Origin of the sequence: Pseudomonas sp. DC3200b2 (genome assembly GCF_049895785.1) — a bacterium.
Classification (GTDB): Bacteria; Pseudomonadota; Gammaproteobacteria; order Pseudomonadales; family Pseudomonadaceae; genus Aquipseudomonas; species Aquipseudomonas massiliensis.
This window is the reverse complement of record NZ_JAFCTA010000006.1, coordinates 225662-276996: the sequence shown is the minus strand read 5'-3', so window position 1 is coordinate 276996 and position 51335 is coordinate 225662. Positions and strand designations below refer to the sequence as shown.

At 62.6% G+C, this 51335-nt stretch carries 49 protein-coding genes, 2 tRNA genes and 2 rRNA genes (1 of these 53 cut by a window edge); 27 read left to right on the top strand and 26 right to left on the bottom strand.

Annotated elements, in window-relative coordinates; genetic code table 11:
• Together ACP691_RS18565 and rrf are read left to right on the top strand one after the other, a co-directional pair.
• Positions 1 to 393 (top strand): 23S ribosomal RNA (locus ACP691_RS18565); the annotation flags it as partial.
• Positions 394 to 510: 117 nt separating this feature from the next.
• A 5S ribosomal RNA gene (gene rrf / locus ACP691_RS18560) occupies positions 511 to 626 on the top strand.
• A gap of 192 nt (positions 627 to 818) precedes the next feature.
• On the opposite strand, the gene mksF is transcribed toward rrf, so the two are convergent.
• The 3 genes from mksF to mksB are packed head-to-tail and all read right to left on the bottom strand — an operon-like array spanning position 819 to position 5612.
• Positions 819 to 3650, bottom strand: a complete 2832-nt coding sequence (gene mksF, locus ACP691_RS18555) for an Mks condensin complex protein MksF (protein WP_426152257.1) — start codon at positions 3648 to 3650, stop codon at positions 819 to 821.
• The gene (gene mksE, locus ACP691_RS18550; protein WP_426152255.1) at positions 3647 to 4330 is read right to left on the bottom strand and encodes an Mks condensin complex protein MksE; all 684 of its coding nucleotides are present in this window, start codon (positions 4328 to 4330) and stop codon (positions 3647 to 3649) included. The genes mksF and mksE overlap by 4 nt, the downstream gene beginning before the upstream one ends.
• Positions 4320 to 5612: an Mks condensin complex protein MksB gene (gene mksB, locus ACP691_RS18545; RefSeq protein WP_426152253.1), complete on the bottom strand. Its 1293-nt coding sequence runs from the start codon at positions 5610 to 5612 to the stop codon at positions 4320 to 4322. Before mksB ends, mksE begins: the two co-directional genes overlap by 11 nt.
• 154 nt (positions 5613 to 5766) lie before the next feature.
• Between mksB and ACP691_RS18540 the strand changes: the two genes are divergently transcribed.
• Positions 5767 to 6582 (top strand): energy transducer TonB, encoded by an 816-nt coding sequence (locus tag ACP691_RS18540; protein ID WP_426152251.1) that lies wholly within the window; start codon positions 5767 to 5769, stop codon positions 6580 to 6582.
• Complete coding sequence (gene rimI / locus ACP691_RS18535) at positions 6575 to 7024, top strand: ribosomal protein S18-alanine N-acetyltransferase (protein ID WP_426152249.1); 450 nt, start codon at positions 6575 to 6577, stop codon at positions 7022 to 7024. The genes ACP691_RS18540 and rimI overlap by 8 nt, the downstream gene beginning before the upstream one ends.
• Here the strand turns inward: rimI and ACP691_RS18530 are convergent.
• Positions 7021 to 7446: a serine kinase/phosphatase gene (locus ACP691_RS18530; protein WP_426152247.1), complete on the bottom strand. Its 426-nt coding sequence runs from the start codon at positions 7444 to 7446 to the stop codon at positions 7021 to 7023. The genes rimI and ACP691_RS18530 overlap by 4 nt on opposite strands.
• A gap of 149 nt (positions 7447 to 7595) precedes the next feature.
• Here ACP691_RS18530 and can point away from each other — a divergent pair, with 149 nt between their 5' ends.
• From can to ACP691_RS18515, 3 genes are all read left to right on the top strand, one after another.
• Positions 7596 to 8234, top strand: a complete 639-nt coding sequence (can, locus tag ACP691_RS18525) for a carbonate dehydratase (protein WP_426152245.1) — start codon at positions 7596 to 7598, stop codon at positions 8232 to 8234.
• 78 nt (positions 8235 to 8312) lie between these two features.
• Positions 8313 to 8834 (top strand): superoxide dismutase [Cu-Zn] SodC, encoded by a 522-nt coding sequence (gene sodC, locus ACP691_RS18520; RefSeq protein ID WP_426152243.1) that lies wholly within the window; start codon positions 8313 to 8315, stop codon positions 8832 to 8834.
• On the top strand, positions 8831 to 9412 hold the full coding sequence (locus ACP691_RS18515; protein ID WP_426152241.1) for a D-Ala-D-Ala carboxypeptidase family metallohydrolase: 582 nt from the start codon (positions 8831 to 8833) through the stop codon (positions 9410 to 9412). The genes sodC and ACP691_RS18515 overlap by 4 nt, the downstream gene beginning before the upstream one ends.
• Positions 9413 to 9419: 7 nt before the next feature.
• Here the strand turns inward: ACP691_RS18515 and ACP691_RS18510 are convergent, their stop codons facing one another.
• Positions 9420 to 10361, bottom strand: coding sequence for a 2-hydroxyacid dehydrogenase (locus ACP691_RS18510; RefSeq protein ID WP_426152239.1), 942 nt, complete (start codon positions 10359 to 10361; stop codon positions 9420 to 9422).
• Between the two features lie 122 nt (positions 10362 to 10483).
• On the opposite strand from ACP691_RS18510, the gene ACP691_RS18505 reads away from it, so the two are divergent.
• On the top strand, positions 10484 to 11182 hold the full coding sequence (locus ACP691_RS18505) for a TerC family protein (protein WP_426152285.1): 699 nt from the start codon (positions 10484 to 10486) through the stop codon (positions 11180 to 11182).
• 6 nt (positions 11183 to 11188) lie between these two features.
• Here ACP691_RS18505 and acpA read toward each other — a convergent pair whose 3' ends face one another.
• Together acpA and ACP691_RS18495 are read right to left on the bottom strand one after the other, a co-directional pair.
• Positions 11189 to 12874, bottom strand: coding sequence for an acid phosphatase (acpA, locus tag ACP691_RS18500; RefSeq protein ID WP_426152237.1), 1686 nt, complete (start codon positions 12872 to 12874; stop codon positions 11189 to 11191).
• 200 nt (positions 12875 to 13074) lie between these two features.
• Positions 13075 to 13151, bottom strand: a tRNA-Met gene (locus ACP691_RS18495).
• Between the two features lie 246 nt (positions 13152 to 13397).
• Here ACP691_RS18495 and ACP691_RS18490 point away from each other — a divergent pair.
• Both ACP691_RS18490 and ACP691_RS18485 read left to right on the top strand, forming a co-directional pair.
• Positions 13398 to 15452 carry a methyl-accepting chemotaxis protein gene (locus ACP691_RS18490; protein WP_426152235.1) on the top strand — a complete coding sequence of 685 codons (2055 nt, stop codon included), beginning with the start codon at positions 13398 to 13400 and terminating at the stop codon, positions 15450 to 15452.
• Positions 15453 to 15541: 89 nt separating this feature from the next.
• Positions 15542 to 16765, top strand: a complete 1224-nt coding sequence (locus ACP691_RS18485; RefSeq protein ID WP_426152233.1) for an MFS transporter — start codon at positions 15542 to 15544, stop codon at positions 16763 to 16765.
• Positions 16766 to 16768: 3 nt separating this feature from the next.
• Here ACP691_RS18485 and ACP691_RS18480 read toward each other — a convergent pair whose 3' ends face one another.
• Positions 16769 to 17653, bottom strand: a complete 885-nt coding sequence (locus tag ACP691_RS18480) for a LysR substrate-binding domain-containing protein (protein ID WP_426152231.1) — start codon at positions 17651 to 17653, stop codon at positions 16769 to 16771.
• A 123-nt stretch (positions 17654 to 17776) separates the two neighbouring features.
• On the opposite strand from ACP691_RS18480, the gene ydiJ reads away from it, so the two are divergent.
• The 5 genes from ydiJ (at position 17777) to ACP691_RS18455 (ending at position 25236) form a co-directional block, all read left to right on the top strand.
• Positions 17777 to 20818, top strand: a complete 3042-nt coding sequence (gene ydiJ / locus ACP691_RS18475; RefSeq protein WP_426152229.1) for a D-2-hydroxyglutarate dehydrogenase YdiJ — start codon at positions 17777 to 17779, stop codon at positions 20816 to 20818.
• Positions 20819 to 20886: 68 nt separating this feature from the next.
• Positions 20887 to 21471 carry a cupin domain-containing protein gene (locus ACP691_RS18470; RefSeq protein WP_426152227.1) on the top strand — a complete coding sequence of 195 codons (585 nt, stop codon included), beginning with the start codon at positions 20887 to 20889 and terminating at the stop codon, positions 21469 to 21471.
• Positions 21468 to 22496 carry a UV DNA damage repair endonuclease UvsE gene (gene uvsE, locus ACP691_RS18465; protein ID WP_426152225.1) on the top strand — a complete coding sequence of 343 codons (1029 nt, stop codon included), beginning with the start codon at positions 21468 to 21470 and terminating at the stop codon, positions 22494 to 22496. The genes ACP691_RS18470 and uvsE overlap by 4 nt, the downstream gene beginning before the upstream one ends.
• A 76-nt stretch (positions 22497 to 22572) precedes the next feature.
• On the top strand, positions 22573 to 23679 hold the full coding sequence (locus ACP691_RS18460) for a Gfo/Idh/MocA family protein (protein ID WP_426152223.1): 1107 nt from the start codon (positions 22573 to 22575) through the stop codon (positions 23677 to 23679).
• A gap of 366 nt (positions 23680 to 24045) precedes the next feature.
• The gene (locus ACP691_RS18455) at positions 24046 to 25236 is read left to right on the top strand and encodes an MFS transporter (protein WP_426152221.1); all 1191 of its coding nucleotides are present in this window, start codon (positions 24046 to 24048) and stop codon (positions 25234 to 25236) included.
• Between the two features lie 691 nt (positions 25237 to 25927).
• On the opposite strand, the gene ACP691_RS18450 is transcribed toward ACP691_RS18455, so the two are convergent.
• The 3 genes from ACP691_RS18450 to ACP691_RS18440 all read right to left on the bottom strand — a co-directional run bounded on the left by ACP691_RS18450 (position 25928) and on the right by ACP691_RS18440 (position 27908).
• Complete coding sequence (locus ACP691_RS18450) at positions 25928 to 26299, bottom strand: hypothetical protein (RefSeq protein WP_426152219.1); 372 nt, start codon at positions 26297 to 26299, stop codon at positions 25928 to 25930.
• Positions 26296 to 27267, bottom strand: coding sequence for a hypothetical protein (locus ACP691_RS18445; RefSeq protein WP_426152217.1), 972 nt, complete (start codon positions 27265 to 27267; stop codon positions 26296 to 26298). Before ACP691_RS18445 ends, ACP691_RS18450 begins: the two co-directional genes overlap by 4 nt.
• Positions 27268 to 27563: 296 nt before the next feature.
• Positions 27564 to 27908: a hypothetical protein gene (locus ACP691_RS18440; protein WP_426152215.1), complete on the bottom strand. Its 345-nt coding sequence runs from the start codon at positions 27906 to 27908 to the stop codon at positions 27564 to 27566.
• A 114-nt stretch (positions 27909 to 28022) separates the two neighbouring features.
• Between ACP691_RS18440 and ACP691_RS18435 the strand changes: the two genes are divergently transcribed.
• Positions 28023 to 28436, top strand: coding sequence for a hypothetical protein (locus ACP691_RS18435; RefSeq protein ID WP_426152213.1), 414 nt, complete (start codon positions 28023 to 28025; stop codon positions 28434 to 28436).
• Positions 28437 to 28527: 91 nt separating this feature from the next.
• Here ACP691_RS18435 and ychF read toward each other — a convergent pair whose 3' ends face one another.
• The 8 genes from ychF to ACP691_RS18395 all read right to left on the bottom strand — a co-directional run bounded on the left by ychF (position 28528) and on the right by ACP691_RS18395 (position 35343).
• Positions 28528 to 29628 (bottom strand): redox-regulated ATPase YchF, encoded by a 1101-nt coding sequence (gene ychF, locus ACP691_RS18430; protein WP_426152211.1) that lies wholly within the window; start codon positions 29626 to 29628, stop codon positions 28528 to 28530.
• A 21-nt stretch (positions 29629 to 29649) separates the two neighbouring features.
• Positions 29650 to 30234 (bottom strand): aminoacyl-tRNA hydrolase, encoded by a 585-nt coding sequence (pth, locus tag ACP691_RS18425; protein WP_040261344.1) that lies wholly within the window; start codon positions 30232 to 30234, stop codon positions 29650 to 29652.
• 69 nt (positions 30235 to 30303) lie between these two features.
• Positions 30304 to 30909 carry a 50S ribosomal protein L25/general stress protein Ctc gene (locus ACP691_RS18420; protein WP_040261343.1) on the bottom strand — a complete coding sequence of 202 codons (606 nt, stop codon included), beginning with the start codon at positions 30907 to 30909 and terminating at the stop codon, positions 30304 to 30306.
• 130 nt (positions 30910 to 31039) lie between these two features.
• Positions 31040 to 31981 (bottom strand): ribose-phosphate pyrophosphokinase, encoded by a 942-nt coding sequence (locus ACP691_RS18415; protein WP_040261476.1) that lies wholly within the window; start codon positions 31979 to 31981, stop codon positions 31040 to 31042.
• Between the two features lie 45 nt (positions 31982 to 32026).
• A tRNA-Gln gene (locus tag ACP691_RS18410) sits at positions 32027 to 32101 on the bottom strand.
• A gap of 34 nt (positions 32102 to 32135) precedes the next feature.
• Complete coding sequence (ispE, locus tag ACP691_RS18405; RefSeq protein WP_426152208.1) at positions 32136 to 32987, bottom strand: 4-(cytidine 5'-diphospho)-2-C-methyl-D-erythritol kinase; 852 nt, start codon at positions 32985 to 32987, stop codon at positions 32136 to 32138.
• Position 32988: 1 nt separating this feature from the next.
• Entirely contained in the window at positions 32989 to 33606 is a 618-nt protein-coding gene (gene lolB / locus ACP691_RS18400) for a lipoprotein insertase outer membrane protein LolB (protein ID WP_426152206.1), read from the bottom strand.
• Between the two features lie 3 nt (positions 33607 to 33609).
• Complete coding sequence (locus tag ACP691_RS18395) at positions 33610 to 35343, bottom strand: tetratricopeptide repeat protein (RefSeq protein ID WP_426152204.1); 1734 nt, start codon at positions 35341 to 35343, stop codon at positions 33610 to 33612.
• Between the two features lie 176 nt (positions 35344 to 35519).
• Between ACP691_RS18395 and hemA the strand changes: the two genes are divergently transcribed.
• From hemA to ACP691_RS18365, 6 genes are all read left to right on the top strand, one after another.
• Entirely contained in the window at positions 35520 to 36797 is a 1278-nt protein-coding gene (gene hemA, locus ACP691_RS18390) for a glutamyl-tRNA reductase (protein ID WP_040261339.1), read from the top strand.
• A complete protein-coding gene (gene prfA, locus ACP691_RS18385) occupies positions 36794 to 37876 on the top strand; it encodes a peptide chain release factor 1 (RefSeq protein ID WP_426152202.1) in 1083 nt (360 codons plus the stop codon). The genes hemA and prfA overlap by 4 nt, the downstream gene beginning before the upstream one ends.
• Positions 37877 to 38707 carry a peptide chain release factor N(5)-glutamine methyltransferase gene (gene prmC / locus ACP691_RS18380; protein ID WP_426152200.1) on the top strand — a complete coding sequence of 277 codons (831 nt, stop codon included), beginning with the start codon at positions 37877 to 37879 and terminating at the stop codon, positions 38705 to 38707.
• On the top strand, positions 38701 to 39456 hold the full coding sequence (locus ACP691_RS18375) for a molybdopterin-synthase adenylyltransferase MoeB (protein WP_426152198.1): 756 nt from the start codon (positions 38701 to 38703) through the stop codon (positions 39454 to 39456). The genes prmC and ACP691_RS18375 overlap by 7 nt, the downstream gene beginning before the upstream one ends.
• Positions 39449 to 40249: a glutamate racemase gene (murI, locus tag ACP691_RS18370; protein ID WP_426152196.1), complete on the top strand. Its 801-nt coding sequence runs from the start codon at positions 39449 to 39451 to the stop codon at positions 40247 to 40249. The genes ACP691_RS18375 and murI overlap by 8 nt, the downstream gene beginning before the upstream one ends.
• Positions 40250 to 40366: 117 nt before the next feature.
• Positions 40367 to 40888, top strand: a complete 522-nt coding sequence (locus ACP691_RS18365) for an acyloxyacyl hydrolase (RefSeq protein WP_426152194.1) — start codon at positions 40367 to 40369, stop codon at positions 40886 to 40888.
• 52 nt (positions 40889 to 40940) lie between these two features.
• On the opposite strand, the gene ACP691_RS18360 is transcribed toward ACP691_RS18365, so the two are convergent.
• From ACP691_RS18360 to ACP691_RS18345, 4 genes are all read right to left on the bottom strand, one after another.
• Entirely contained in the window at positions 40941 to 42383 is a 1443-nt protein-coding gene (locus ACP691_RS18360) for a cryptochrome/photolyase family protein (protein ID WP_426152192.1), read from the bottom strand.
• Between the two features lie 7 nt (positions 42384 to 42390).
• On the bottom strand, positions 42391 to 43338 hold the full coding sequence (locus ACP691_RS18355) for a MerR family transcriptional regulator (RefSeq protein WP_426152190.1): 948 nt from the start codon (positions 43336 to 43338) through the stop codon (positions 42391 to 42393).
• A gap of 3 nt (positions 43339 to 43341) precedes the next feature.
• A complete protein-coding gene (locus tag ACP691_RS18350) occupies positions 43342 to 44331 on the bottom strand; it encodes a YbgA family protein (protein WP_426152188.1) in 990 nt (329 codons plus the stop codon).
• Positions 44332 to 44447: 116 nt separating this feature from the next.
• Positions 44448 to 45434 (bottom strand): NAD(P)/FAD-dependent oxidoreductase, encoded by a 987-nt coding sequence (locus ACP691_RS18345; RefSeq protein ID WP_426152186.1) that lies wholly within the window; start codon positions 45432 to 45434, stop codon positions 44448 to 44450.
• A gap of 200 nt (positions 45435 to 45634) precedes the next feature.
• On the opposite strand from ACP691_RS18345, the gene ACP691_RS18340 reads away from it, so the two are divergent.
• Positions 45635 to 46537 (top strand): TIGR01777 family oxidoreductase, encoded by a 903-nt coding sequence (locus ACP691_RS18340; protein ID WP_426152184.1) that lies wholly within the window; start codon positions 45635 to 45637, stop codon positions 46535 to 46537.
• A 13-nt stretch (positions 46538 to 46550) separates the two neighbouring features.
• A complete protein-coding gene (gene hemH / locus ACP691_RS18335; protein ID WP_426152182.1) occupies positions 46551 to 47573 on the top strand; it encodes a ferrochelatase in 1023 nt (340 codons plus the stop codon).
• A gap of 76 nt (positions 47574 to 47649) precedes the next feature.
• On the opposite strand, the gene ACP691_RS18330 is transcribed toward hemH, so the two are convergent.
• Together ACP691_RS18330 and upp are read right to left on the bottom strand one after the other, a co-directional pair.
• Positions 47650 to 48897: a uracil-xanthine permease family protein gene (locus ACP691_RS18330; protein WP_040261328.1), complete on the bottom strand. Its 1248-nt coding sequence runs from the start codon at positions 48895 to 48897 to the stop codon at positions 47650 to 47652.
• A gap of 2 nt (positions 48898 to 48899) precedes the next feature.
• Positions 48900 to 49538, bottom strand: coding sequence for a uracil phosphoribosyltransferase (upp, locus tag ACP691_RS18325; RefSeq protein ID WP_426152180.1), 639 nt, complete (start codon positions 49536 to 49538; stop codon positions 48900 to 48902).
• Between the two features lie 150 nt (positions 49539 to 49688).
• Between upp and ACP691_RS18320 the strand changes: the two genes are divergently transcribed.
• The 3 genes from ACP691_RS18320 (at position 49689) to ACP691_RS18310 (ending at position 51143) form a co-directional block, all read left to right on the top strand.
• A complete protein-coding gene (locus tag ACP691_RS18320; RefSeq protein WP_426152178.1) occupies positions 49689 to 50246 on the top strand; it encodes a hypoxanthine-guanine phosphoribosyltransferase in 558 nt (185 codons plus the stop codon).
• 69 nt (positions 50247 to 50315) lie between these two features.
• A complete protein-coding gene (locus tag ACP691_RS18315) occupies positions 50316 to 50789 on the top strand; it encodes a hypothetical protein (protein WP_426152176.1) in 474 nt (157 codons plus the stop codon).
• A 60-nt stretch (positions 50790 to 50849) separates the two neighbouring features.
• Positions 50850 to 51143, top strand: a complete 294-nt coding sequence (locus tag ACP691_RS18310; protein ID WP_426152174.1) for a PA4642 family protein — start codon at positions 50850 to 50852, stop codon at positions 51141 to 51143.
• 48 nt (positions 51144 to 51191) lie between these two features.
• Here ACP691_RS18310 and mqo read toward each other — a convergent pair whose 3' ends face one another.
• Positions 51192 to 51335, bottom strand: partial view of a malate dehydrogenase (quinone) gene (gene mqo / locus ACP691_RS18305; RefSeq protein ID WP_426152172.1) — the final stretch only. Its footprint extends 1368 nt past the window's final position; the window shows 144 of its 1512 coding nt (coding positions 1369–1512); its start codon lies beyond the right edge, outside the window; the stop codon is at positions 51192 to 51194.

Genomic DNA, 51335 nt, shown 5'->3' with positions numbered 1-51335 from the left:
CATCACATCCTGGGGCTGAAGCCGGTCCCAAGGGTATGGCTGTTCGCCATTTAAAGTGGTACGCGAGCTGGGTTTAGAACGTCGTGAGACAGTTCGGTCCCTATCTGCCGTGGACGTTTGAGATTTGAGAGGGGCTGCTCCTAGTACGAGAGGACCGGAGTGGACGAACCTCTGGTGTTCCGGTTGTCACGCCAGTGGCATTGCCGGGTAGCTATGTTCGGAAGAGATAACCGCTGAAAGCATCTAAGCGGGAAACTTGCCTCAAGATGAGATCTCACTGGAGCCTCGAGCTCCCTGAAGGGCCGTCGAAGACTACGACGTTGATAGGTGGGGTGTGTAAGCGCTGTGAGGCGTTGAGCTAACCCATACTAATTGCCCGTGAGGCTTGACCATATAACACCCAAGCAATCTGCCCAAGGGCAGAGCGCGAAGACCACACCGAAAGTTCGCCATCACAAACGCACATACCCAGATTCGCTGCGCCGTGAAAACGAGGCAGCTACCAAATTTCTTGACGACCATAGAGCGTTGGAACCACCTGATCCCATCCCGAACTCAGCAGTGAAACGACGCATCGCCGATGGTAGTGTGGGGCTTCCCCATGTGAGAGTAGGTCATCGTCAAGATTCATTCCCAAAACCCCTGGTCGCACCGCGATCAGGGGTTTTGTCTTTTGCGGGTCTGAAACGGCATGCGTCGAGCCGCAGGCTTGAGGCATATAGTTCGGGTCGCTTAGCTTGCAGGCTGTTACCGCTCATATCTTGTGCATAAGAAAGCCGCCTCGGCAAAAGCCCAAGGCGGCTTCAGGTAACGTCTGCTCAGATGGCTGCGTCGGCAAGCTCCGATGCGGCCTGAGCAACAAGAGATTCGTCATGACGTCGGATGAGCTTCCAGTCGGCTTCGTCAATGTAGATGCCGTTGGGGCCGCTGCCGCCTTCCAGGTCGATGGCCACCCGCGCCGATACCTGCGGTTTCACCGAAGCCAGGATAGGCGTAAAGCCCAGTTGTTGGCTGGTTTCCAGCAAAGCCATCTGGTTGCGTTCGTCGATATCCGCTGCCTCGTCCAGATAGTAGGGGAGGCGGATACGGCCTGCCTGCTCCCGGTCCATCAGGTGCAGCAGCAGGTACATGTTCGTCAATGCCTTGATGGTCATGGTGGTGCCGTTTGACGCCGCGCCGTCGATATCGGTATGCAGCACTGGCTGGCCGTTGACCTTGGTGATCTCGAACGCCAGTTCGAACAGGTCCTTGAGCCCCAGCTGGTTGTGGTTGGCGGCTACCAGGCGAGCCAGGTATTCCTTGGCTTCTTCGTTCTTGCTGTCCTGCTCAGCGCTCTGGCTCAGGTCGAACACGGAGAGCGTTTCGCCTTCTTCATATTGACCGGCGCTGTGAATGATCTGATCGATGTGCTTCAAGGCATCTTTGTTGGGCGCCAGGACAATGCGGAAACTTTCCAGGTTGGAAACCTGGCGTCGGTTGATCTCACGGTTGAACAGGCCCAACTGATGTTCCAGGCTGTCGTAGTCGCTACGGATGTTGCGAAGGGTACGGGCGATGTCGGTGACCGCGGCGCGGCGCGCCTTGCCAAGGGTCAGGGCTTCATCCTGACGATGGGCATAGGCGTTTATGAGAAGTTGCAGGCGCCGCTCGGTGTCGTCTTCGCTGTCGAACTTGGCCACTCCCTTCAACCGGACCTGCGCATACAAGGCCTCGATCTGGCCGTCGACCCGCAGCAGGGCCTGCCAGCTGTCCTGATAGTCGTTGAGCAGCGGGAGCAGGTTGCTCATGGCATCATCCACAGGCTCCATGAAGGGCGTGCCGAAAGGCAGGTCCGCTGGCAGCAGCTGGCGACGGCGCAAGGCATCGTCCAAGGTGCGTTGCTGGGCTTCCAGGTCGCCGATCTGGCGGCTGACCAGCTGAAGCTTGGCCGCCAGTTGCTGTACCCGCTCGGCAAAGGCATCGCTGGAGCGGCGCAATTCCTCCTGGGCGGCCTCCAGCTGGGCAAGTTGATCGAGTTTTTCCGGTTCTTCCGCAGCCAGGGTCTGGGCACGGCGATAGTCCTCCAGCGCTTTCTGGGCGTCGACCACCGCCTGGTAGAGCGTCTCCGCCTGGGCCTTGCTGGCGACTCGATCAGCCGCCACGGCCTGCTGAGCCTTTAGCTGACGCAGCTCCTTCTCCAGACGGTCCTTCTGGTCGCGCAAGGCCACCCGATCGGCCAGGGCCTGGAGCGCGGGTGGCTCGATGCCGGACAGATCGATGCTCATGCCGGGCACTTCGAAGCGCTCGCCCTGGAAGCGATCCAGCAGGGCCTCCAGCGTCCTGACCCAGGTCTCACCTTCGAGCGCAATGCCGCTTTCCCCCAAGGGCAGGCTGAACAAGGCGCCATTGAGGAGGCGCATCAAGCGCTCGACGTCTTGTTGAGAGAACTCTTCACGCAGGCGGGCATAGCTGTTGTTGTCCGCATGATCGAGCTGATGCTTGACTGACTTTAGGCGTCCTTCCAGTTCTCGTACCCGGTGGTCCAGATCGTCGTTGCTGAACTGGCGCGCGTGCGCCAGGGCACCGGCCAGTTCATCATGCGCGTCCTTGGCGGCCAACAGTTGCTGCTCCAGTATCCGTACGTCTTCCACCAGGGCGAAGCGATGTCGCAGCACGGACAATTCGCCCAGCCAGCGCTGGATGCCCGTGATTTCCCGCTCCAGACGCATCAATTCCTGAGTCGTGCCGCGCTGGTCGTTCTGCAAGACATCTTGCTGGCTGCGGTAGTGTTCGGCCTGGATAAGCAACTCTTCCTTACGATCACCCGCATAGGTTTGCCAAGTGCCAAGCAGCGAATCCAACAGAGGAGACAGGCGATGCAGCTTGCCGCGCAGTTGATCCCGTTGGCGCACGCCGTTGGCCAGGGCCTCGACCAATGGCCCCGCCGCCACCAGCGCGTTGTAGTCCTGCTCCATGCGCCGAACATCGCGGAAGGCTTCCTCACACGCCGCAATGTAATCGACGCTGCCGGAGCGAAGGCTGTGTTCGAATGCATCCAGGAACAGCTGCTTGAGCTTGGCGGCCGTGATTTCGCGCATATGCAGCAGGTTGATGAACAGTGCCCGGAACGTCTTGAGGCTCTGCTCACTGGTGGAGCGCAGCGGAATCAGGGTCAGGTCCAGTGGGATGGAGGTGTGTCCACCCACCAGCAAGCGCCTGAGCTCGTCGGGCTTCACTTCATAGGCCTTGAGGCCGTGGCGCTCCAGGTTGGCGAACAACTCCTTCTGGCGCAGGCAGGTGTCGTCTTGCTGGTAGTGGGCCAGGTCCAGCGCGCCGGCGTAGACGAAGAACTGATGGCCGAACCCACCGCCCGGGCCGCGACCTACCACGCCAATGACATGAGGGCCATGGGGCAACAGCACTTCGCACAGGATGTAGCTGGTATCGCTGGCGAAGTAGAAGCGACGGGACTGCTCCAGGCTGTATTTGCCGAAGCTCATGTCAGACATGCGCGCCAGGATAGGGAACTGCAGCGCATTGATCGAAGCGCTCTTGCCGAGGTTGTTGGCGCCATATACCGACAAGGGATGTTCCAGAGGGAACAGCCCGAGGCTGTAGCCAGCCGTGTTCAGCAGGGCGAAGCGGCGAATGCCGTAGCGTTCCTGGCTCATGCGTGCAATTCCTGTTCATCGGCGATGGCCCGCGCCAACGCTTCGTCATCATCGAAAGGCGTAGGGCTCAGTGGGTGGTCCGTTGGCGCTTCGGCCGGCTCGTCTGCCAGGATTGGGGTCGGCAAGGGCAGCGCGCTGTGAAGGCTGGCGGCCAGGTCACGGTCCTGCTGGACGGACAGGCACACGTCAAGGAAGCGGTGCATGGGCGCCAGGAAGCGATACACGCCGTTTTCTTCATGGGTGAAGCCAAGCTGGGCCATGCGCCTCAGGATTTTTTCCTCGAGCTCTTCAACCGTCTGCACTTCGGCCTGGCCGAAAAGGTCCTTGTACTTCTCCAGCAGCGCTGGCAGTTCATCACGCCCAAGGCTGCCGCCGTCCAGCACGGCGATCGGGTCGCGGCCCTGGTCGGCCAGATGTTCCACCAGGATGAAGGTGAACAGGGAAAGCCGCTGGGCGGTCTTGTTCACCTGGGCCGCGGCCTGTTCCGGAACGAAATAATAGAAGCCACGGGTATCGCATACCAGTTCGAAGCCCAAGGCCTTGAACAGCGTGCGATAGGCGTCCTGGCATGTGGAAAGCTGAGCATAGAGTTCCGGGTCGCGCCGACTGATATGAAAGCCTTTGAACAGCTCACGGAAGATGGGCGCCAGCTGGCTGAGTTCAGAGAGATCAAGATTCATGCAATGGGCTCGACATAGATTCGCCAGGGCCCGTTGGCAGAGGGCCTTTGGCGGAAAACAAGGCAAAGGAGCGCAGACTCAGCACATGCTCAGCGGTCAGGTAGTCCTGGCGCTCGAGGCGCTGGCGGCTGAAGCGCTTGTCCCGAGACAAGCGGGAGAACCAGTAGAGCAACTCATCGGTGGGCCCACCGGGCTCCTGCTCCAGCAGCCAGGCCATCAGGTCCGGCAATGGCAGCGCATGCTCGCAGCGCTCGAGCATCTCCCGAACGGTACGCGGTGCCCTCGGGGCATCGCCCTGATCGAACTTCTTTTCCGAGCGCGGGAAGCGGGCGGGCTTGGACTCGAAGCGGGCCAGGGCGTAGACATACGCCTCGACTTGACTTGCCGTGCCCAGGAAGTTGCTTTGCGGCCGGGTAAACAATGGCAGCGCCGCCTGGGGCACGGCATCGAGCCCCTTGCGCCGCATGGCCGCCAGGGCCAGGGCAGCGCCCCGGGTAACGGCATTGTGGCGGCGCGCCTCTTCGCGTAGAGGCAGCAACAGCTCCCGCGCGTGGCGCAACGTCAGCTGCGCGCTGGTCTGCATCTCCAGGATGCGCGCATGGGTACGCAGCAGCATGTCGTCGTCCACCAGATGCCCCAGCCGTTGTTGCTCGCCCAACAGGCGCAGCAGCACGGTCTCGACCTTGCGCACGCCTTGCTCGAAAGCGCCATCAGCGTTCACCAGCTGAATCATCGGCTCGATGTATTCGTCCCAGGTCGCCAACACTTCGGCATAGCGCTGGCGCAGCGGGATCTGCCGATCGCTGGTCTTGGCGCGTTCGGCCACCGCGACCAGTGCCTGCTCATCATTGGCCAGCTTCTTGAGCACGTCGCGCACGCGCATGTCCAGCAAGCGCAGCTGGCGAGCCAGGTCATTGCCGTCCCGAATGTCGAACGCATCCTGGATATGCCCGGCCAGGCGCTCCAGGTGTCGCAGGTAGGCTTCGATCTCCAGGCAAAGCCCGAGCCGATGTTCGCGACGCAGGTAGGCCAGGAAGTCATGGATCTGGGCGTTGAGCTCGAAGCGGTTGGGGCTTTTCGCCACGGGCACCAGGATGTCCAGACGTATCCAGAGGTCCAGCAGGGCGGTGATGTCCTGCGGGCTGCTTTCCCGCTGCTGGGCCGCCAGTTGCAGGCGTAGTTCGCCGAGGCTGAGGGTGCCCTGGTCGAAGCGTTCGCACAACGGCTCCAGCAGCGCCCAGTGTTCAGCAAGGGCGCGCAGGACGCGCTTGGGGTCGATCATGGGAGGGCCGGTCGGTTGCCAGAAAAAGGCCGGATTGTAGCGCATCCCCGTCCGGCGGCGGTGCTGTCGGTCGCCAGGCAACGGTCGCCTGCCCTTCGTGAATTGCCCGGCGCCGGGTTAGAATCGCGGCCCTGTTTTTCAACTTGGGCTCAACGTGCTGACCGAACCTCGCCGCCGCGCTTATCTGGATGCCATGCAGGTCGTGCAATGGCTGCCCCGTGCCGAGCTGCCCTTCGCTGCGCCGTCCCGCCCCGAGCTGCTGGCCTGGGTCGAGGCGCCTGCGGTCGCGCCAGCCGTTGATCCGGAATCCGCTCCGGGGTCGCCTCTCCCCACGGCCCCGGTTGCCCCCGCTCCCGCTCCCCGACCTCCAGCGCCTTCGATACGGCCGAAGATCGAAGTGCCCAGGCCATCGCTGGTCAAGGCAGCGCCAACGGCCAAGGCTGTCACCTCCGAGCCTGTCAACGTGACAGAGGCCAAGCCACAGGCCCCGGCGCCGCGCTTTGCGCTGCAGCTGCTACGCGCGGGCAATTGCCTGGTGCTGGTGGAGCTCCCCACCGGAGAGCCGTTCCAGTCCCGTGACCCCGGTTACCTGTTGCTCAAGGACATGCTTCGCGCCGCTGGCCTGCCGGACGCGCCACAACTCCTGGGCGAGCCGGTGCGCTGGCCTCTGCTTGCGCGGGGCAGCCTGGATCAAGGCCCTCAGGCAGCCCGGGATTTCGTTCAGGGCTTCGTGGCGGCGCAGTTGGAGCAGGCCCCTTGCGCCTGCCTCTGGCTGATAGGCCTGCCGGCCTTGCGTTACGCCGGCGAGCAGGAGGCCAGTGCCTATTACCAGACGCTCACCATCGATACGCTTTGCGAAGGCTGGGCCTTGCCCGGCCTGGAAACCCTAATGGACGAGCCGGCCCGCAAGGCGGACGTCTGGCACGCAATGCGCCGGCTCATGGCGCGCTGGAAACCGCTGAATGAATGATGCAGTAAACTTTCGCCCGATGACCGAGGCTGATCTGGATGCCGTGCTCAAGGTCGAATATGCCGCCTATACCCATCCCTGGACGCGCGGGATCTTTCTCGACGGGCTCAAGAGCTACGAAATCTGGCTAATGTTCGAAGGGCAGCAACTGGTGGGGCACGGGGTGATCAACGTCATCATCGACGAAGCGCACCTGCTCAACATCACCGTGAAGCCGGAAAACCAGGGGCGGGGACTTGGATTGAAGCTGCTCGAACACCTGATGGATCGAGCCATGGCGCTCAATGGCCGTGAGTGCTTCCTGGAAGTCCGCGCCAGCAACCAGTCGGCGTACCGGCTGTACGAGCGCTATGGCTTCAATGAGGTAGGGCGGCGACGGGGCTATTATCCCGCCGCCGGAGGGCGCGAGGACGCGCTGGTCATGGCCTGTACCCTGGTTTAATCCGCTTCGCCATCCCAGGGCTTGCCGTCGAGCGGGTCCAGCCGGGCCAGCTCGGCTTCGTCGAGTCCGTCGCCACCGCCAATGTCGTCCTCATCGATGGGGTTGAGCTGTAGGTCGGCGGGGGCGTCACTTACCTCGGCCTCTTCCACGGATTCGGAGCCGTCTTCGCGGATCAGGGTTTCAGGGCTCATGTCGTCCATGGTCTGGTGATGATCATCGGTAGACGCGCCGGTCAGGCCGGCCTCCTGGACGCGCTCGTCCGAGGCATAGGCTTGCGATTCAAGTGCGTCACCCGTGAAGCCGGCGGGGCCGTCGTCGTTCGGGTCATTGAAATCCAGCGGGTGAACCGAGCCGATGCGGTCTTCGGTGGTGTCGATCTCGGCAGGCTGCGGTGCACCGTAAGGGCGTTGTTCAGGGGTCATGGTTGTCCTCCGGTTAATGGGCCTTACAAGGTGGACTCGTGACCTCGAGCAAGATTCAATCGAGCGAACCGCGCCGAGACCTGTACCGCCGCGTGACTCGCCCCCCGGCAGCGGAGTCACACTGGTGCATCACTTCCGAGGCCCCGACCATGCATGACCTACAAGAACTGATCGACAACAATGCCCGCTGGGCGGATGCGATCAAACAACGTGATCCAGACTTCTTCGCCAAGCTCGCCCGCCAGCAAACCCCCGAATTCCTCTGGATCGGCTGTTCGGATGCTCGGGTGCCGGCCAACGAGATCGTGGGCATGCTGCCTGGTGATCTCTTCGTTCACCGCAATGTGGCCAACGTGGTACTGCACACAGACCTGAACTGCTTGTCGGTGATCCAGTACGCCGTCGACGTGCTCAAGGTCAAACACATCCTGGTCACTGGCCACTACGGTTGCGGCGGCGTGCGCGCGGCCATGCAGGACCGCCAGCTGGGCCTGATCGATGGCTGGCTGCGCTCGATCCGCAACCTCTACTACGAACACCGTGAAGCCCTGGGCCAACTGCCTAACGAGGAAGCCCAGGTAGACCGCCTCTGTGAACTCAACGTGATTCAACAGGTGGCGAACGTCGGCTACACCAGCATCGTGCAGAACGCCTGGCATCGTGGCCAGAACCTGTCCATCCATGGCTGCATCTATGGCATCAAGGACGGCCGCTGGAAGAGCCTGGACGCGACCATCAGCAGCGCCGAACAGTTGCCACCCCAGTACAGGCTGCGCCCGCTGACATGATTGGCCACTGAACGGAGCGAACCCGCCCCGCCAAAAGCCGACTAAGGTGTGCACAAGCATTCGAGAAGGAGGCAAGGCATGAAAGGGTACGGGTGGATCGCGGCCGTATGCATGAGCACAAGCCTGGCGGCGCAGGCGGCCAGCGAAGTGGTCAAGCTGGATGAGGTAGGCCCCAACGGGGCTGTTCAGGCCATTGGTGAGGTGAAGGTCGAAGAAACCTCCCATGGCCTGTTGTTCACGCCGGCCTTGAAGGGGCTGCCGCCTGGCGTGCACGGTTTCCATGTTCACCAGAATGGAAGCTGCGCCCCAGCCATGAAAGACGGCAAGATGTCCTCCGCCGAAGCAGCGGGAGGCCATCTGGACCCGAACAAGACCGGCAAGCATGAAGGCCCTTATGGCGAAGGCCATCTGGGTGACCTGCCGGCGATCTACGTCAATGCCGATGGCACGGCGACCTATCCGGTGCTGGCGCCCCGCTTGAAAAGCCTGGCCGAGGTCAAGGGCCATGCGCTCATGATCCATGCCGGAGGCGATAATCACGCCGACATGCCACAGCCTCTTGGCGGTGGCGGTGCCCGGGTGGCCTGCGGCGTGCTGTGAACCGAGGCGTACTGCTTGCAGGGCTGCTGGCCCTGGACGCGGCCAGCGCAGCCATTGCCGCTGAAACAGACAAGCGTGGCCCGACGCTTTTCCAACGTTGGGCTGGCACTCAGTCTGGCGTGAGCGCTTTCGAAGGCTACCTCGCACAACAAGGCGTGCAGGATGTGGTGCCATCCTGGCAACTGCTGCGCACGGCCAGCGACTGGCGACGCTGTAGGGCCGAACCCTTTGCGGTGCCGCCTCGTGCGCAATGGCCGGATGCTGTCCGCACCCTGCGGCTGCTCCGGCTATTGCGCGAGCGGGCCGTACTGGGCCAGTTCGAAGTGGTGTCAGCCTGGCGCGGCGAAGCGCTCAACCGCTGCGCCCAGGGTTCGCCTCGCAGCGCCCACGTTCACAGCTTTGCCGTAGACCTGCTGCTTGCCAGCGATGCCCCTGGCCTGTGCGGCTTCTGGAAGGCCGAGGGCCAGGCCTGGGCCATGGGACTGAGCCACTACCCTTCCGGGCGGATACACATTGACGCGGCCGGATACCGCACCTGGGGTGCGGACCACAGTCAGCGCAGCGCCTCCTGCCGCTGATGAGCGGTCAGGGCAGAGGGACAGGCGTCAATACTGGGCGCCCGGAGAAGTGCGCCAGCAGGTTCTGGGTGACCAATTCCACGGTGGCCCTCACCGCCTCGGGCGACAAGCCAGCTACATGAGGCGTCAGCACCACATTAGGAAGGGCTCGCAAGGCCGCGGGCACATGGGGTTCGTTTTCGAACACATCAAGCGCGGCGCCCGCCAGGCGCTCGTTGGCCAGGGCATCGACCAGCGCCGCGGTATCCACCACGCTCCCCCGGGCAACGTTCACCACGAACCCATCGGAGCCCAGGGCAGCGATCACGTCCGCATCTACCAGGGCACGGGTGTTTTCGCCGCCCGGCGTGGCGATCATGAGGATATCGCTGTTGGCCGCCAGGCTTCGCACGTCTTCGAACCAGGGATAGTCCACGTCGGCGCGCGCCTGGCGGTTGTGATACCCCACCGCCATGCCAAAGCCCAGGGCAGCGCGGCGCGCAATGGCCAGGCCCACCGCGCCCAGGCCGAGAATGCCCAGGCGCTTCCCGGTCACGGAAGGCCGCATCACCTTGCTCCATTCTCCTCGGCGTACCGACGCATCGGCCCGAGGAATGTCGCGTACCAGTGTCAGCAGCAACGCCATGGCATGATCGGCTACCGCGGGTGCGTTCACGCCCGCACCATTGGTGACTACCACGCCGCGTTGCCGTGCCGCGGCCAGGTCAACCCGCTCGTAACCGGCACCGATCACGGTGATGATCTGCAGCCTGGGCAAGGCTGCCATTTCGTCGCCCGTCAATCCAAGGGGGCCGCGGGTGAGCACCGCGTCGATCAGGCCGCCTTGCTCGGCAATGGCCTCGGCCCGAGCTTCGGGTGTGGTCGCCAGTAGCAGCCGGAAGCCAGCCTCTTCCAGTATGGGCAGATAGGGCCCAATGGTTTCCACCAGTACTAATACGGTCGCGCTCAAGGCCCTGCTCCTTTCTGGATTTCGTTCACTCTATCGCGGCCTGGCGCCGCATTGGAGAAAAACACTCGTGCCAGGGTCACAGTTGCTTCGGCATGGCCTGGCCGAATGCAATGAAGGAGACGATCATGGCATGGTTGGTCGACCCCGCGACCTGGGTAGCCCTTTTGCAAATCCTCCTGCTTGATTTGCTCTTGGGAGGAGACAATGCCGTGGTCATCGCCATGGCCTGTCGTCGCCTGCCCGAAGCCCGCCGCCGCCAGGCCATCTGGGCCGGCATGGCCGCGGCTATCGCGTTGCGCATCTCCTTGCTGGGCTTGGCCATGCATTTGTTGGAACTGCCATGGCTCAAGCTCGGCGCTGGCGTCCTGCTGGTCTGGATAGGCATCAGCCTCATTGCGACCCCTGGAGATGACCACCGCGACCTGCAAGGCAGTACCCAGCTGTGGAAAGCGGTCCGCACCATCGTCATTGCCGATGCGGTGATGTCCCTGGATAACGTGCTGGCCGTGGCCGCCGCCGGGCATGGCAACCTCTACCTCGTAGCGGCGGGCGTGCTGCTGAGCATCCCGTTGATCGTGTTCGGCAGCCGCCTGGTGCTGGCCCTGATGGAGCGTGTGCCAGTCATCGTTGCGCTTGGCGGTGGGCTGATCGGGTGGATTGCCGTCAGCCTGGTCTTGTCAGACGCTGTCCTGGCTCCATGGGTAATGGCCCCGTCCAGCCCCTTGCACTATGCAGCCAGTGGCCTGGGCGCGGCGCTGGTCATGCTGGTCGGCATGGGGCTGTCCCGCTACCGGGCCAGACGGCAGGCAGCCGCGACCTAGGCTCTGCTAGCGCTCGAAGGCAAGGGCATTGGTCAGGTCGCCCATGGGCGTCTGGCCCCGGGCGGCCATGGCTTTGTCCCGAGCAACAAGGCCGTCGAGCGTCTCCAGGTCGAACACCCGCGTGATCAGGCGCAGGATCGAGGCGGTGTCGTATACCGTATGGTCTACCGTGCCCTTGCGCGCGAAGGGCGAGATCACCAGCGCGGGTATCCGCGAGCCAGGGCCGAAGCGATCGCCCTTGGGCGGGGCGACGTGATCCCACCAGCCGCCGTTCTCGTCCACGGTCACCACCACCACCATGTTCTTCCACTGGGGGCTTTCCTGCAGGGTACGCACGATGCGCGCGATGTGCCGGTCCCCAGAGGTCACGTCAGCGTAGCCCGCATGCATGTTCAGGTTGCCCTGAGGCTTGTAGAAGGTCACTGCGGGCAGCTTGCCGGCGGCGGCGTCGGCCAGGAAATGGTTGCTCGACGGGTCTTCGCCCAGGCCGCCGTCACGCAGGCGTCGCTTGCGCTCCTCCGGGTGCTCCGGACCCTGTTGAACGAAATAGTTGAAGGGCTGGTGGTGGTATTGGAAGTTGGGGATCTTCGGAATGCCGGGCGAGTCCTTGAACTGATCCAGGGTCGCTTGCCAGCCGCCGGCATACCAGGCCCACTCCACACCCTTGCGCGATAGCTTGTCGCCGATGTGTTCGTGGTGCTGTGGCACCAAGACATTGGGTTGGTCCGGCTTGGCGTAGTCTGGCCGTTCCGGGTCACGAATCCAGGTCGGCCAGTAGGGCGGCGCCATGGTGTTCACCGCGTAGCCGTCCGGAGTGATCGCGCTGGGACCGAACTGCGGCGGGCCTTGCATGGCACTGGCCGGCGAGGTGGGGAGCGGCTTGAGGCGAGTGTCCAGTGGGTCGTCGCTCAAGAGGGTGGCAATCTGCGACTTGGCTACCGAGGTATCAGCGTTGGGGTAAACAGGTGCGGTGGCGCTGACCAGGTATTGATGGTTGAGGAAGGAACCACCGAAGGCACCCTGGAAGAAGTTGTCACACAGTACGAACTCCCGGGCCAGGTCCCACAGGCGCAGGGCGTAGCGGCTTTGCGGATAGTAGCCCATGGTCAGGCCACCGGAGTCGGCCCAGGCCACGAACTGATCGTTACGCCCGCCGTTGATCTGCATCTGGTTCTGGTAGAACACGTGCCAAAGGTCGCGGGTGACCAGGCCCATGGGCAGGTCTTCCCCTTGCGGGCCCTTGAGCGGGAAGGGCGCATTGGGCAGGTTCTCCTGATACTGCACGCCGCTGGGGTAGGTCACCCCTTCAACGGTCTGCGGACCCAGCTGCAACACGCCGCCCCAGGCTGGCGGCAAAGTGGTCAACAGGCTGCCGTCCCGGTCCCGCTGCTGGTATTGCGCCGGCTTGAGCGAAGACAGCGGCGCCTCCACTCCGGGAAAGTCAGCGAACAGATTGTTGAAGCTGCGGTTCTCGGCATAGATCACCACAATGGTCTTGACCTGCTCGCGCAAGGCCTTGTCCAGCTGCGTCGGGTTCAACGGCGCCGGTTGGCCAGGTGCATTCGAAGTAGGGATGCAGCCAGCCAAGGCGCTGCCGGCGCCCATCAAGGCCATGCCACCAAGGAACCTGCGACGACTCGAGGAGAGAGTAGGGGCGTCTGGGGTGGACGGATCGTCTGGCTGATCGCTCATATGGCTTCCGCAACTGTGTCCAAATGTTGCGGCGAACCTAACAATGGAAGATGACACTTGGGTGACAGTTGCCAAGGCCTTCCTCAAGTTTCATCCATGCAGCGCATCAACAATCGAGTGCTTTCCAGGCGCGCACAAAAAAGCCCGCGCTAGGCGGGCTGTCTTGTCGTTCTCGATGCCGAAGCAGGCGAAAACAGGTTTGGTGGCTACACAGGGACTTGAACCCCGGACCCCAGCATTATGAATGCTATGCTCTAACCAACTGAGCTATGTAGCCAAGTGGCGCGCATTATTCGCGCTGAGCGGGTAAGTGTCAAGCATCTATTTTCAATTTTTTTCCAGGTCGATGCTTGTAACCGCTTGAATCCATGACGGTTCATCCTTATCCCCACTGCCGGTAAGCCGGCCGGCGGGAAACCGAGACTGCAGGGTTCAAAGGGTGCAACACGGTGTGAATATTGCTAAGGATCAGGCCTGGCCTCTCAACGAGGCCCCCTTCCTTTGTCCAGGAGTGTCGTCGGGCATGGCCACCTTGCTTTCTCCAGGGATCCGCCTATTGGGCCGATTCACCTTCGCAGGCAAATTCCTGCTGCTGTTTGTGCTGTTCATGCTGCCGCTGCTGGCGAGCCTGGGCATGCTGGGCCATGGCTACCAGGCACGCCTGGATGTCATCGGTCACGAGCGCCTGGGCATCGCGCGGCTCAAGGCGCTGGAGCCCACGGACCGCCTGCTCAACATCCAGCGTGCACAGGTGGCACGCTGGAAAGCCCTGGACATCCAGCACAAGCCCACACCCGCGGCCCAGGCGGCACTCGATGCAGTGACCGCGACAGCGCCGCAACTGGTCGAGGCGGTGTCTCAGCTGGGCCTGGCGCTGAGTGATACCGGCGCCAGCGCTGAAGTGCTACGCCGTTACCAGACGCTACAACAAGCCACGGCTGCCCTGGACCTGCAACGTCTCGGCGGCATGGGCTGGTGGCCGGACGGCTATGACACCTTCACCAAAGCGATCAGCGACCTGCAATTGCTGCGCGAGCACATCGCCATGGACAGCGGCCTGATTCTCGACCCTTGGATGGATACCTATCTGCTGATGGAAATCGCTACCCAGCGCGCGCCAGATCTTTACGAGCGCATCGGCCGCCTGGCCGCGGCAGGCGAAAGCGCCATTGCCGCTGGCCAGTTCACCTTGCAGAGTCGGCTGCAGCTGCGCGACCTGCGGGCCCGGATAGGCGATGCCCGTGAGCAGCTGCGCAAGAGCGGCGGCGCCCTGGTGGCCCAACTGCCTGATGATGCAGGGTGGACGCGTCAGTACCAGCAAAGCTCCGAACGACTTGACCAAGTGCTTCAACTGCTCGATGAAAAGATGTATGGCAGCACCCTGGCCCTCACCAGCGCTGAATTCGACAGTAGTCTCGATAGCCTTGGCGAAGCCATCAGCGCCCTTCGGCAACAGGCCCTGGCTTCGTTGGATCAACGGTTGCAGGGTTATCACAGCCAGGTGATCAATGAATTCGTTCCTGTGGCCACAGGCTTTGCCGTGTTGCTGTTGCTGGCCCTCTACCTGTTCATCTGTGTGCAGGCCTCCATTCGGCGCAGCGCGGCAAGCATCACTACCCTGGCCGAATCCCTGCGTGACGGCGACCTGCGGGTGCAGGTGGAGGTCGCGGGCCGGGACGAACTGGCTGCCATTTCGGCAGCCTTGAATCGCGCGGTGCAGCAGTTGCGTACCAGCCTGGCCGGCGTGGAGCGTGAAAGCTCGGCCGTCGGTGGGGCTGTGGCCACCCTGACTGCCCAGGCTCATGGCACCTTGCGCGACGTTGAAGAGCAACAGTCGCAGATCAGCCAGATTGCCGCCGCCGCCACCCAGCTGGCAGCCACCTCCCAAGGCGTGGCCAGCAGTTGTGAGCAGGCTTCCACCAGCGTGCGGCAGACGCGTGAGATCGCGGTCAGCAGCAGCCAGCAAAGCGAGCAGACCACCCGTAATATCCAACAGCTCAACGCCCGCCTGACCGCCACCGCGCAAGCGCTGGGCCGGGTCAGCGAGCAGGGTCAGCAAATCCAATCCGTGGTGGACGTGATCGGCGGCATCGCCGGGCAAACCAACCTGCTGGCGCTAAACGCCGCCATCGAGGCTGCCCGGGCAGGAGAGCAAGGGCGGGGCTTCGCCGTGGTAGCCGATGAAGTGCGCGGCCTGTCTCAGCGTACCCAGGCCTCCACCGCGCAGATCGCCACCACGGTGGAAAGCCTGCGCGCCACGGTGCAGCAGGCGGTGGAGCTGATGCAGGCAGCCTGCGTCCAGGCCGAAGGGGATGCGGCGGCCGTTACGGGGCTGGGGGCGAATCTGGGCGCGATCGCGTCGGCGGTGCAGGCGGTGAACGATAACCTGGCCCAGATCGCCACGGCTGTGGATGAGCAGGCGGCGACGGCCGATCAGGTCAGTGCAAGCATCCAGGAAGTGGACCAGGCAGCCCATCGCTTGCTCGAGGGCGCGCGGGCGGTGAGCGGCGCCGCCGGCAAGCTGGACGAAGGCAGTCGAGCCCTGCGTGCGAATACGGCTAGCTTCGCGACCCATTGATGGGCTTGTCGACAACTCGGCTGGAAGAAATTGTTGCGAGATGTCACAGTGGCGCACCTGAATAGTGCGCTACTGACCTCAGGTGATCCATGGCTCTCGCAACCGCAAGCTCCGCGCCACCGGTTTCATCGGCGGCGTCTCCAGCCGCCAGCCCGCTGGTAATGAAAATCATCGCCGCCTGTGCCCTGGCGCACTTGATCAATGACCTGATCCAGGCGGTATTGCCCTCCATCTACCCGATGCTCAAGGCCAACTATGGCTTGAGCTTCACCCAGGTCGGCCTGATCACCCTTACGTTCCAGATCACGGCTTCGCTGCTGCAGCCCTGGATCGGCTTCTACACAGACCGTCACCCCAAGCCGTTCCTGCTTCCAGCCGGCATGGTATGCACTTTGGCAGGCGTGCTCATGCTGTCCATGGTCGGCAGCTTCGAGCTGATACTGCTGGCCTCCGCCCTGATCGGTATCGGTTCGTCCACCTTCCACCCTGAAACCTCCAGGGTGGCGCGCCTGGCCTCCGGCGGGCGCTTCGGCCTGGCGCAATCGAGTTTCCAGGTTGGCGGTAACGCCGGCTCAGCCTTCGGCCCATTGTTGGCCGCGGCCATCGTGATCCCCTTCGGGCAGGGGCATGTGGCCTGGTTCGCGTTGTTCGCCCTGTGCGCCATCGGCGTGCTCTACGGGCTGAGCCGCTGGTACCGCGCTCACCTGAATACCTATGCAGCCAAGCGGGGACGCCAAGCCAGCCATGGGTTATCCCGGGGTCGCATCACCGGGGCGCTGGTGGTACTGGCCCTGCTGGTGTTCTCCAAGTACTTCTACATGGCCAGCTTCACCAGCTATTACACCTTCTACCTGATCGAGAAGTTCGACTTGTCGGTGGCCAGCTCGCAGTTGCATCTGTTCCTGTTCCTCGGCGCAGTGGCCGCCGGCACCTTCTTTGGCGGCCCCATCGGTGACCGTATCGGGCGCAAGGCGGTCATCTGGTTTTCCATCCTCGGCGCCGCTCCGTTCACCCTGATGCTGCCCTACGTCGATCTGTTCTGGACCAGCGTACTGAGCGTAGTCATCGGCTTTGTGCTGGCTTCGGCGTTCTCGGCCATCGTGGTGTACGCCCAGGAGCTGTTGCCTGGTAACGTCGGCATGGTCGCCGGGGTGTTCTTCGGTCTGATGTTCGGCTTCGGCGGCATAGGCGCGGCCTTGCTCGGACAGCTGGCTGATGCCCATGGCATCGAATTCGTCTATACCCTGTGCTCGTACCTGCCCTTGCTGGGGATACTGACGGTGCTGCTGCCATCGACCCGGGCAAAAGCCTGAGGCCTACAACTGCCCGAGCAGCCACTGCCGGAATGCGCGCAACGAAGGCAGGCTCTCGTTGCGTTCCGGATAGCGCAGGTAATAACTGCGAGCGCTGGCCACCGGCGGGCCAGCGCTGATCAGCTCGCCCTTGGCCAGTTCTTCTTCCACCAGTACCCGCGGCACCAGGCCGATACCGATGCCGGCGCGTACCGCCTGGACAAGGTGAGACGTCAGCTCGAAGCTCGGGCCCAGGCGCATGGCTCGGTGCGGCAGGCCATGGTGGCTGAACCATTCGGCCCAGGCATGTGGGTTGCTGGCCACGCTAAGCAGGACTTGCCGGCCGATCTGTTCGGGGCCGGGCTGCCCCAGGCGCATGGCGTCGGCAGGGCTGAGAATGACCACCAGTTGCTCGGCATGCAGGCGGTGGCTGATCAAGCCCGGTACCTCCCCGATACCCACCCCGATGGCCGCGTCTATCTCGCTGGCAACGAAGTCGATGGCTTCGATTCGTGAATGGATGTGAATCAGCATGCCAGGATGATCGCGATAGAAACCATGCAACCGGGGCAGCAGCCATTTGGAGCCGAAGGTAGGCAGGGTGGCCAGGCGCAGGGTACCCACCCCGGACTGGAACGCCAACGCCTGCAGCGTGGCGCTGCGGATTCGGCCCAAGGCTTCGTTCAGCTCTCGCTGGTATAGCCGCCCCACATCCGTGAGCAGTACCTTGCGACCTTCACGACGGAACAAGGTCAGGCCCAGCTGCTGCTCCAGCGCCTGCACCTGCCGGCTGACCGCGCTCTGGGTCAGCGACAGCTCCTGGGCGGCGCGGGTGTAGCTTTCATGACGTGCTGCCGCCTCGAAGGCCAGCAGCAGCGACATGGATGGCGTAAGGCGGCGGTAATTCATTCGGAAAAGTCATCGATAGGGGGATCAATATCCGTTTGTGATCAGGCCCGGGCCCGGCGAAGATGGTAAGGCCCTGGCAGCAGTGAGTCACCCTGCGCCCATCATCATAACGAGGCATCGACCATGATCGCCCAGCTGCATCCGGCCGCCGTGAAGGCCGATTACCGTGATTTTCTCGTGGCCCTGCGTGCTCGCGGTTTCAAAGGTGAAGTCAGCGCCGACTACGCCAGCCGTACCGTGCTGGCCACGGACAACTCCATCTACCAACGGCTGCCCCAGGCTGCCGTGTTCCCTCGCGATGCCGGCGACGTAGCGCTGGTGGCCCGGCTGATGGCCGAGCCGGCTTACCAAGGCATCAAGCTCACCCCGCGTGGTGGTGGCACCGGTACCAACGGGCAGTCCTTGACCGACGGCATCGTGGTGGACCTGTCCCGGCACATGAACCGCATCCTGGAAATCGACGTGGAAGGTCGCTGGGTACGGGTCCAGGCCGGCGTGGTGAAGGATCAGCTCAACGCGGCCCTGAAGCCCCACGGCTTGTTCTTCGCGCCGGAGCTGTCGACCTCCAACCGCGCCACCATCGGCGGCATGATCAACACCGACGCCAGCGGGCAGGGCAGTTGCACCTACGGTAAAACCCGTGACCATGTACTGGCCCTGGAGTCGGTGCTGCTCGGTGGCGAGGCGTTGCACAGCCAGCCCATCGACCAGGCCGAGCTGGAGCGTCAGTGCGCTCGCCAGGATCGGGTCGGCGCGGTATACCGTACCGCCCGCCATATCGACGAGACCCAGGCCGAGCTGATCGAAGCGCGCTTCCCCAAGCTCAACCGTTGCCTGACTGGCTACGACCTGGCCCACCTGCGCGAGGCGGATGGGCGCTTCAACCTCAACAGCGTGCTCTGCGGCGCCGAAGGTTCCCTGGGTTTCGTCGTCGAAGCCAGGCTCAATGTGCTGCCCATTCCGAAATATTCGGTGTTGGTCAACGTTCGCTATGCCAGCTTCATGGACGCCCTGCGCGACGCCCGGGCATTGATCCAGCATGAGCCGCTGTCCATCGAGACCGTGGACTCCCGCGTGCTGTTGCTGGCCATGAAGGACATCGTCTGGCACAGCGTGGCTGAATATTTCCCGGCTGATCCAGGCCGGCCCACCTTGGGGATCAACCTGGTGGAGTTCAGCGGTGACGAGCCGGAGGAGGTGAACGCCCGGGTCGCGGCCTTCGTCGCCCACCTGCAGCAGGACCAGAGCGTTGAACGCCTGGGGCATACCCTGGCCGCCGGCAACGAGGCGGTAACCCGGGTGTATACCATGCGCAAGCGCTCGGTGGGCCTGCTGGGCAACGTGGACGGGGAGATTCGCCCGCAACCCTTCGTGGAAGACACCGCGGTGCCGCCCGAGCAATTGGCGGATTACATCGCCGAGTTCCGGGCCTTGCTCGATGGCCATGGGCTGACCTATGGCATGTTCGGCCATGTGGATGCCGGGGTGCTGCATGTGCGCCCGGCCCTGGACATGAAGGACCCGGCCCAGGCGGCCCTGGTACGGCCGATTTCCGACGCCGTGGCCGCGCTGACGCAGAAATATGGCGGGCTGCTCTGGGGCGAGCACGGCAAGGGCGTGCGCTCAGAGTACGTTCCGGCTTTCTTCGGCGAGTTATACCCATCGCTACAGGCCTTGAAGAGCGCCTTCGACCCTCATAACCAGCTGAACCCAGGGAAGATCTGCACGCCTCTGGAGAGCAGCGATGCCCTTTTGCGCATCGACGAGGTCACGCTGCGCGGCGAGCTGGACCGGCGCATCGACGAGCGCGTGTGGCAGAGCTACGGCACCGCCATGCACTGCAACGGTAATGGCGCGTGCTACAACTACGACCCGAACGACGCCATGTGTCCTTCGTGGAAGGCGACCCGTGAACGTGCCCAGTCACCCAAGGGACGCGCCTCGCTGGTACGTGAATGGCTGCGCCTGCAGGGCGAGGCGGGGGTGGACGTGCTCGCGCCCGGCAAGCGGCAGCCTGGTTTCTGGAAAACGTTGCCGCAGCGCTGGCGCAATAGTCGGGCGCAACGCGAAGGCCAGGCGGACTTTTCCCACGAGGTCTACGATGCCATGGCTGGCTGCCTGGCGTGCAAGTCCTGCGCGGGACAATGTCCGGTGAAGGTCAATGTGCCCGAGTTCCGCTCGCGCTTCCTGGAGCTGTACCACACGCGCTACCTGCGCCCGGCCCGGGATTACCTTATCGGCTCGCTGGAATTCACCATCCCGTACCTGGCCCGGGTGCCGGCCCTGTACAACGCAGTGATGAACGCGCCGGTAGTGCGCAACCTGCTGCAACGCCAGGTGGGCATGGTGGACAGCCCGTTGCTGAGCCGCTTCAACTTCCAGGCCAGCCTCGATCGCTGGCAAGTGCAACCGGCCACCGCGGCGCGCCTGATCGGCCTGAATGAAGCCCAGCGGGCACGCAGCGTGATCCTGGTGCAGGATGCCTTCACCCGCTACTTTGAAACGCCGCTGCTGGCGAACCTGGTCGAACTGGTGTCACGCCTGGGGTATCAGGTGTACCTGGCGCCCTTCTACGCCAACGGCAAGCCGCTGCATGTGCAGGGCTTCTTGAGCGCCTTCAACAAGGCGGCCATTCGCAATGCCAGCCAGCTGCAAGCATTGAGCGCCTTCGGTGTGCGCATGGTCGGCCTGGACCCGGCCATGACCCTGGTTTACCGCCAGGAGTACGCCAAGGTACCTGGCATTGCCCAACTGCCCAAGGTCGAGTTGCCGCAGGAATGGCTGCTCGATGCCCTGCCGGAGGGCCGTGAGGCGAGTGTGACCAAGCGGTACCGATTGCTGGCCCACTGCACGGAGAAAACCAATGTTCCGGCCAGTACCAGGCAGTGGGAAACCCTGTTCACCCGGGCAGGGCTGATCCTGGCTACTCAGGCCACGGGTTGCTGCGGTATGTCCGGTACCTACGGCCATGAAGCGCGCAATCAGGAGAGTTCCCGCACCATCTTCGGCCAGTCTTGGGCGGCGCAAGTAGCCGCGCCGGTGGAGGAAGCGGGCGAGGCGCTGGCCACCGGTTACTCCTGCCGCAGCCAGACCAAGCGCCTGGCCGATCGGGAGCTGCGCCATCCGCTGGAGGTGTTGCTGGAGCTGCAGCGCGCCCGCGGCTGAGCGCTCACGGATTGATAAGCGACGGCGTTCTGTTGTCCACAGGTAACGACCTGTGCCAGGAGAACGCCATGGCCCCGCCTGCTTTTATCCACACCCTCGACGTGCCCTTGCTTGTCAATCAATTGCCCCTGCGCGCTGATGGCAGCCTGGCGCAAGTCGAAGCCGTGCGCCTGGAGCGCAACGAGTGGGTGCCGAACAACCCGCGGCTTCCGGTGATCCTTTACCGGCAGGTGCTTTCCAGGATCAGCGACCCGGCCACGGCCTTCGAGCAGCTGTTCCAGGTCAACCATTGGCCCGCCCAATGGCGCGACGGCGTCTTCGATTACCACCACTACCATTCCACCGCTCACGAGGTGCTTGGCTTCGCCCAAGGGCATGCGCGGCTGCAATTGGGCGGGTCGGGTGGCTATGAGGTGGTGGTCGAGGCCGGCGATGTGGCCTTGTTGCCCGCCGGTACCGGCCACTGCCAGCTCAGCGCCAGCGAGGATTTCCTGGTGGTGGGGGCGTACCCGGCCGGCGCGGACTTCGATATCTGTCGAGAAGCTCCTAGCGCCAAGCAACTGCGGGCGATCGAGGCAGCGAGCTATCCGGATTCAGATCCTGTTTTCGGTGCCCAGGGCCCGTTTCATACGCTGTGGCAGGCCCAGTCATGAGCGAGGCGCGCATCGGCTTCGCCTGCCTGTACCGGCATTCCCAACGCAGCCTGGCGCTTAAGGCGCTGGAAGCCATCGAGAAAACCTTCAACCCTCGCACCACGACCCTGCGCTGGTTGTCCAGCGCCACGGAAGAGGCCGCCCGGGAAAAGCTGCTGCAACTGATCGAACACAACCTCGATGCCCAGCTGAAGCTGCTGGCCTATGTTGCCCAGTTGCCGCCCACGCTGCGCATGTTGCGGCTCAGCAGTGACCTGCTGCCGTTGTACAGCCATCCGAAGGTGGCGAGCTTCTACCACGACCCTGTTCTGCAGGCGCACCTGCAGCAACGTTTCGGCGCCATTGGCGACTTCGCCCGAGCCGCCGACATCCGCCTGTCGTTCCATCCCGGACAGTATTGCGTGCTGGGCTCTGACAAGCCTGACGTGGTGGATAACAGCGTGGCCGAGTTCGAATACCATGCCGACATGATCCGCATGATGGGTTACGGGCAGCGCTTCCAGGACTTCAAATGCAATGTGCACATCGCTGGGCGCCTGGGCGTTGAGGGCGTGCGCGCCACCTGGCCCAGGTTGTCCACGGAAGCGCGCAACACCATTACCTTCGAGAACGAGGAGAAGGTCTACGGCGTGAACGATTGCCTGGCCTTGGCAGACCTTGCCCCGGTGGTGCTGGACATCCACCACTGCTGGATCAACGAGGAAACCTACATTCCAGCTGACGACCCAAGGGTGGATCGCATCATCGAAAGCTGGCGTGGGGTACGCCCGGCCATGCACTACTCGCAACCTCCGGAGCACTTGCAGAGCCTGGGCTTCGGCCCGGATGTACCGCTGGAAATGCCGGCCCTGTTGGAAAAGGTCAACAAACGCGATCTGTATCTGCACAGCGCTCGCATGTGGAACCACCCCACCAACGAATATGCCCTGCAATTCCTGGATCGCTTCGACATCATGTTCGAGGCCAAGGACAAGAATCAGGCGACCCTGGAGTTCTACCAACGCTACCTGCTGCATAGCCACTGAGCGATTTCAAAATGAACTCCTTGCGCCGGCCGGGGCTCAGCTGAAGGTCACTATTCAACAAGCGAGGAGACCTGGAATGCCCGATCTAGACGGTAAAGTACGCTACGCAGTGGTAGCCGGTGGCTCGATTTCGCAGGGCGCGTTCATGCCAGGCGTAGGCCAGACTGATAATTCCATCATGACGGCCCTGGTCACCGGCGACCCTACCAAGGCGGATGCCCTGGCCAAGCGCTACGGCCTCAAGGCGTACAGCTACGATCAGTATTCCCGGTTGCTCGCTTCGGGTGAGATCGATGCGGTCTATGTAGCCACCCCCAACTTCCTCCATCGCCAGTTCGTAGTGCCCGCGCTGGAAGCGGGGATCCACGTACTTCTGGAAAAGCCCATGGCGACCGAGGAAGCAGACTGCCAGGCGATGATCGAAGCGGCCCAGCGTTTCGGGGCGAAGCTGATGATCGCCTATCGCCTGCACTGCGAACCGGGCACGCTGGAAATGATCGAGCGGGTGAGGGCGGGTGAGTTCGGCGACCCTCGGGTGTTCACCTCGACCTTCACCCAGGTAGTCAAGCCCAGCAACCATCGCGCCCAGAACGGCTTCGCCGCGGGGCCGGTATTCGACATGGGGCCTTATCCCTTGAACATGGTGCGCCAACTGTTCGGCTGCGAGCCTATTGAGGTTAGCGCCCTGGGCAGCAAAACCCCCGGAGGTGAAGTGAATACCTGGGACACGGTATCGGTATCGCTGCGCTTCCCTGAAGACCGCCTTGCCCATTTCACCGTGAGCTACACCTTGCCCAGTTCCGAGCGTTTCCAGTTGATCGGGACCAAGGGTGAGATCGAGGCTTCGCCCTGTTTCGGTTACGGCGAGGGGGTGAGCATCAGCTACCGCGCCACGCTGGATGGCAAGACCCAGGAACACACGCATCCGGTGGTCGACCATTTCGCCGGAGAGACGGCCTACTTCTCCGATTGCATCCTCAAGGACCGGGCACCGGAGCCCGATGGCCAGGAAGGCTGGCGCGACGTGCGGGTGATCCAGGCTATCGAGCGCGCGCTGACCACCGGGCAATCGCAGCGCCTCGAACCGGTGGCGCCCAAAGGCACCGCCCAGCCGGATCAGCGTCGCCAGTTCCCGCTGGCCGAGGTCCCCGACTACATCAATACAGAGTCGCCTACCGAGTGAGGGCCAGGCTCAGCGTTGCGGGAAGATGCCGACAGCGCTCTGATCGAGACCGGTGCAGCGCACTTTCTTCGAATAGCCTTTGGCATGATTGGACTGAACCTGTTGCCTACTGACGAAGCGGGGTGCGGTTCGGTCGAGGGGCGCTAGCTCGCAAGGCGCCCAGCCACAACCTGCGTTGCCGCGTCGGGCCATGACCCAGGGCCTTGAATGGAGCTATGTCCTAAAAGGTGACGCTAAACGTCGTTCCGGACATGGCCGGCCACGGCATGATGGTTACCGACCTCCGTTCTTTCCGCTTGATGCGCACCTGGCTGTTCCATCTGGACTGGCTTGGCCGCGTCTGCGGCCTCCGCCAGGACTATCGCCATGACTCAGCCCATTCCACGCGCCTCTCGACGCGCATTGCGTTCGTTAAGCCTTGCATACTTCATCCAGGCCGTTGGGGCACTGTCGGTAGTCGGCAGCCTAGAAGCGATTTCCCACGAGTGGTCGCTGAGCCCATCGCAGGGCGCTTACCTGATTACTGTCTTTGGCATTACCTTCGCTTTGGCCGCGCCGCTGCTCCAGATCGCGCTCGGGTCCATGGCGCGACAGCGGCAGGTGTTGCTCGGTCTTGGGGTCTTCAGCATAGGCTCGATGCTTTTCGCCTTGGCGCCCGGCTATGAAACCTTGCTGGCTTCTCGGGTGTTGATGGGGATAGGCGCAGGCTTCATCGGCCCGGTGCTCGGCGCGCTGGGGTCCCATCTAGTGGAACGTGACCAGCAAGGCAGCGCCATCGCCACGGTGCTGCTGGGGCTGAGCGTCGCGGGCCTGGCGGGCATGCCCATCACGGCCTGGCTCGCGCAAACCTGGGGGGGGCGTCAGCTCTTCATGAGCATTGGCCTGGCCGGTATTGCCACGGCGCTGCTGGTCGCCTGGCAGGTGCCGAACAAGGTCGCCGGGGAGCAGGCTGCCTTCGGGAATGCTCGGGCGCTGTTGACCGACCTCGGCTCATTGACAGCTCTGCTGGTGGTCTTCTTCGTCGCAACAGGCGTGTTCTCGACCTACGCGCTGCTTGCACCGGTGATTCGCAACGACTTTCAGGGCGCTCCTGGTGATGTGTCGCTGGCGCTCACCGTGCTTGGCGTGGCTGGAGTGATGGGCAATCTTGTGGTGACCCAACTGGCGCGCCATTGGAGTGCGCGGGCCATGCTGGCAGCCGGTATCGGCCTGCTGATGGCCGACATTGCCTACCTTGGATTCACCCCCCGGCATCTCGGCTGGTTGCTCGCCGCGCTAGTACTCTGGGCCTTCGCGACAGACATCGTCTGGCCTACTCAGCAAAGACGAATGGTGGAGCTCCGTCCTGAGCAGCGAGGCATGGCGCTGGCCCTGACCGCGTCTTTTCTCTTCTGCGGCATAGGGTTCGGCTCGGCTATCGCTGGCTGGGTTTATCCGGTGCACGGCTATGCCGGCCTGCTGGTGGCCTCATTGCTGTCATTTGGCTTGGCGCTGGGTTCCCTGGCCCTGTCGGAACGTCAGGCTCGGCGTGACATTCCCGGCCCGGCTGTCTCGTAAACGGGCCTTGATAGGCGGGGTGGGGTGTCATGGCGGGTCAGGGGGGCTCAAACTAGTCCTTCGGTGCCGGCGGCGCGAATTCCAAAACGATACGAATATCTAGGCCCCAGGATGGCTTCCGGCGCGCTTAAGCATAATATTCAATAATCTCGAGGGATTATTCATGCAACGTATTGGGTACTACGATTGCTGGACAGTCCGGATCAATCCGCTTACCGCTAGCGAGTCATGGTTCAGGGCATAAATAGTCGAAAATTATAAGCGCTATAAAGGTGACGCACTGCACGTATAACACACTAACCAATAATCGCCTCGTTCTGAGGGGGAATCGTTTAACCTCATTCAGGTCGATAAAGCCCTTCTTTGCGAAGACTCCCGGCATTGCCAGAACCCAGGCGATCAACCCTGTACGCATTAATTTCCCTGGAAGGCCTCCATGTTGGAATAGTATTCTGTTTTCCATGATGAAAATGCAGTTGGGAAGAAGTGCTTCATAATCCTCAATGTGCCTATGCGCGATGTAGCTTTGTACAATAATTGAAGTTATCATGGGCGCCATGATTAAAAAGGCGACCACAGCCATATAAGTTTCACTCATTCTCTCGCTTCTCTATATGTCCTTCGCCAGGGACTATGCTCTCCTAGGAAAGAGGCTAAACCAGTTGGAAGACTCGTACCCGAGAGCGGAATACTAGGGGCTAGGCAGGGCATGATGCGAGACGATAAGAGCTAACACCAATATAAAATGTATAGTCAAAATGCTAACCAGAAGCCGCTTTTCGCGCGGCGGAAAGCGTTTCACTTCATCCAAATCAATCCCGCCCCGGCGCATGAAGATGCGCGGTGCTGCCAACACTATAGAAATCATGCCTGTTCGTAATACCTTGCCGGGGAGCCCCGCGTGTCCAAATGTTCGTTTATTATCTGTCACGAATACACAGTTCGGCAGAAACGATTCAAAATGTTCAGTGTATCTATGTGCGATATAGGCGTGCACAATCATGGTGAGCCACATGGAAGTGATGATGATGAATGCATTAATTGCTAGATAAGTGTCATTCACTCGAATACCTCCCGGTAGATCTTGCCCCCAAAAGCCTTTCCCTGTTTTCCGCCATAATCACCCAATACAGTTCCACCAACTGCTCCGCCAATTACAGCGCAAACTAGCCCTGCACTACCGGCTGTGCTAATTCCTAGGGCAAAACAAATTGTTGACGCTACCATTCCACCAAAGGCCCCGCCGACGGCGCCGCCTCCCAAACTACCAACCAAAGCCGAACCTTCAACGTACTTGGCACGCCGGCATTCCTCTTCCCGGCCTTCGGTGCAGGCTTTATGGATCTCCAAGGCCGTGGATGCCATATCCAGCCCGATACCGATATAAGCGCCTTTCTTCGCCAAATTCGATGCTCTAGCAACGCCGAGGACCTTATCGGCGTAGCCTGCTATCTCACCGTGGTGCAGAAAGCTTTTGGTCGAAAGGCCCAGCGCATGCTTGATCTTTCCCTTTTTACGCAGGCCTGACCCATAAGCTGCGATGCTACTCAACTGCTCTTCCAGTTTCACGAACAGCGCCGTTCGTTTTGCATAGAAGGCGTCGCGCCCTGAGGAGCCGGTGCGCAGATAGTCGTGGTGTACTTCCTTGATTTCCTCAAGGGTGGACAGGGTATTGCGAAGGTGTCTGCTCCATCCATCGCTGGCCGCGCCTATACCGATAGCGCCATTGGCCAGTACATCTTGTAATAGATCGAAGTTCTCCAGGAAGAAATCATCGTCCTCTACACCGCTTGCCATCAGGCTGTTGTGTACGTAAGCAGCCTTGCCCATCAGGTATGCTTCATCGCTGGTACAGGAGGGGGTGGTCGGGTCGCCGATGATGACCAGCTCTCCCGCCAGGACCACCCTGTTGACAATATGACCATTAAGAACATCGAACTTTGCCCGGGCATGCCCGGATACAGGGGTAGAGGCCTTCAAAGCCGGATAAGACTGTGTTCTGTGATTGATGAAGCTGCGTGCTTGAGACATGGCTATACCTTGCACATAGTTATTATGATGTATTTGGCCGCATTCTTGGGTCGCTTGCCCGCCAGCGCTACCGCCGGATCATTGCTCCCGTCGTTGGGTATTGGCTCTAAACTTCCTAATCAGGCGCGATAGCCTACCGGTAAGCCGAGACCTGTACGTTGATCTTGGTCAAGGAGTGAGTCCGAATAAAGGCAATATGCGAAGCTTGCCTATTTATGGCTTTACTCTCGTCGGAGTAACTGCTCGGTATTCAATTGCGCCGAACAGATCCTTACATGTGAGGGGGGTGTTGTCTATTATGAAAGGGCGGCTGTTTGAAACTTAAAATTTCGATTGCCGCTATGAGCTGAATAACGCAATGTCTTCCGGGCGCGCACGTTCAGGCCTTCGCCAAGGGCTGCCTGCATGCTCTTGCGGCTAATGTCCGCATATGCCTCGTGGTCCAGGACCAGGCGCAGGGACTCATGCTGGTCGCGCTGGGCGTGGTTGAGGTTGGCACTGGATGATGTCGGTGTGGCTAGGCAGCGCTGTGGCCACCTGCTTTTGCTGCGTGGACGGATGGGCTTGATGCCAGCGCTCAGGTGCTGCAGCTGCACCTGCTGGTCGTGACGCTTGATAGGGCGCTCGATGATGCCTGCCATGCGGAGCCAGTCGGCGCAAGCTGACGCCATTGATAGCTGTAAGCGAGCAGGGCTGTTCCTTAGATTGAGGTTTCATTGGCCGCATGGCCTGAATCAAGGTGGAGAACAGTTTTTATGCACATTCAGGATTTGAAAAGGCAAGCGCAGGAAAACGCTCAAGTGTCTATCGAGGCGCAAGGGCCGCGCGGGGCTTTCAACGCGACCGAATCGGGGGGCTACACACAAGCTAACGAATTGCACGTCTGGGGCGTCCAGGGAGACCCTGAAGGGCAATACCAATTCATCTTCCTGCGTATCCCTGACGGGACCCCCCATGGCAAACATGAAATCGTCCCGGAAGGCGAGCGCGGGGTCCATGCAGTGTTCGGGACAGAGGAAGGCACTGCCTATGCAACCCAAGGCGATATAACCCTCGCCTACGAGGGCAATAATTTGAAGGGTGCGTCCTTTGTTTACCAAGGCGTTTTCGAGAATGACACGCCCTACTTCATTTCCAACGGCACTCTGAGCATCAGCTGGGGCCTTTGAGCTCAGCGTACTTGCCGATGAAGTAGCTACTTCAAAAACAAACCCCCTGCCGGTTGTTCACCGACAGGGGGTTTGAGCAAAGCTCGCAGCGTCAGACGTTGAAGCGGAAGTGCATCACGTCGCCATCCTTGACGATGTATTCCTTGCCTTCCAGGCGCCATTTGCCGGCTTCCTTGGCGCCGGCTTCGCCGTTGTACTGGATGAAGTCGTCATAGGCGACCACTTCGGCACGGATGAAGCCTTTTTCGAAGTCGGTATGGATGACAGCGGCGGCCTGTGGAGCGGTGGCGCCGATGCGCACGGTCCAGGCGCGGACCTCTTTCACACCCGCGGTGAAATAGGTTTGCAGGTTCAGCAGCGAGTAACCGGCGCGGATCACCCGGTTCAGGCCCGGTTCTTCCAGCCCGAGGGACTCCAGGAACATGTCCTTTTCCTCGCCGTCTTCGAGCTCGGCGATTTCCGCCTCGATCTTGTTGCACACCGGCACCACGATCGCGCCTTCCTCTTCGGCAATGGCCTTCACCACATCCAGATGCGGGTTGTTCTCGAAGCCGTCTTCGGCCACGTTGGCGATGTACATCACCGGCTTGCTGGTCAGCAGGTGGAAACCGCGGATCAGCTGTTTCTCTTCGACGCTCATGCCTTTCATCAGGCTGCGCGCCGGCTTGCCTTCGGTGAAGTGCGGAATCAGACGCTCGAGCACGGCTTTCTGAGCCAGTGCATCCTTGTCGCCGCCCTTGGCGTTGCGGGCGACCTTCTGCAGTTGCTTCTCGCAGCTGTCCAGGTCAGCGAAGATCAGCTCCAGGTCGATGATCTCGATGTCACGCTTCGGGTCAACGCTGTTGGAGACGTGAATCACGTTCTCGTCTTCGAAGCAGCGCACCACATGGGCGATGGCGTCGGTTTCGCGGATGTTGGCCAGGAACTTGTTGCCCAGGCCTTCACCCTTGGAGGCGCCGGCCACCAGGCCCGCGATATCCACGAATTCCATGGTGGTAGGGATCACCCGCTCGGGCTTGACGATGGCGGCCAGGGCATCGAGGCGCGCGTCGGGCATGGGCACCACGCCGCTGTTTGGCTCGATGGTGCAGAAGGGGAAGTTTTCCGCGGCGATACCGGACTTGGTCAGCGCGTTGAACAGGGTGGACTTGCCTACGTTAGGCAGGCCGACGATGCCGCAATTGAAACCCATGGTGCAACCCTCTTCGTGAAGTCAGGCCTTCTGGCTGTGCAGCGTTCTCATCGCCCGGGCCCAATCCCCGGCGAGAATGTCTGGCAGCACGCCGAGGGCGAAATCGATACTGGCGTCGAGTTTATCCTGCTCGGTGCGTGGCGCGCGGCCGAGCACGAAACCCGAGACCTTGCTGGCGTCGCCCGGGTGGCCGATGCCAAGCCGCAGGCGATGGAAACCATTCTGGTTGCCCAGCTGCGCGATGATGTCGCGCAAGCCGTTGTGCCCACCGTGGCCGCCGCCCTGCTTGAGCTTGGCCACGCCGGGTGGAATGTCGAGTTCGTCGTGAGCCACCAGGATCGCGTCCACGGGGATGCGATAGAAACCGGCAAGCGCGGCCACGGCCTGTCCGCTGCGGTTCATGTAGGTGGTGGGGATCAACAGGCGAACGTCCTGACCTTTATGGCTGAAACGCCCGGTCAGGCCAAAGAATTTGCGCTCCGGTACCAGGCTGACGTTCTGGTCACGGGCGATACGCTCAACGAAAAAGGCCCCTGCGTTATGCCGGGTCTGTTCGTATTCGGGGCCGGGGTTACCCAGGCCAACGATCAACTGGATGGCGGTCACGAGGGGCCTTTCCTTATCGCTTGAAGCAGGGCGGCAGCGTGATGCAGGCCGCCCGAACAGGCTCACTGATTACTCAGCGGAACCTTCGCCTGCTTCTTCAGCCTGTACGCGTGGCGCGTGGACGTTGGCCACGGCCAGGTCGTTGCCATGGGCCAGTGCGACGAACTCGACGCCAGCTGGCGCCTTGAGGTCGGACAGGTGCACGATGGTGCCGACTTCAGCGTTGGCCATGTCGACTTCGATGAACTCGGGCAGGTCTTTCGGCAGGCAGGAGATTTCCAGTTCCGAAACGGTATGGGAGATCTCGCCACCTTTCTTGACCGCAGCTTCCTGGTTGATGAAGTGCAGCGGTACGGTGGCGGTCAGCTTCTGGCCGGCGACGACGCGAACGAAGTCGGCGTGCATGACGTGACCCTTGGCAGGGTGACGCTGCAGTGCCTTGATGATCACGTTCTGCTTGGTGCCACCAACGTTCAGCTCGATCACGTGAGCGTAGGCCGCTTCGTTTTCCAGCAGCTTGGCAACTTCCTTGGCCAGCAGGGTGATGGACTCAGGGGCTTGCTCGCCACCGTAGACAACGGCAGGAACCTGAGGCGCAGCGTTACGACGCAGGCGGCGGCTCGCACCTTTCCCCAGGTCGGAACGCGATTCGGCGTTAAGAATGAAATCGGTCATGTTGTTTCTCCAAAGTGGCCCCGACCCATCAGCGTTTGCGACCAGCGCGGGTGGGGAGGGCAAAAAAGCCCCGCCCGGACAAATGTCGGGGCGGGGCATCTTCGTCAGCGGTGTGGCATAAGCCTCGGGCTTAGCGGAACATCGCGCTGATCGATTCTTCGTTGCTGATGCGGCGAACCGCTTCGGCGACGACGGGTGCGATATCCAGCTGGCGGATACGCGAACACGCTTGGGCCGCGGCGGACAGCGGGATGGTGTTGGTCACCACCAGTTCGTCCAGCACGGAGTTTTCAATGTTTTCAATGGCGCGGCCAGACAGTACCGGGTGGGTACTGTAGGCATACACCTTGGCGGCGCCGTGGTCTTTCAGGGCCTTGGCCGCGTGGCACAGGGTGCCGGCGGTATCGACCATGTCATCGACCAGGATGCAGGTGCGGCCTTCCACGTCACCGATGATGTGCATCACCTCGGAGTGGTTGGCTTTCTCGCGGCGCTTGTCGATGATACCCAGGTCGACGCCCAGGGACTTGGCAACAGCGCGTGCGCGCACGACGCCGCCGATGTCCGGGGATACGATCATGAGGTTCTCGAAACGCTGGTCTTCGATGTCGTCCACCAGTACGGGGGAGCCGTAGATGTTGTCCACGGGAATATCGAAGAAGCCCTGAATCTGATCCGCGTGCAGGTCGACGGTGAGCACGCGGTCTATACCGACCACGGTCAGCATGTCGGCCACCACCTTGGCGCTGATCGCTACCCGGGCCGAACGAGGACGACGGTCCTGGCGGGCATAGCCGAAGTAGGGGATCACCGCGGTGATACGGGACGCGGAGGAACGACGGAAGGCATCTGCCATCACGACCAGTTCCATCAGGTTGTCATTGGTTGGTGCGCAAGTCGGCTGAATGATGAAAACGTCTTTGCCGCGTACGTTTTCATTGATTTCAGTGCTTATTTCGCCATCGGAGAACTTGCCGACGGAGACGTCACCCAGTGGAATGTGCAGCTGACGTACGACACGCCGAGCCAGATCGGGGTTAGCATTCCCCGTAAAGACCATCATCTTGGACACGCGCAGTACCTGCCGGCTGGGGTATACCTGGATGAGTATAGAAAATGGCAGGGGCGGCTGGATTCGAACCAACGCATGGCAGGATCAAAACCTGCTGCCTTACCGCTTGGCGACGCCCCTGTGGCGGATCATCGAGTGCCTAGCACTCGCTTCTTTAGGACAGGATTTTCAGCTTGCGATGCAACATCGAAACGTTGCTTCCCTTTGCCACAAACCCTGTGATGGTACCTGTTAGAAGGGCCAGAACTTTATCAGCTTCAGCTTTGCTTGGGAAGGCCCCAAACACACAACTTCCAGTACCGGTGAGCTTAGCAGAAGTAAATTTACTTAGCAAACTCAAAGCGTTACGTACATCTGGGTAACGCTGCTCTACGATGGGTTGGCAGTCATTTCTGCTGTTTCCCCTGAGAACGGAGCGCACTTTAATGGCGGGAGAGTCACGTGTCAACAGTGGATCTGAAAAAATTTCTGCTGTACTTACAGAGACTTGCGGAACGAGCACGACATACCAGGGTTCCTCGGGCTCCACGGGGGTGAGTTTCTCGCCCACGCCCTCGGCGAAGGCAGCCCGCCCGCGCACGAAAACCGGCACGTCGGCGCCCAGGGTGAGCCCCAGGGCCGCGAGCCGATCCTCGGTCCAGTTCAGTTGCCAGAGACGGTCCAGGCCCAGCAGGGTAGTGGCGGCGTCCGAGCTGCCGCCCCCGATGCCGCCACCCATTGGCAGTACCTTGCGCAGCCGGATGTCCGCGCCCAGAGGCGTGCCGGCCTCGGCCTGCAAGCGGCGGGCGGCCTTGACCACCAGGTTGCTGTCGTGGGGCACGCCGTCCAGCGCGCCATGCAGATGAATCACGCCGTCGTCTCTCAAAGCGAAATCCAGCTCATCGCCATGGTCGAGAAACTGGAACAGGGTCTGGAGCTCATGGTAACCGTCCGCACGGCGCCCCAGAATATGCAGCATTAGGTTGAGCTTGGCTGGCGCTGGCAGGGTCAGGCGAGTCGCGTTCATTTCAGCGGCCCAGCTGGCGGGGCTGCCAGTCCTTGATCACAAGCGTGACGTCCAGATCCTGCCCATGGACTTTCAGGCGCTCCGGCAACCAGTAGTTGCCTTGCTGGCTGTAGCGAGTGTATTCCACTGTCCAGCCGTCCTGTTCGAGCCGTGCCAGCCGGCTGTCACTGTCCAGCACCACGGTACTCTTGCCTTCCGGGGCGGGCAGGCCGCGCACCCAGTACACCAGGTTGCCCACCGGCAGGCGCCAGCCCAGTTGCGCCTGTAGCAGCTCCTCAGGGGTTGGAGCCTGGTAACGCCCCTGGTTGGCGACCTCCAGGGTGACTTGCCCGGGGTGGCCGGTGAGGCGCGCGGCCCCGCGGCCCAAGGGGCCGGACAAGCGGATGTCGTAATAATCGTTGCGCTGCAGCCAGTACAGGGTGCCGCTGCCCGAGTCGCTTGGCGCGCGGATACCCACCTTGCCGTTGATTTCCCAGCCGTTCACCGTGGCGGTCAGGGCCTTGTGGTCACGCCAGGCCTGGGCATTGCCCTGGCCTTGCACGGCTTCGTTGGGCCCCAGTCCGGCGCAGCCGGCGAGCAAGGCGAGGAGGGTGACAGCGATACAGTGGCGCAGAAACATGAGTCAGAGCTTCTCGGATCCGGTGAGGCGCAGCAGGGTGCTGCGCAAGGCAGGGCTGTCGGGCTGGTCTTTGAGGGCAGTGCCCCAAACCCGGCGGGCTTCCCGTTGTTTGCCCTGGGCCCAGAGTACTTCTCCGAGGTGGGCAGCCACTTCGTGGTCCGGGTAGCGTTCCAGGGCCTGGCGCAGGTAGCGCTCGGCCTCATCGAGGTTGCCCAGGCGATAGTTGACCCAGCCCAGGCTGTCCAGTACGGCCGGGTCTTCCGGGTTCAACCGGTGAGCCTTCTCGATCAGTTCCTTGGCCTCGGCATAGCGGGTAGTGCGATCCGACAGGGTATAGCCCAAGGCGTTCAGGGCCATGGCGTTGTCCGGCTCGCGGGCGATGATGCTGCGCAGGTCGCGCTCCAGCTGTCCCAGGTCGCCGCGTTTTTCAGCCAGCATGGCCCGGGTGTAGAGCAGGCTTGAATCGGTTGGGAACTGCCTTAGCCCTTGCTCCAGCGCTGCCCAGGCTCGATCGGCCTTGTCATTTTCGGCCAGGGTTTCAGCCTCGACCAGGTACAGCTGGGCGGCGTAGTCAGGGTTGGCGGACCGGCTTTCGGCCAGGCGACGGGCAGCTTCATCCGCCTGCCCATTGGCCACCAGGATATCGGCAAGGCGCAGTTGGGCGGGCAGGTAATCGGTACCGGGAGTGACCAGGCCATACTGTTCCAGCGCCCGTTGTGGCTGGCCTCGTTCTTCCGCAAGGCGGCCCAGGTTAAGGTGCGCCGAATCCACATGGGCGCCGCGCTCGACCAGGTCATTCAGATGGCCTTCGGCTTCGTCCCACGCCTTGGCTTCAAGGCATACCAGCGCCAGCGAGTAGCGCAGCTCATCATCGTCAGGGTTCTGCTGCAGGAGCACCTGGAACTGTACCCGGGCGTCGTCGATGCGATTCTGCTCTACCAGGGTGCGGGCGTACGCCAGGCGCAGGCGCTTGTCATCCGGAGCCTTGCGCACGGCCTTGTCCAGCAGCGGCACGGCTTCGTCGCCGCGGTCCAGGTTCTGCAGCAGGCGCGCCCGCAGTAGCAACGGGGCGATTTCTCCTTCCTGCGGCGGGCTTTTTTCCAGCAGCCCCAGCGCCTGCTCAGCCTCGCCGTCCTGCTGCAGCAGCAACGCCTTGCCAAAGACCAGCTGGCTATTGCCCGGATATTTGCCCAGCAGGCGCTCGAACCCTTGCAACAGCCCGTTCCGAGTCGCCTGGTCGGTTTCCGCCGCGGAAAGCGCCAGGAAGTCGAAATGAGTATCGCCCTTGCCCTGGAGTACTCTCTCCATATAGGCCATGGATTCGTCGTAGCGTCCGCCGCGGGCCAGCTGGATAGCGGCGGCGCGCTGGGCTTCCAGGTCGGCGGGTGCGTTGCGCGCCCAGATCAGGGAGGTCTGCAGCGCGGCCTGGTCAGCGCCCATGTATTCGGCAATGCGGAAGGCGCGCTCGGCGACTCCCGGGTCCTGGGTCTTGTTGGCCTGGGCCACGTAGTTGTCCAGGGCAATGTCGAAGCGGTTGCGCTGCCCGGCCAGTTCAGCGGCGAGCAGGCTATAGAGGGTGTCTTCACTGAACGAGCCGTAGACCACCGGCGGCGCTGGAGCCGGCGTGGGCGTAGGAGCCTCGGCGGCGGCGGGGGCCGCGGCTTCGCGGGTAGCGGCCCAGTTCTGGCAGCCTCCCAGCATGGCGAAGGCGAGGAGCAACGCGGGGGATGTTTTCATATAAGGAGAAATCGAGCGGCTGACCTGCGGTGGGAGGCATGATGACATAAGCCGTGGGGCAAACCCACATGAGCGGCTTTATCTCGTCCGTCTATTGGGACAATAGAGTCCGGTGGTTGTTCTGAGCCGGGCGAAGTAGGACAATTGCCGGCTCAGAATTCCTTCAGCGACAGTGCATGGCCTTCCTCGCCCTTGGTATCAACCACAAGACCGCTTCGGTAGACGTACGCGAGCGCGTGGCGTTCACGCCCGAGCAATTGGTGGAGGCCTTGCAGCAGCTGTGCGAGCGCACCGGCACGCGGGAAGCGGCCATCCTGTCCACCTGCAACCGCAGCGAGCTGTACATCGAACAGTCCACCGCCGAGGCCCAGGCGGTGCTGGCCTGGTTGGCCGAGTATCACCAGTTGAGCGCCGAAGACCTTCGTGCCTGCGCCTATGTACATGAGGATGCGGACGCGGTGCGCCATATGATGCGCGTGGCCGCGGGCCTGGACTCACTGGTGCTGGGCGAGCCGCAGATCCTCGGCCAGATGAAATCGGCCTATGCGGTAGCGCGCGAAGCGGGCACCGTGGGGCCGTTGCTCGGGCGGCTGTTCCAGGCGACGTTCAATGCCGCCAAGCAGGTGCGCACCGACACGGCCATCGGCGAGAATCCGGTGTCGGTGGCGTTCGCCGCGGTCAGCCTGGCACGCCAGATCTTCACCGACCTGCAGCGCAGCCAAGCCCTGCTGATCGGTGCCGGGGAAACCATCACCCTGGTCGCCCGCCACTTGCATGAGCAAGGCGTGAAGCGGATCGTGGTCGCCAACCGGACCCTCGAGCGGGCCAAGCTGCTGGCCGAAGAGTTCGGGGCCCATGCAGTGCTGCTCGCCGACATCCCTCAGGAACTGGTCAACAGCGATATCGTGATCAGTTCCACCGCCAGCCAGTTGCCGATCCTGGGCAAGGGCGCGGTGGAAAGCGCCTTGAAACAGCGGCGCCACAAGCCCATCTTCATGGTGGACATCGCCGTGCCCCGGGATATCGAGCCGGAGGTGGGCGAGTTGGATGACGTCTACCTCTATACCGTGGACGACCTTCATGATGTGGTGGCCGAGAACCTCAAGAGCCGCCAGGGCGCGGCCCAGGCCGCGGAGGAAATGGTCGCCGAGGGCGTCAACGACTTCATGGCCCGGCTGCGGGAACTGGCGGCGGTGGATGTGCTGCGTGCCTATCGCCAGCAGGGGGAGCGGCTGCGCGACGAGGAATTGCAAAAGGCCCAGCGGCTGCTGGCCAACGGCGCCAACGCCGAAGACGTATTGGCCCAGCTGGCGCGCGGCCTGACCAACAAGCTGCTGCACGCCCCCAGCGTGCAGCTCAAGAAACTCTCCGCCGAAGGCCGCCTCGATGCGCTGGCCATGGCCCAAGAATTGTTTGCCCTCGATGAGGGCGCCACGGACAGACCCTTGCAATGAAAGCGTCACTGCTGAACAAACTGGATACCCTTCAGGAGCGCTACGAAGAGGTGACCGCGCTGCTTGGCGATGCGGAAGTCATTGCCGACCAGAACCGTTTCCGCGCCTTTTCCCGGGAGTATGCCGAACTCACCCCGGTGGTCGAAGCCTTTGCCCTGTGGCGCAAGGTCAATGCCGACCTGGAGGGCGCCCAGGCGCTGCTCAAGGACAGTGATCCCGACCTGCGCGAAATGGCCCAGGAAGAAGTGCGTGATGGCAGGCAGCGCCTGGCCGAGCTGGAAACCAGCCTGCAGCGCATGCTGTTGCCGAAGGACCCGAACGACGGCCGTAACGTCTTCCTGGAGATCCGTGCGGGTACCGGTGGCGACGAGGCGGCGATCTTCTCCGGCGACCTGTTCCGCATGTATTCGCGCTATGCCGAGAAGCGCGGCTGGCGCATAGAGGTGCTTTCCGAAAGCGAGGGCGAGCACGGCGGTTTCAAGGAAGTGATCGCCCGCGTGGAGGGCGACAACGTCTACGCCAAGCTCAAGTTCGAGTCCGGTGCCCATCGTGTGCAGCGCGTGCCGGAAACCGAATCCCAGGGGCGCATCCACACCTCGGCCTGCACCGTGGCGGTGTTGCCAGAACCCGACGAGCAGGTAGCGGTGGAAATCAACCCGGCGGACCTGCGCGTGGACACCTATCGCAGCTCCGGCGCCGGCGGCCAGCACGTGAACAAGACCGACTCGGCTATCCGCATCACCCACCTGCCCACCGGGATCGTGGTCGAATGCCAGGAAGAGCGCTCTCAGCACAAGAACCGCGCCCGCGCCATGGCGTGGCTGTCGGCCAAGCTCAACGACATGCAGACCAGCGCGGCGCAGAATGCCATCGCCAGCGAGCGCAAGTTGCTGGTGGGCTCGGGCGACCGCTCCGAGCGCATTCGCACCTACAATTTCCCACAGGGCCGGGTGACCGACCATCGGGTCAACCTGACGCTGTATTCCCTCGATGAAATCCTCGCCGGGGGCGTGGACGCGGTCATCGAGCCCCTGCTGGCCGAGTACCAGGCCGATCAACTGGCCGCTCTGGGGGACTGAATGACCATCATCGCCAGCCTGTTGCGTGACGCGCAGCTCCCCGAATCCCCCACGGCCCGCCTGGATGCCGAGCTGCTGTTGGCCGCTGCCCTGGGCAAGAATCGCAGCTACCTGCGTACCTGGCCGGAGCGGATCGTCAACAGCGAGGCCGCGCAGTTGTTCGCCTCCTACCTGCAACGGCGCCGCCTTGGCGAGCCGGTGGCCTATATCCTGGGCCAACAGGGGTTCTGGTCGCTGGACCTGGAAGTGGCCCCGCATACGCTGATTCCGCGCCCTGAGACGGAATTGCTGGTGGAACTGGCGCTGGCCTGCGTACCGCGACCCGAAGCCCGCACGCTGGACCTGGGCACCGGTACCGGGGCCATTGCCCTGGCCCTGGGCCGCGAGCGCGCCGGCTGGAAGGTGGTGGGTGTGGATCGCGTCGAAGCCGCCGTGGCCCTCGCCGAGCGTAACCGCGAGCGGCTGGGCCTGACCAATGTCAGCATCCGCGCCAGCCATTGGTTCAGTGCCCTGCAGGGCGAGCGGTTCGACCTGATTGTCAGCAACCCTCCCTACATTCGCCAGCAAGACCCACACCTGAGCGCTGGCGATGTGCGTTTCGAGCCTGCCAGCGCGCTGGTGTCGGGCAGCGATGGCCTGGATGACATCCGCCAGATCATCGCCGCCGCGCCCGAACACCTGCTGCCCGAAGGCTGGCTGCTGCTGGAACACGGTTACGACCAGGCCGCCCAGGTCCGCGAGTTGCTTGCCTGCCACGGGTTCGAGCAGATCGAAAGCCGTGAGGACCTCAGCGGCCATGAGCGCGTGACGCTGGGGCGACTGCCATGCTGACCGATGAGGAACTGCTGCGCTACAGCCGGCAGGTCCTGCTGGCCCAGGTCGACGTGGCCGGGCAGCTCAAGCTCAAGGCCAGCCGTGTGCTGGTGGTGGGCCTGGGCGGGCTCGGTTCGCCAGTGGCCCTTTACCTGGCCGCCGCCGGGGTGGGCGAACTGCACCTGGCGGACTTCGACCGGGTAGACCTTACCAACCTGCAACGCCAGGTGCTGCACGACACCACCACCGTCGGCCTGCTCAAGGTAGATTCGGCCGCCGGACGTTTGCAGGCCATCAATCCCGACATCGCCCTGGTGCGTCATAGCCACGCGCTGGATGCCCACAGCCTTGGCAATGTCGTGGCAGCCGTGGACCTGGTGCTCGATTGTTCGGACAACTTCACCACCCGCGAAGCGGTCAATGCCGCCTGCTTCGCCGCTGGCAAACCTCTGGTCAGCGGCGCGGCCATTCGCCTGGAAGGGCAACTGAGCGTTTTTGATCCGCGCCAGGCCCATAGTCCCTGCTACCACTGCCTCTATGGTCAGGGTAGCGAGGCCGAGCTCAGTTGCAGCGAAGCGGGGGTGCTGGGCCCGGTCGTGGGGCTGGTCGGCAGCCTCCAGGCCCTGGAAGCGCTGAAGGTGTTGGCAGGGTTCGGGGAGCCTCTGGTGGGGCGCTTGCTGCTGATCGATGCCGCCAGCGCGCGCTTTCGCGAGCTGCGCCTCAAGCGAGACCCTCATTGCCCGGTCTGCCAGGTGCGGCTTGGCTGAACAGGCCCAGGCGCCGGTTGGCGTCTTCGACTCGGGGGTCGGTGGCCTTTCCGTGCTGGCCGAGATACGCCAGCTGTTGCCCGGCGAAACGCTTTTCTACGTCGGGGACTGTGGCCATATCCCCTATGGCGAGAAAACCCCGGAATTCATTCGCGCCCGCTGCGTGGCCATTGCCGACGCCTTTCGCAGGCGAGGCGCCAAGGCCCTGGTGATAGCCTGCAATACCGCCACCGCCGCTGCCGCGACGGACCTGCGTGAGCGTTATCCCGGTTGGCCGATCATCGGCATGGAGCCGGCGGTAAAACCGGCCGCCGCGGCCACTCGCAACGGTATCGTGGGCGTGCTGGCCACTACTGGCACCTTGCAGAGCGCCCGCTTCGCCGCCTTGCTCGACCGTTTTGCCGCAGGTGTCACGGTAGTCACCCAGCCATGCCCAGGGTTGGTGGAACTGATCGAAAAAGGCGAGCTGGCCGCACCAGCGCTCAGGGCGATGCTCGCTGGCTACCTGACGCCGCTGCTGAAGGCTGGCTGCGATACGATCATACTTGGCTGTACCCACTATCCTTTCCTCAAGCCGTTGCTGGTGGAGCTCCTGCCTGCGGATATCGCGATCGTGGACACGGGCGCGGCGGTTGCCCGTCAATTACAGCGGCTGCTCGGCAAGGCCGGAGTGCTCAACGCTGGCCCGGCGGGGGCTGTGCGCTACTGGACCAGTGGACCTTGCGAGCAATTGCGTACAGTAGTACGCGCTTTCGATCTACCCCCCGGCCTTGTCGAACCACTCGAAACGTGAAAAAGTCGTGAAAATATGGTCTGTAAGCTTGAACTTACAAAGCGGCCATGTTTTCTAACACGCAACGTTTGGCTGACCGCGCAACCGTTCGAGAAAAACATCAAAAAGGATGACCTCATGAAGAGAATGTTGGGTCTGGCCGCGATTGCTGCCATGGTTCTGGGGCATAGCCTGTCCGCTCAGGCTGGCCAGGGCGTATCGTTTTCGGTAGGGCAGACCGGCGAGTCCACCATGGTGTACCGCCTGGGCGTGCAATCGGATTGGGACAAGACGTGGTGGCAGAGCAACCTTGGCCATCTGACCGGCTATTGGGACGGAGCCTACACCTACTGGGAAGGCGATGAGCACTCCGGCAACAACAGCCTCTCCTTCGCGCCGGTGTTCGTGTATGAATTCGGCAATGGCTCGGTGAAGCCATTCGTTGAGGCCGGCATTGGCGTCTCGGTGTTCTCCCAGACCCAGATCGAAGGCAACAAGCTGGGCTCGGCCTTCAACTTCGAAGATCGCCTCGGCCTGGGGGTGCGCTTTGGTGGCGGACATGAGGTAAGCGTTCGCGCGATCCACTATTCCAACGCAGGCATCAAAGAGCCTAACGACGGTATCGAAGCGTATTCGCTCAACTACCGCATGCCCATCTGAGGCATGAACGAAGAAGCGGCCAGAAAAGGCCGCTTTTTCGTTTTCAGGTCTGCTATCGAACGCGCGGCAGGTTCTTGAAAGCCGTCAACGCGCGCGCCCGGCTCTCTCCCAAGTCTACCCGCGGCAATGGATAATCCAGGCCCGAAGCAAGGCTTTGCCCTTGCCGAGGAAGATGAACATCCTTCGGTGCCAGCGACTGCAATTCGGGCACCCAGTGCTTGATGAACACGCCCTGTGGGTCAAAGCGTGCCGACTGGCTGACGGGGTTGAACACGCGGAAGTAGGGCACCGAATCGGTTCCAGTCGAAGCGCTCCACTGCCAACCACCGTTATTGGCCGCCAGTTCTCCATCGATCAGATGCCGCATGAAGTGGCGTTCCCCCAAGCGCCAGTCGATCAACAGGTTCTTGCTGAGAAACATTGCCGCAAGCATGCGCAATCGGTTGTGCATCCAGCCGATGGTCGCCATTTGCCGCATGGCGGCGTCGATGATGGGAATGCCGGTCCGGCCTTCGGCCCAGGCGGCGAAGTCCTCCGGTGCGTCTCGCCACGGCAGGGCCTCGGTATGGGGCTTGAAGGCTCGATGACGCGAGACGCGTGGGTAGCCGACCAGGATATGTTTGTAGAACTCTCGCCAGATCAGCTCGCCTACCCAGGTGGTCACCCCGGCCTTGCCGCTTTCCAGCTCACCCTGATTGGCCCTCAATGCCGCATGCAGGCACTGGCGTACCGAGACTACGCCCGCGTTCAGATAGGCGGACAATTCGCTGGTGCCGGGGCGCGCGGGCAAGTCCCGCGCCACATGGTAGTCGTCGATGATGCCATCGACGAAGGTCTCCAGGCGGCGCGAAGCTTCCTTGGCACCTGCGGGCCAATGCGCGCGGATGACCTTCGACGTAGCGGCGAAGCCTTCCAGCCGCTCGGGTAAAGGGTCGCTGGGCAGATCGAGGGGCGCCTGTGCCCGGGGCTTGCCACCTACGCTGGGCAGCCCGTGGTAGAGCTGCTCCATGCAGGCACGGCGGAATTGACCGAACACCTGGTAATAGCCGCCTGTGCGGGTGAGCACCGTACCGGGCCGGAACAGACTCTGATCCAGGTGGCTGGAAAAACCGATACCCTTGGCTGTGAGCACGGTTTGTACAGCCTGATCACGGGTGCGCTCGTTGATCCCGTATTCTTCGTTGCAATGCACGGCAACTGCCCCAATTTTTTGGCAGAGCGCCGAAAGCAGCGCGGGGGCCTCTTTCCAGTAGTCAAGGGTCCGTACCAGCAAGGGGATGTTCAGTTTCGCCAACTGGGGCTGCAATGCGCGCAGGTTGCGCAGCCAGAAGTCGACCTTGCAGTCGGCGTCGTCATGGGCCCGCCACTGGGCCGGGCTTATCACGAACAGGGCCACGGTGGGCCCTGCCTGGCAGGCAGCAAGCAAGGCGGGGTTATCTTCCAGACGCAGGTCGGTACGCAGCCAGACCAGCTGGCGCGGGGAGGGATGGCTCATGGAATTCCTAGAACAGACTGTGTTGCCGTAGCGTCAGATGCGCGGCCAAGGGGTCGCTGGCCTGGAGTAGCCCGCGCAGGTCAGCGCGTTCCTTGAGTGCCTGGCCATGAATGATCACGGCCGGCCCCGCCAGCATGACCGGGCAAGGGCAACCGGCCAGGACGCGAGCCAGGTTATCCAACTGCAGCGGGCGTGCCGAGTGAAGCACCAGGGCACGGGCAGCCAGGCGATCGGTGGCCAGGGCTATTTCGCTTGCCGGCAATGGCCAGTCGAGCACTTCGATCGGGCAATCGGCGCTACTGGCCAGCCATGCGGTCAGCCACAGCTCAGGGTCGAACGGGACGTCACTGTGCTTGATCAGCAGCAGCGGTGGCCCGCTCAGTTGACGGTTGTTGTGATAAAGCCGCGTACCTAGCTTACTGCGCAGCCAGCCGTGGAAAAACGCTTGCTCGAGCTGGGCGCCGTACTGGTGCTGCCAGCGCAGGTGCAAGTCGCTGAGCAATGGCAGCATCAGGCGCTCGCACAGAGTAGTAGGTGGATAAAGGGCCATGGCCTGGTTGAACAGCTCATCCAGCCGGCGTTCGGCTAGCTCGCCGATGGCACGCACAAGGTTTTCGCGCAGTGGCACCCAATCGCTGGGCGTGGGAGCCGCCAGGCGCTGTTCCGGGGTATCGAGCAAGGCCTTGATCTGGCTTACCGACACGCCTCGGTTCAACCACGTAAGAACCCTGTGGATGCGTTCAAGATGCTCTGGTGAATACAGCCGGTGCCCTTTCGGGGTGCGATGCGGTACCACCAGCCCGTAGCGACGTTCCCAGGCACGTAGCGTCACAGGGTTTACGCCTGTGCGCCTGGCTACTTCGCGTATCGGTAGCCAGCCCAGGGCCACGGCATTGTCAGGCAGCGCAGCGTCAGCGCCAAGCGTATCGAAGTCGGGTTCCGGTAGTGCAGTCATAGGTCAGATCGCATTGCGCAGGCTCAGGGCTTCAGGGTGGGGTTGCAAGTACACCTGGTCGCGGATGTAGGGGTGCGGATGCAAGCGGAAAAGGTGCTTGAGCAAGGTAAGGGGCACTACCAGGGGCACCATGCCTTGCCGGTACTGACTGATCAGCTGCGCGACTTCCTGACGGCCTGGGCTGTCCAGTGAGCTTCGCAGGTAACCTGCAATATGTTGCAGGACGTTGGCGTGTGTTCCCCGAGTGGCACAGCGACGCAAGGCGGCCATCAGCTGGCTGAAGTACCTGGGGGCGATCTCGTCGACCTCGGCACGGCCCATCGAGCCTAGCAGGCGGCCGAGAGCCTTGTACTGCTGAGGATGATTGGCCATGAGCTGGTACTTATAGCGAGCATGGAAAGCCAGCAGACGCCCCTTGGTCAAACCGGTAGCCAACAGTAGCTGCCATTGGGCATAGGCGTACACCCGTACCAGGAAATTCTCGCGTAGTACGGGGTCACACAGGCGGCCGTCTTCTTCCACCGGCAGGTCGGGCCGCGCCGCGCAGAACGCCTGGGCGTACAGGCCGCGTCCGGTACCCGGCAGGGTGACGCCGTCTTCCCGGTAGACCTTCACCCGCTCCAGGCCGCAGGAGGGTGACTTGTGCATGAAGATGTAGCCGCAGATATCTTCGAGCGAGCCGGCCATTTTCTCGCCATAACGGAGCAGCGGCGCGGTGACATCCAGGCTCGCATGCACGCTGCCGCGGGCCTGGGGACGTTCAGGGTCGCCTACCAGGCGAATCGGCTCGCGGGGGACCCCCAGTCCCACCGCCACTTCGGGGCAGACCGGCACGAAATCCATGTGTTCGCCCAGCACGCCCGTACAGAACCTGGACACCTTGTGACCACCGTTGTAGCGCACTTCTTCGCCGACCAGGCAAGCGCTGATGGCCAACTTGGGGCGGAAGCCCTCGGGCAGGGACGGCAGGTCCGCACTGGGACAATCACGCATGGCAACCTCGTGACAAGTTATACAAACTAATCTATTTGTACAGCAGTGCGATCATAGGTTCCATGCAATCGTTGTCAAGGCCTCGTCGGCAAGCCTCAGGCGATCTTGCCGGCTCGCTATTGCAAATGCTCGAGCAGTCGCCGGGCGGCCTCCTGGCCGCTGAGCCAGGCGCCCTCTACCCGGCCGGACAAACACCAGTCGCCACAGGCATAGATGCCCAGGTCCGCATCGCCCAGCGCGCCCCATTCATGATTGCCCGCAGGCCGCGCGTACAACCAGCGATGAGCAAGGGCGAAGGAGGGCGATGGCACGGCGCAGCCGACCAGCTCGGCAAAAGCCCCATGCAGGTGCTCGATGACCGCTTCCCGGCTCAGGTCGATGTGTTCGCGGCTCCACTCACTGGTGGCATGCAGTACCCAGGTATCGCCGGCACTGGCGCGGCCCGGCTTGCTGCGATCGCGGGCCAGCCAGTCCAACGGACTGTCCTGCACGAAGCAGCCCTGCATACGGGTGTCCAGCGGGTTGTCGAATCCCAGCGCCACCGCCCAGGTTGGGTCCATTTTCACGCCGGCCACCACGGCGGCCAGCTTGGGCGCGGCGGCCAGCAAGGGCGTAGCCTGCGGGGCGGGCACCGCGCATACGACCTGGCTGAAAGGCCCATGGCTGGCCCCCTCGCCATCGAGCAGGTGCCAGTAGTCCTTGCCCCGAAACACTTCCGTCACACGACAGCCGTAGACGGCTGGAAAGTCACTGATCATGGCGCGAGTCAATGCGCCCATGCGCGGGGTGCCCACCCAGCGCGTCTGTTCGTCCGGCGAGGGACTGAGCTGTCCACCCTTGGCGTTGAACAGCATCGGGGCCCATTCAGCGACGTGCCCCTCGGCCTGCCAGCTTTGCAGCTGGCTCACGAAGCGGCGGTCACGCGCGGTGAAGTATTGGGCGCCCAGGTCAAGCGAGCCGGCCTCGCTGCGCTTGCTTGACATGCGGCCGCCAGGGCCTCTGCTTTTATCGAAGATGTGTACGCGTTGGCCTGCCTTCACCAGTGCGCCGGCAGCGGACAACCCAGCGATGCCGGCGCCGATGATTGCGATTGGTACGGTCATAGTGCCCTCTTTACGAGTTCTCGAATGCCAGGCTTTGGCAATAAAACCTGTACAATCGGAAAAACTAGTATAAGCCTGGTTTCATTGTCTTCTGTCTGTCGGCCTATGGTTAATCTGAGATCGACCTTGGTAATTAGTGCCTCGCACAAGCAAAAATAGACGATCACCCATTGGTTTCGGGCGCAAGGAGAAAGACCGCTATGCACATCCTGCTGACCGGTGGCACCGGCTTGATCGGCACGCAGCTATGTCGGTACTGGGTAGGCTTGGGCCATCGCCTGACCGTGTGGAGCCGCCACCCGGAGCGGGTGGCCCAGCGCTGTGGCCACCGGGTACGCGCGGTAAGAGAGCTCGAAGAACTCCACAGCGAACCGGTGGATGCGGTGATCAACCTCGCCGGCGCGCCCATTGCCCAGCGCCCCTGGACACGGCACCGGCGCAACCTGCTGTGGGCGAGCCGGGTGGCGCTTACCGAGCAATTGTTGGCGTGGCTCGATGTTCAGCCACGGCGGCCGCGACTACTGATTTCCGGCTCCGCTGTCGGCTGGTATGGGGATGGTGGCGAGCGGCAACTCGACGAGGACTCGCCGCCAGTCAGCGAAGACTTCGCCAGCCAGCTGTGCATCGCATGGGAAGAAACCGCCCAGCGTGCCCAAGCCCTTGGCATCCGGGTCGTGCTGCTGCGTACCGGGCTGGTGCTCAGCGCTGAGGGTGGAATGCTGCGCCAGCTGTTGCCAGCCTTCCGGCTCGGGCTAGGCGGGCCTTTGGGCAACGGTCGGCAGTGGATGCCCTGGGTGCACATCGCCGATCAAATCGCGTTGATTGATTTTTTGTTGAACGCCCCTGATGCCAGCGGTCCTTATAATGCCTGCGCGCCGCGACCGGTTCGTAACCGGGAGTTCGCCCGCCGCCTGGGCAAGGCGCTGCATCGGCCAGCGGTGATACCGATACCCGGCCTGGTGCTCAAGACGGGCTTGGGCGAGCTGTCCGGCTTGCTGCTCGGTGGGCAGCGGGTACGGCCCCGGCGTCTGGAAGAGGCCGGTTTCGAATTTGGATTTCCCGACCTGCAGCCAGCATTGGAAGACCTTTTGCACCGCTCATGAATTAGGACCCCGCATGACCACTCACGCTCTGTTGCTCGTCAACCTGGGCTCACCCGACGCCCCCGAGGTGGAGGCCGTACGGCGTTACCTCAATCAGTTCCTGATGGACCCTTACGTCATCGACCTGCCCTGGCCCTTGCGGCGGCTGCTGGTGTCCTTGATCCTCATACGGCGGCCGGAGCAATCGGCCCATGCCTACCACTCCATCTGGTGGGACCAGGGCTCGCCCCTGGTCGAGCTGACCCGTCGGTTGCAGGCCCAGATGCAGTCCCGCTGGGCCCATGGGCCGGTGGAGATCGCCATGCGCTACGGTGAACCCTCCATCGAGCGGATGCTGGCCGAGCTGGCCAGCCGCGGCATCCAAACGGTGACCTTCGCGCCCCTTTATCCTCAGTTCGCTGACAGCACCGTTACCACCGCCGTGGAGCTTGCACGCCAGGTCATTCGGGAGCAGGGGGTGCCACTGGCCCTGAAAATATTGCCGCCGTTCTATGATCAGCCAGCGTACCTCGATGCTCTCGCCGCCAGCGCGCAGCCCTGGCTGGAGCACGACTTCGACCATTTGCTGCTCAGTTTCCATGGCTTGCCGGAAAGCCATATCAAGAAGCTGCTCCCCAAAGGCAGCCGTCACTGCTTGACTGACGCGGACTGCTGCCGTGATGCGACCGCCGCAGAACGGGCCGTGTGCTATCGCGGCCAGTGTATCCAGACCGCCCGCGCCTTCGCAGAGCGCGCAGGTTTGCCGGAAGGCAAATGGTCCGTATCGTTCCAGTCGCGGCTGGGCAAGAACAAGTGGATCGAGCCTTATACCGAGGCCAGGCTGGATGCGCTGGCAGCCAAGGGTGTGAAGCGTCTGTTGGTGATGTGCCCGGCGTTCGTTGCCGATTGCATCGAAACCCTGGAGGAAATCGGCATCCGTGGCGCGGAGCAGTTCAAGGAGGCCGGTGGCGAGGAGCTGGTGCTGGTGCCCTGCCTGAACGACAACAGCCAATGGGCCGATGCGCTGGCCACGCTATGCGAGACCTTGCCTCGTTAGGCTGGTAAGGTCCCGGGAGTGATGAAAGCTGGCGAGCGTGCATGGGATATACACGGCTCGCCAGCCTCGACGCCTGTCAGGCCGCGGGGCGGCGGTTGGGCAGCAGCAGGTTGAGGGCAATGGCCACCAGGGCGCACAGGGCGATGCCCTTGAGGCCAAAGTCGCTTGGGCCCGGACCGGTGCCGATCAGGACGCCGCCGATTCCAAAGACCAGGGTTACGGAAACGATTACCAGGTTGCGCGCTTCGCTCAGGTCAACCTGATGGCGAATCAGGGTGTTCATGCCTACCGCGGCGATGGAGCCGAACAGCAGGCAGAGAATCCCGCCCATCACGGGTACCGGGATGCTTTCGAGCAAGGCCCCGAATTTGCCGATGAAAGCCAGGCTGATGGCGAAGATGGCCGCCCAGGTCATGATCTTCGGGTTGTAGTTCTTGGTCAGCATCACCGCGCCCGTGACCTCGGCGTAGGTGGTGTTGGGCGGGCCGCCGAACAGGCCGGCGGCGGTGGTGGCCAGGCCGTCTCCCAGAAGCGTGCGGTGCAGGCCAGGGGTACGCAGGTAATCCTTGCCCGTCACGCTACCTACCGCGATCACGCCGCCGATGTGCTCGATGGCCGGCGCCAAGGCTACCGGGACAATGAACAGAATCGCCTGGAGATTGAATTCCGGGGCGGTGAAATGGGGCAGGCCGAACCAAGGCGCGGCGGCGATGCGCGCGGTATCGACCACGCCGAACCAGAACGCCAGGGCAAAGCCGACGATCACTCCGGCGAGAATGGGCACCAGGCGGAACAGGCCACGGCCGAACACGGCCACGATCAAGGTGGTCAGCAGGGCGGGCATGGAGATGAGCATGGCGGTGCGGTAGGGGATCAGCTCGCTGCCGTCGCCTGCCTTGCCCATGGCCATGTTGGCGGCGATCGGCGCCATGGCCAGGCCGATGGCGATGATCACCGGGCCGATTACCACCGGCGGCAATAGGCGATCGATGAAGCCTGTGCCCTTGATCTTCACGGCCAGGCCGAGGAAGGTGTACACAAAGCCGGCCGCCATTACGCCGCCCATGGTCGCGGCCAGGCCGAACTGGCCCTTGGCGAGGATGATCGGGGTGATGAAGGCAAAGCTGGAGGCCAGGAACACCGGCACCTGGCGGCCGGTGACCAGTTGGAACAGCAAGGTGCCGAGCCCGGCCGTGAACAGCGCGACGTTGGGGTCCAGGCCGGTGATCAAGGGCATCAGCACCAAGGCGCCGAAGGCTACGAAGAGCATCTGGGCGCCGGAGATCACCTGTCGCCAGAGCGGATCTTTATACTCGTCCGACATGCTCAGGCGTCCTTCTGCTTGGTGCCGAAGATCTTGTCGCCCGCATCACCCAGGCCAGGGATGATATAGCCGTGTTCGTTGAGCTTCTCATCGATGGATGCCGTGTAGATCTGCACGTCCGGATGAGCTTTTTCCACGGCCTCGATGCCTTCGGGCGCGGCCACCAGCACCATGGCGCGAATGTCCTTGCAGCCGGCCTTCTTGAGCAGGTCGATGGTGGCGACCATGGAGCCGCCGGTGGCCAGCATGGGATCGATGATCATCGCCAGGCGGGCCTCGATGCCGGTGGCCAGTTTTTCCAGGTAGGTGTGAGCCTGCAGGGTTTCTTCGTTGCGGGCCACGCCTACGGCGCTTACCCGCGCGCCCGGGATCAGGCTGAGCACGCCGTCGAGCATGCCGATGCCGGCGCGCAGGATCGGCACCACGGTGATTTTCTTGCCGGCGATCTTCTCCGCCTGGACCGGGCCACACCAGCCGTCTATTTCATAGGTTTCCAGAGGCAGGTCCTTGGTGGCCTCGTACGTCAATAGAGCACCCACTTCCTGTGCAAGCTCGCGAAAATTCTTGGTGCTGATATCGGCACGGCGCATCAATCCCAGTTTATGACGGATCAGCGGGTGGCGGATTTCGCGAATGGGCATGGGAAAACATCTCCGAGGGGGTCTGAAAAATGCGCGGTAGATTAATCTATCCACAGTCCAATGTCTGGACGTTAGTCCAGAAACCCTTGATTCGTTCGGCCCGGATGCGTACCTTTGCCGCCTTTTACCCGGACCCCCCTGGAGAGCGCCATGCCCGCAGATCTCGAGCACATTCGTCAAGTCATGCGCGAGGCTGACTGCCTGTACACCGAAGCAGAGGTGGAGGCGGCCATTTCCCGCGTGGGCCAGGAAATCTGCGCGCGCCTGGCCGACCGTAACCCGGTGGTGTTCTGCGTGATGAATGGCGGGCTGATCTTCGCCGGCAAACTGCTTACCCACCTGGACTTCCCCCTTGAAGCCAGCTACCTGCACGCCACTCGCTACCGCAACGAAACCCGTGGCGGCGACCTGTTCTGGAAAGCCAAGCCGGAAATCTCCTTCATCGATCGTGATGTGCTGATCATCGATGACATTCTGGATGAGGGGCATACCCTCAGCGCCATCATCGATTTCTGCCGTCACGCCGGGGCCAGCGCCGTGCATACGGCAGTGCTGATCGACAAGGCGCATGACCGCAAGGCCAGCCCGGACCTGAAGGCAGACTTCGTTGGCCTGCCGTGCGTAGACCGTTTCATCTTCGGCTATGGCATGGACTACAAGGGCTACTGGCGCAACGCCGCTGGGATCTACGCCGTCCAGGGTCTGTAAGGCCGGCGCACCCTATGCTTCGGCAGCGGTGATGGTGTTACAGTGGCAGGCCTCGCTTCGGAGCCTGCCATGCGCCTCGTTCTTCCCGCCTTGCTGATGCTTGCCTGTTCGATGCCCCTGGCGGCCGCGCCGCTGCATGAACAGTACCTGCCGCCGGACGACCAGGGGCTTCGCCAAGGCGAGCCTGAGCAGCAACAGTTGCTTCAGGTCACAGAGTTCAGCCTGGTGGCCGGCAACCAGCGCCTTTCCAATCAGCAGCCAATACCGGTCACTGCCCCCGTGGCCTTGCGATTGAAAGGCAAGCCGCTGAGCAAGGGCACTACCCTCAACCTGGTGATCGTCACCTTCGACGCCGAGAGCAAAAGCCTGAAGCGGCCGACCTTCGACGAACAGACCCACGTACTGAGCCTGAGCTATCCACTGAACCAGTACCGCGTGCTCATGGACATGCTACGCAACGACCAGGTGTATGTGCAGTTTCTCACTTACCCCAACGGCCATGTCTGGGCCGACCTGCACACGGGCGCGGTCAAGGTCCGTTGAGCCGGGGGTAGGGCGGCGGTACACTGCCGCCCCTCGGGTTATCCACAAGGTGAACAGGCAATGCGTAAAGACAAGAAGCAAATCATCGGAGACGAGATCGGCGATGAACAGATCAAGCTGTTCCTGGGCGTGGAACCCGCCGACGATACGCCGCCTTCGCTGCACAAGCTGGTGAAAGCTTATCGCGGGCTGCGGGTGGACGACTTCGAACGCTTCGTGGGCTTTTTCGTGGAGGCCGGCTATGACCTCAACGCCAAGGATGCGCGAGGGCAGGACTTCATCGCGCAGATCCAGGACCAGCGCAATGCCGAGGAGTACATCGAGATCGTTCGCAAGGCGGCGACTTCGGCATAAACCCGCCGGGCGCCGCTTCAGCCTGGACCGAAGCGGCGCGGCCTTGGGTCAGGCGTAGCGCTCGCCGTCCGCCTGGCCAGCGGAGGCCAGGTCCAGCTTGGCGTTGTTGCGGTCGAACACTTCCCGGTATAGGGCAGCGTCCGTCGCCAGGGCCTTTTCCCGCGCGGGGAAGATTTCCTTGAGCTTGTCGGT

Coding starts and splice junctions, on each gene's coding strand:
- mksF (WP_426152257.1), bottom strand. CDS start 3,650: ATGAGCCAGGAACGCTACGGCATTCGCCGCTTCGCCCTGCTGAACACG.
- mksE (WP_426152255.1), bottom strand. CDS start 4,330: ATGAATCTTGATCTCTCTGAACTCAGCCAGCTGGCGCCCATCTTCCGT.
- mksB (WP_426152253.1), bottom strand. CDS start 5,612: ATGATCGACCCCAAGCGCGTCCTGCGCGCCCTTGCTGAACACTGGGCG.
- rimI (WP_426152249.1), top strand. CDS start 6,575: ATGAATGATGCAGTAAACTTTCGCCCGATGACCGAGGCTGATCTGGAT.
- ACP691_RS18530 (WP_426152247.1), bottom strand. CDS start 7,446: ATGACCCCTGAACAACGCCCTTACGGTGCACCGCAGCCTGCCGAGATC.
- can (WP_426152245.1), top strand. CDS start 7,596: ATGCATGACCTACAAGAACTGATCGACAACAATGCCCGCTGGGCGGAT.
- sodC (WP_426152243.1), top strand. CDS start 8,313: ATGAAAGGGTACGGGTGGATCGCGGCCGTATGCATGAGCACAAGCCTG.
- acpA (WP_426152237.1), bottom strand. CDS start 12,874: ATGAGCGATCAGCCAGACGATCCGTCCACCCCAGACGCCCCTACTCTC.
- ACP691_RS18490 (WP_426152235.1), top strand. CDS start 13,398: ATGGCCACCTTGCTTTCTCCAGGGATCCGCCTATTGGGCCGATTCACC.
- ACP691_RS18485 (WP_426152233.1), top strand. CDS start 15,542: ATGGCTCTCGCAACCGCAAGCTCCGCGCCACCGGTTTCATCGGCGGCG.
- ACP691_RS18480 (WP_426152231.1), bottom strand. CDS start 17,653: ATGAATTACCGCCGCCTTACGCCATCCATGTCGCTGCTGCTGGCCTTC.
- ydiJ (WP_426152229.1), top strand. CDS start 17,777: ATGATCGCCCAGCTGCATCCGGCCGCCGTGAAGGCCGATTACCGTGAT.
- ACP691_RS18470 (WP_426152227.1), top strand. CDS start 20,887: ATGGCCCCGCCTGCTTTTATCCACACCCTCGACGTGCCCTTGCTTGTC.
- uvsE (WP_426152225.1), top strand. CDS start 21,468: ATGAGCGAGGCGCGCATCGGCTTCGCCTGCCTGTACCGGCATTCCCAA.
- ACP691_RS18460 (WP_426152223.1), top strand. CDS start 22,573: ATGCCCGATCTAGACGGTAAAGTACGCTACGCAGTGGTAGCCGGTGGC.
- ACP691_RS18455 (WP_426152221.1), top strand. CDS start 24,046: ATGACTCAGCCCATTCCACGCGCCTCTCGACGCGCATTGCGTTCGTTA.
- ACP691_RS18445 (WP_426152217.1), bottom strand. CDS start 27,267: ATGTCTCAAGCACGCAGCTTCATCAATCACAGAACACAGTCTTATCCG.
- ACP691_RS18440 (WP_426152215.1), bottom strand. CDS start 27,908: ATGGCAGGCATCATCGAGCGCCCTATCAAGCGTCACGACCAGCAGGTG.
- ACP691_RS18435 (WP_426152213.1), top strand. CDS start 28,023: ATGCACATTCAGGATTTGAAAAGGCAAGCGCAGGAAAACGCTCAAGTG.
- ychF (WP_426152211.1), bottom strand. CDS start 29,628: ATGGGTTTCAATTGCGGCATCGTCGGCCTGCCTAACGTAGGCAAGTCC.
- ACP691_RS18420 (WP_040261343.1), bottom strand. CDS start 30,909: ATGACCGATTTCATTCTTAACGCCGAATCGCGTTCCGACCTGGGGAAA.
- ispE (WP_426152208.1), bottom strand. CDS start 32,987: ATGAACGCGACTCGCCTGACCCTGCCAGCGCCAGCCAAGCTCAACCTA.
- lolB (WP_426152206.1), bottom strand. CDS start 33,606: ATGTTTCTGCGCCACTGTATCGCTGTCACCCTCCTCGCCTTGCTCGCC.
- ACP691_RS18395 (WP_426152204.1), bottom strand. CDS start 35,343: ATGAAAACATCCCCCGCGTTGCTCCTCGCCTTCGCCATGCTGGGAGGC.
- hemA (WP_040261339.1), top strand. CDS start 35,520: ATGGCCTTCCTCGCCCTTGGTATCAACCACAAGACCGCTTCGGTAGAC.
- prfA (WP_426152202.1), top strand. CDS start 36,794: ATGAAAGCGTCACTGCTGAACAAACTGGATACCCTTCAGGAGCGCTAC.
- prmC (WP_426152200.1), top strand. CDS start 37,877: ATGACCATCATCGCCAGCCTGTTGCGTGACGCGCAGCTCCCCGAATCC.
- ACP691_RS18375 (WP_426152198.1), top strand. CDS start 38,701: ATGCTGACCGATGAGGAACTGCTGCGCTACAGCCGGCAGGTCCTGCTG.
- ACP691_RS18365 (WP_426152194.1), top strand. CDS start 40,367: ATGAAGAGAATGTTGGGTCTGGCCGCGATTGCTGCCATGGTTCTGGGG.
- ACP691_RS18360 (WP_426152192.1), bottom strand. CDS start 42,383: ATGAGCCATCCCTCCCCGCGCCAGCTGGTCTGGCTGCGTACCGACCTG.
- ACP691_RS18355 (WP_426152190.1), bottom strand. CDS start 43,338: ATGACTGCACTACCGGAACCCGACTTCGATACGCTTGGCGCTGACGCT.
- ACP691_RS18350 (WP_426152188.1), bottom strand. CDS start 44,331: ATGCGTGATTGTCCCAGTGCGGACCTGCCGTCCCTGCCCGAGGGCTTC.
- ACP691_RS18345 (WP_426152186.1), bottom strand. CDS start 45,434: ATGACCGTACCAATCGCAATCATCGGCGCCGGCATCGCTGGGTTGTCC.
- ACP691_RS18340 (WP_426152184.1), top strand. CDS start 45,635: ATGCACATCCTGCTGACCGGTGGCACCGGCTTGATCGGCACGCAGCTA.
- hemH (WP_426152182.1), top strand. CDS start 46,551: ATGACCACTCACGCTCTGTTGCTCGTCAACCTGGGCTCACCCGACGCC.
- ACP691_RS18330 (WP_040261328.1), bottom strand. CDS start 48,897: ATGTCGGACGAGTATAAAGATCCGCTCTGGCGACAGGTGATCTCCGGC.
- upp (WP_426152180.1), bottom strand. CDS start 49,538: ATGCCCATTCGCGAAATCCGCCACCCGCTGATCCGTCATAAACTGGGA.
- ACP691_RS18320 (WP_426152178.1), top strand. CDS start 49,689: ATGCCCGCAGATCTCGAGCACATTCGTCAAGTCATGCGCGAGGCTGAC.
- ACP691_RS18315 (WP_426152176.1), top strand. CDS start 50,316: ATGCGCCTCGTTCTTCCCGCCTTGCTGATGCTTGCCTGTTCGATGCCC.
- ACP691_RS18310 (WP_426152174.1), top strand. CDS start 50,850: ATGCGTAAAGACAAGAAGCAAATCATCGGAGACGAGATCGGCGATGAA.